General features: G+C 38.8%; 61 protein-coding genes, 2 pseudogenes and 1 other annotated feature (1 of these 64 running past the window's edge). Of the genes and pseudogenes, 31 read left to right on the plus strand and 32 right to left on the minus strand.

The window, feature by feature from the left end:
• Positions 1–193: 193 nt before the first annotated feature.
• Positions 194–406: an alpha/beta-type small acid-soluble spore protein gene (locus A3GQ_RS0116935; protein ID WP_028778080.1), complete on the minus strand. Its 213-nt coding sequence runs from the start codon at positions 404–406 to the stop codon at positions 194–196.
• Between the two features lie 150 nt (positions 407–556).
• Positions 557–721 carry a hypothetical protein gene (locus A3GQ_RS27255; RefSeq protein ID WP_156877781.1) on the minus strand — a complete coding sequence of 55 codons (165 nt, stop codon included), beginning with the start codon at positions 719–721 and terminating at the stop codon, positions 557–559.
• 177 nt (positions 722–898) lie between these two features.
• On the opposite strand from A3GQ_RS27255, the gene A3GQ_RS27260 reads away from it, so the two are divergent.
• Positions 899–1,051, plus strand: coding sequence for a hypothetical protein (locus A3GQ_RS27260; RefSeq protein ID WP_156877782.1), 153 nt, complete (start codon positions 899–901; stop codon positions 1,049–1,051).
• A gap of 7 nt (positions 1,052–1,058) precedes the next feature.
• On the opposite strand, the gene A3GQ_RS0116950 is transcribed toward A3GQ_RS27260, so the two are convergent.
• On the minus strand, positions 1,059–1,469 hold the full coding sequence (locus tag A3GQ_RS0116950; RefSeq protein WP_028778081.1) for a hypothetical protein: 411 nt from the start codon (positions 1,467–1,469) through the stop codon (positions 1,059–1,061).
• A gap of 219 nt (positions 1,470–1,688) precedes the next feature.
• Between A3GQ_RS0116950 and A3GQ_RS0116955 the strand changes: the two genes are divergently transcribed.
• On the plus strand, positions 1,689–2,471 hold the full coding sequence (locus tag A3GQ_RS0116955; RefSeq protein WP_028778082.1) for a hypothetical protein: 783 nt from the start codon (positions 1,689–1,691) through the stop codon (positions 2,469–2,471).
• A gap of 113 nt (positions 2,472–2,584) precedes the next feature.
• Here A3GQ_RS0116955 and A3GQ_RS0116960 read toward each other — a convergent pair whose 3' ends face one another.
• The 3 genes from A3GQ_RS0116960 to A3GQ_RS0116970 form a co-directional block, all read right to left on the minus strand.
• On the minus strand, positions 2,585–2,851 hold the full coding sequence (locus tag A3GQ_RS0116960; protein WP_028778083.1) for a hypothetical protein: 267 nt from the start codon (positions 2,849–2,851) through the stop codon (positions 2,585–2,587).
• 23 nt (positions 2,852–2,874) lie between these two features.
• Complete coding sequence (minD, locus tag A3GQ_RS0116965; RefSeq protein ID WP_037465335.1) at positions 2,875–3,675, minus strand: septum site-determining protein MinD; 801 nt, start codon at positions 3,673–3,675, stop codon at positions 2,875–2,877.
• A gap of 150 nt (positions 3,676–3,825) precedes the next feature.
• On the minus strand, positions 3,826–4,269 hold the full coding sequence (locus tag A3GQ_RS0116970; protein ID WP_028778085.1) for a hypothetical protein: 444 nt from the start codon (positions 4,267–4,269) through the stop codon (positions 3,826–3,828).
• Positions 4,270–4,322: 53 nt separating this feature from the next.
• Here A3GQ_RS0116970 and A3GQ_RS24710 point away from each other — a divergent pair, with 53 nt between their 5' ends.
• Positions 4,323–4,637 (plus strand): hypothetical protein, encoded by a 315-nt coding sequence (locus A3GQ_RS24710; protein ID WP_037465338.1) that lies wholly within the window; start codon positions 4,323–4,325, stop codon positions 4,635–4,637.
• A 3-nt stretch (positions 4,638–4,640) separates the two neighbouring features.
• Here A3GQ_RS24710 and A3GQ_RS0116980 read toward each other — a convergent pair whose 3' ends face one another.
• Complete coding sequence (locus A3GQ_RS0116980) at positions 4,641–5,033, minus strand: YlbF/YmcA family competence regulator (RefSeq protein WP_028778086.1); 393 nt, start codon at positions 5,031–5,033, stop codon at positions 4,641–4,643.
• A 382-nt stretch (positions 5,034–5,415) separates the two neighbouring features.
• On the opposite strand from A3GQ_RS0116980, the gene A3GQ_RS24715 reads away from it, so the two are divergent.
• Complete coding sequence (locus A3GQ_RS24715) at positions 5,416–6,783, plus strand: hemolysin family protein (protein WP_037465341.1); 1,368 nt, start codon at positions 5,416–5,418, stop codon at positions 6,781–6,783.
• Between the two features lie 249 nt (positions 6,784–7,032).
• On the opposite strand, the pseudogene A3GQ_RS24720 reads toward A3GQ_RS24715, so the two are convergent.
• Positions 7,033–8,147: pseudogene (locus A3GQ_RS24720) on the minus strand (RNA-guided endonuclease InsQ/TnpB family protein).
• A 257-nt stretch (positions 8,148–8,404) separates the two neighbouring features.
• Here A3GQ_RS24720 and A3GQ_RS24725 point away from each other — a divergent pair.
• Both A3GQ_RS24725 and A3GQ_RS27770 read left to right on the plus strand, forming a co-directional pair.
• Positions 8,405–8,698, plus strand: coding sequence for a hypothetical protein (locus tag A3GQ_RS24725; RefSeq protein WP_037465344.1), 294 nt, complete (start codon positions 8,405–8,407; stop codon positions 8,696–8,698).
• 309 nt (positions 8,699–9,007) lie between these two features.
• Positions 9,008–9,322 carry a ribosomal L7/L12 family protein gene (locus tag A3GQ_RS27770; RefSeq protein ID WP_037465347.1) on the plus strand — a complete coding sequence of 105 codons (315 nt, stop codon included), beginning with the start codon at positions 9,008–9,010 and terminating at the stop codon, positions 9,320–9,322.
• Between the two features lie 219 nt (positions 9,323–9,541).
• Here A3GQ_RS27770 and A3GQ_RS0117005 read toward each other — a convergent pair whose 3' ends face one another.
• Positions 9,542–9,886, minus strand: coding sequence for a hypothetical protein (locus A3GQ_RS0117005; RefSeq protein ID WP_245596808.1), 345 nt, complete (start codon positions 9,884–9,886; stop codon positions 9,542–9,544).
• 369 nt (positions 9,887–10,255) lie between these two features.
• Between A3GQ_RS0117005 and A3GQ_RS0117010 the strand changes: the two genes are divergently transcribed.
• On the plus strand, positions 10,256–11,107 hold the full coding sequence (locus A3GQ_RS0117010; RefSeq protein WP_037465350.1) for an isocitrate lyase/PEP mutase family protein: 852 nt from the start codon (positions 10,256–10,258) through the stop codon (positions 11,105–11,107).
• 206 nt (positions 11,108–11,313) lie between these two features.
• On the opposite strand, the gene A3GQ_RS0117015 is transcribed toward A3GQ_RS0117010, so the two are convergent.
• From A3GQ_RS0117015 to A3GQ_RS24730, 5 genes are all read right to left on the minus strand, one after another.
• Positions 11,314–11,616, minus strand: coding sequence for a hypothetical protein (locus tag A3GQ_RS0117015; protein WP_156877784.1), 303 nt, complete (start codon positions 11,614–11,616; stop codon positions 11,314–11,316).
• Positions 11,617–12,541: 925 nt separating this feature from the next.
• Positions 12,542–13,534, minus strand: coding sequence for a stage V sporulation protein AD (spoVAD, locus tag A3GQ_RS0117025; RefSeq protein ID WP_028778091.1), 993 nt, complete (start codon positions 13,532–13,534; stop codon positions 12,542–12,544).
• A 7-nt stretch (positions 13,535–13,541) separates the two neighbouring features.
• On the minus strand, positions 13,542–14,006 hold the full coding sequence (gene spoVAC, locus A3GQ_RS0117030) for a stage V sporulation protein AC (RefSeq protein ID WP_028778092.1): 465 nt from the start codon (positions 14,004–14,006) through the stop codon (positions 13,542–13,544).
• Positions 14,007–15,382: 1,376 nt separating this feature from the next.
• Positions 15,383–15,823: a CBS domain-containing protein gene (locus A3GQ_RS0117040; protein ID WP_028778094.1), complete on the minus strand. Its 441-nt coding sequence runs from the start codon at positions 15,821–15,823 to the stop codon at positions 15,383–15,385.
• Between the two features lie 61 nt (positions 15,824–15,884).
• Positions 15,885–17,093 (minus strand): M20 metallopeptidase family protein, encoded by a 1,209-nt coding sequence (locus tag A3GQ_RS24730; RefSeq protein ID WP_083964289.1) that lies wholly within the window; start codon positions 17,091–17,093, stop codon positions 15,885–15,887.
• A gap of 356 nt (positions 17,094–17,449) precedes the next feature.
• Between A3GQ_RS24730 and A3GQ_RS24735 the strand changes: the two genes are divergently transcribed.
• On the plus strand, positions 17,450–17,794 hold the full coding sequence (locus tag A3GQ_RS24735; protein ID WP_051271979.1) for a YugN family protein: 345 nt from the start codon (positions 17,450–17,452) through the stop codon (positions 17,792–17,794).
• A 114-nt stretch (positions 17,795–17,908) separates the two neighbouring features.
• On the opposite strand, the gene A3GQ_RS0117060 is transcribed toward A3GQ_RS24735, so the two are convergent.
• Positions 17,909–18,292, minus strand: a complete 384-nt coding sequence (locus A3GQ_RS0117060; protein ID WP_028778096.1) for an Asp23/Gls24 family envelope stress response protein — start codon at positions 18,290–18,292, stop codon at positions 17,909–17,911.
• Positions 18,293–18,438: 146 nt separating this feature from the next.
• Positions 18,439–19,254: an NYN domain-containing protein gene (locus tag A3GQ_RS25795; protein ID WP_051271981.1), complete on the minus strand. Its 816-nt coding sequence runs from the start codon at positions 19,252–19,254 to the stop codon at positions 18,439–18,441.
• A gap of 176 nt (positions 19,255–19,430) precedes the next feature.
• On the opposite strand from A3GQ_RS25795, the gene cax reads away from it, so the two are divergent.
• Positions 19,431–20,489 (plus strand): calcium/proton exchanger, encoded by a 1,059-nt coding sequence (gene cax, locus A3GQ_RS0117070; RefSeq protein WP_028778097.1) that lies wholly within the window; start codon positions 19,431–19,433, stop codon positions 20,487–20,489.
• An 85-nt stretch (positions 20,490–20,574) separates the two neighbouring features.
• Here the strand turns inward: cax and A3GQ_RS0117075 are convergent, their stop codons facing one another.
• Positions 20,575–21,285, minus strand: a complete 711-nt coding sequence (locus A3GQ_RS0117075; RefSeq protein WP_156877786.1) for a serine hydrolase domain-containing protein — start codon at positions 21,283–21,285, stop codon at positions 20,575–20,577.
• Between the two features lie 322 nt (positions 21,286–21,607).
• Between A3GQ_RS0117075 and A3GQ_RS0117085 the strand changes: the two genes are divergently transcribed.
• Complete coding sequence (locus A3GQ_RS0117085) at positions 21,608–21,889, plus strand: hypothetical protein (RefSeq protein WP_028778100.1); 282 nt, start codon at positions 21,608–21,610, stop codon at positions 21,887–21,889.
• Here the strand turns inward: A3GQ_RS0117085 and A3GQ_RS0117090 are convergent.
• Positions 21,878–22,159 (minus strand): Fpa/YlaN family protein, encoded by a 282-nt coding sequence (locus A3GQ_RS0117090; protein WP_028778101.1) that lies wholly within the window; start codon positions 22,157–22,159, stop codon positions 21,878–21,880. The two genes, A3GQ_RS0117085 and A3GQ_RS0117090, sit on opposite strands and share 12 nt — an antisense overlap.
• 149 nt (positions 22,160–22,308) lie before the next feature.
• Here A3GQ_RS0117090 and A3GQ_RS0117095 point away from each other — a divergent pair, with 149 nt between their 5' ends.
• From A3GQ_RS0117095 to A3GQ_RS0117110, 4 genes are all read left to right on the plus strand, one after another.
• On the plus strand, positions 22,309–22,674 hold the full coding sequence (locus tag A3GQ_RS0117095; protein ID WP_028778102.1) for a molybdopterin-binding protein: 366 nt from the start codon (positions 22,309–22,311) through the stop codon (positions 22,672–22,674).
• A 208-nt stretch (positions 22,675–22,882) separates the two neighbouring features.
• Positions 22,883–23,689 (plus strand): collagen-like domain-containing protein, encoded by an 807-nt coding sequence (locus A3GQ_RS28265; protein WP_028778103.1) that lies wholly within the window; start codon positions 22,883–22,885, stop codon positions 23,687–23,689.
• A gap of 348 nt (positions 23,690–24,037) precedes the next feature.
• Complete coding sequence (locus tag A3GQ_RS0117105; RefSeq protein WP_028778104.1) at positions 24,038–24,883, plus strand: hypothetical protein; 846 nt, start codon at positions 24,038–24,040, stop codon at positions 24,881–24,883.
• 11 nt (positions 24,884–24,894) lie between these two features.
• Positions 24,895–25,608, plus strand: coding sequence for a hypothetical protein (locus A3GQ_RS0117110; protein ID WP_028778105.1), 714 nt, complete (start codon positions 24,895–24,897; stop codon positions 25,606–25,608).
• Between the two features lie 120 nt (positions 25,609–25,728).
• Here the strand turns inward: A3GQ_RS0117110 and A3GQ_RS0117115 are convergent, their stop codons facing one another.
• Positions 25,729–27,069 (minus strand): tetratricopeptide repeat protein, encoded by a 1,341-nt coding sequence (locus tag A3GQ_RS0117115; RefSeq protein ID WP_028778106.1) that lies wholly within the window; start codon positions 27,067–27,069, stop codon positions 25,729–25,731.
• A 682-nt stretch (positions 27,070–27,751) separates the two neighbouring features.
• Between A3GQ_RS0117115 and A3GQ_RS0117125 the strand changes: the two genes are divergently transcribed.
• Both A3GQ_RS0117125 and A3GQ_RS26355 read left to right on the plus strand, forming a co-directional pair.
• Entirely contained in the window at positions 27,752–28,090 is a 339-nt protein-coding gene (locus A3GQ_RS0117125) for a hypothetical protein (protein ID WP_028778107.1), read from the plus strand.
• A gap of 219 nt (positions 28,091–28,309) precedes the next feature.
• Complete coding sequence (locus tag A3GQ_RS26355) at positions 28,310–29,410, plus strand: DUF475 domain-containing protein (protein WP_028778108.1); 1,101 nt, start codon at positions 28,310–28,312, stop codon at positions 29,408–29,410.
• A gap of 550 nt (positions 29,411–29,960) precedes the next feature.
• Here the strand turns inward: A3GQ_RS26355 and A3GQ_RS0117140 are convergent.
• Positions 29,961–30,491 (minus strand): DUF4309 domain-containing protein, encoded by a 531-nt coding sequence (locus A3GQ_RS0117140; RefSeq protein WP_028778109.1) that lies wholly within the window; start codon positions 30,489–30,491, stop codon positions 29,961–29,963.
• Between the two features lie 507 nt (positions 30,492–30,998).
• On the opposite strand from A3GQ_RS0117140, the gene A3GQ_RS0117145 reads away from it, so the two are divergent.
• Positions 30,999–31,532, plus strand: a complete 534-nt coding sequence (locus A3GQ_RS0117145) for a DUF4309 domain-containing protein (RefSeq protein ID WP_028778110.1) — start codon at positions 30,999–31,001, stop codon at positions 31,530–31,532.
• 202 nt (positions 31,533–31,734) lie between these two features.
• On the opposite strand, the gene A3GQ_RS0117150 is transcribed toward A3GQ_RS0117145, so the two are convergent.
• Positions 31,735–32,850: an aminopeptidase gene (locus A3GQ_RS0117150; protein WP_028778111.1), complete on the minus strand. Its 1,116-nt coding sequence runs from the start codon at positions 32,848–32,850 to the stop codon at positions 31,735–31,737.
• 126 nt (positions 32,851–32,976) lie between these two features.
• Between A3GQ_RS0117150 and A3GQ_RS0117155 the strand changes: the two genes are divergently transcribed.
• Together A3GQ_RS0117155 and A3GQ_RS0117160 are read left to right on the plus strand one after the other, a co-directional pair.
• Complete coding sequence (locus tag A3GQ_RS0117155; protein ID WP_028778112.1) at positions 32,977–33,474, plus strand: GAF domain-containing protein; 498 nt, start codon at positions 32,977–32,979, stop codon at positions 33,472–33,474.
• 44 nt (positions 33,475–33,518) lie between these two features.
• Positions 33,519–34,784 carry a cation:dicarboxylate symporter family transporter gene (locus A3GQ_RS0117160; RefSeq protein WP_028778113.1) on the plus strand — a complete coding sequence of 422 codons (1,266 nt, stop codon included), beginning with the start codon at positions 33,519–33,521 and terminating at the stop codon, positions 34,782–34,784.
• 365 nt (positions 34,785–35,149) lie between these two features.
• Here A3GQ_RS0117160 and A3GQ_RS0117165 read toward each other — a convergent pair whose 3' ends face one another.
• Positions 35,150–35,599 carry an NUDIX hydrolase gene (locus tag A3GQ_RS0117165; protein ID WP_028778114.1) on the minus strand — a complete coding sequence of 150 codons (450 nt, stop codon included), beginning with the start codon at positions 35,597–35,599 and terminating at the stop codon, positions 35,150–35,152.
• A gap of 13 nt (positions 35,600–35,612) precedes the next feature.
• Complete coding sequence (locus tag A3GQ_RS0117170; RefSeq protein ID WP_028778115.1) at positions 35,613–36,089, minus strand: PaaI family thioesterase; 477 nt, start codon at positions 36,087–36,089, stop codon at positions 35,613–35,615.
• A 130-nt stretch (positions 36,090–36,219) separates the two neighbouring features.
• Here A3GQ_RS0117170 and A3GQ_RS0117175 point away from each other — a divergent pair, with 130 nt between their 5' ends.
• From A3GQ_RS0117175 to A3GQ_RS0117210, 8 genes are all read left to right on the plus strand, one after another.
• On the plus strand, positions 36,220–36,504 hold the full coding sequence (locus A3GQ_RS0117175; protein ID WP_028778116.1) for a hypothetical protein: 285 nt from the start codon (positions 36,220–36,222) through the stop codon (positions 36,502–36,504).
• A gap of 269 nt (positions 36,505–36,773) precedes the next feature.
• Positions 36,774–37,046, plus strand: a complete 273-nt coding sequence (locus A3GQ_RS0117180; protein ID WP_028778117.1) for a hypothetical protein — start codon at positions 36,774–36,776, stop codon at positions 37,044–37,046.
• Positions 37,047–37,171: 125 nt separating this feature from the next.
• Positions 37,172–37,447: a hypothetical protein gene (locus A3GQ_RS27275; protein WP_156877788.1), complete on the plus strand. Its 276-nt coding sequence runs from the start codon at positions 37,172–37,174 to the stop codon at positions 37,445–37,447.
• A gap of 169 nt (positions 37,448–37,616) precedes the next feature.
• Positions 37,617–38,276, plus strand: coding sequence for a tRNA (guanosine(46)-N7)-methyltransferase TrmB (gene trmB, locus A3GQ_RS0117190; RefSeq protein ID WP_028778119.1), 660 nt, complete (start codon positions 37,617–37,619; stop codon positions 38,274–38,276).
• A 48-nt stretch (positions 38,277–38,324) separates the two neighbouring features.
• Complete coding sequence (locus A3GQ_RS0117195; protein ID WP_028778120.1) at positions 38,325–38,567, plus strand: hypothetical protein; 243 nt, start codon at positions 38,325–38,327, stop codon at positions 38,565–38,567.
• On the plus strand, positions 38,536–38,799 hold the full coding sequence (locus A3GQ_RS0117200) for a type II toxin-antitoxin system RelE family toxin (protein ID WP_028778121.1): 264 nt from the start codon (positions 38,536–38,538) through the stop codon (positions 38,797–38,799). The genes A3GQ_RS0117195 and A3GQ_RS0117200 overlap by 32 nt, the downstream gene beginning before the upstream one ends.
• Positions 38,800–39,049: 250 nt before the next feature.
• Positions 39,050–39,652: a 30S ribosomal protein S4 gene (rpsD, locus tag A3GQ_RS0117205; RefSeq protein ID WP_028778122.1), complete on the plus strand. Its 603-nt coding sequence runs from the start codon at positions 39,050–39,052 to the stop codon at positions 39,650–39,652.
• A 108-nt stretch (positions 39,653–39,760) separates the two neighbouring features.
• Positions 39,761–41,527, plus strand: coding sequence for an ABC transporter ATP-binding protein (locus tag A3GQ_RS0117210; RefSeq protein ID WP_037465369.1), 1,767 nt, complete (start codon positions 39,761–39,763; stop codon positions 41,525–41,527).
• 406 nt (positions 41,528–41,933) lie between these two features.
• On the opposite strand, the pseudogene A3GQ_RS26360 reads toward A3GQ_RS0117210, so the two are convergent.
• Positions 41,934–42,062: pseudogene (locus A3GQ_RS26360) on the minus strand (winged helix-turn-helix transcriptional regulator); the annotation flags it as partial.
• 167 nt (positions 42,063–42,229) lie between these two features.
• Between A3GQ_RS26360 and A3GQ_RS0117215 the strand changes: the two are divergent.
• Positions 42,230–42,643: a hypothetical protein gene (locus tag A3GQ_RS0117215; RefSeq protein ID WP_028778124.1), complete on the plus strand. Its 414-nt coding sequence runs from the start codon at positions 42,230–42,232 to the stop codon at positions 42,641–42,643.
• A gap of 114 nt (positions 42,644–42,757) precedes the next feature.
• Here A3GQ_RS0117215 and tyrS read toward each other — a convergent pair whose 3' ends face one another.
• Positions 42,758–44,020, minus strand: a complete 1,263-nt coding sequence (tyrS, locus tag A3GQ_RS0117220) for a tyrosine--tRNA ligase (RefSeq protein WP_028778125.1) — start codon at positions 44,018–44,020, stop codon at positions 42,758–42,760.
• A gap of 27 nt (positions 44,021–44,047) precedes the next feature.
• The gene (locus tag A3GQ_RS27280) at positions 44,048–44,197 is read right to left on the minus strand and encodes a hypothetical protein (RefSeq protein WP_156877789.1); all 150 of its coding nucleotides are present in this window, start codon (positions 44,195–44,197) and stop codon (positions 44,048–44,050) included.
• An 88-nt stretch (positions 44,198–44,285) separates the two neighbouring features.
• Positions 44,286–44,492, minus strand: a binding site (T-box leader).
• Between the two features lie 49 nt (positions 44,493–44,541).
• Between A3GQ_RS27280 and A3GQ_RS24755 the strand changes: the two genes are divergently transcribed.
• The 3 genes from A3GQ_RS24755 (at position 44,542) to A3GQ_RS27875 (ending at position 50,478) form a co-directional block, all read left to right on the plus strand.
• Positions 44,542–46,986, plus strand: coding sequence for a transglycosylase domain-containing protein (locus A3GQ_RS24755; RefSeq protein WP_051271987.1), 2,445 nt, complete (start codon positions 44,542–44,544; stop codon positions 46,984–46,986).
• 128 nt (positions 46,987–47,114) lie between these two features.
• Positions 47,115–49,424 (plus strand): transglycosylase domain-containing protein, encoded by a 2,310-nt coding sequence (locus A3GQ_RS24760; RefSeq protein WP_051271990.1) that lies wholly within the window; start codon positions 47,115–47,117, stop codon positions 49,422–49,424.
• Positions 49,425–49,581: 157 nt separating this feature from the next.
• Positions 49,582–50,478, plus strand: a complete 897-nt coding sequence (locus tag A3GQ_RS27875; protein WP_211227741.1) for a hypothetical protein — start codon at positions 49,582–49,584, stop codon at positions 50,476–50,478.
• A gap of 403 nt (positions 50,479–50,881) precedes the next feature.
• On the opposite strand, the gene acsA is transcribed toward A3GQ_RS27875, so the two are convergent.
• From acsA to A3GQ_RS0117275, 6 genes are all read right to left on the minus strand, one after another.
• Positions 50,882–52,600, minus strand: a complete 1,719-nt coding sequence (acsA, locus tag A3GQ_RS0117250) for an acetate--CoA ligase (RefSeq protein ID WP_028778126.1) — start codon at positions 52,598–52,600, stop codon at positions 50,882–50,884.
• Between the two features lie 167 nt (positions 52,601–52,767).
• Positions 52,768–52,929 carry a DUF1540 domain-containing protein gene (locus A3GQ_RS26365; protein ID WP_083964295.1) on the minus strand — a complete coding sequence of 54 codons (162 nt, stop codon included), beginning with the start codon at positions 52,927–52,929 and terminating at the stop codon, positions 52,768–52,770.
• An 85-nt stretch (positions 52,930–53,014) separates the two neighbouring features.
• Positions 53,015–53,731, minus strand: a complete 717-nt coding sequence (locus A3GQ_RS0117260; protein WP_037465375.1) for a 5'-methylthioadenosine/adenosylhomocysteine nucleosidase — start codon at positions 53,729–53,731, stop codon at positions 53,015–53,017.
• Entirely contained in the window at positions 53,728–54,765 is a 1,038-nt protein-coding gene (ccpA, locus tag A3GQ_RS0117265; RefSeq protein ID WP_028778128.1) for a catabolite control protein A, read from the minus strand. The genes A3GQ_RS0117260 and ccpA overlap by 4 nt, the downstream gene beginning before the upstream one ends.
• Before the next feature lie 144 nt (positions 54,766–54,909).
• Complete coding sequence (locus A3GQ_RS0117270; protein WP_028778129.1) at positions 54,910–56,970, minus strand: hypothetical protein; 2,061 nt, start codon at positions 56,968–56,970, stop codon at positions 54,910–54,912.
• Between the two features lie 275 nt (positions 56,971–57,245).
• On the minus strand, positions 57,246–57,332 hold the end of the coding sequence (locus tag A3GQ_RS0117275) for a hypothetical protein (protein ID WP_156877790.1). 207 nt of this gene lie beyond the right edge of the window; the window shows 87 of its 294 coding nt (coding positions 208–294); its start codon lies beyond the right edge, outside the window; it ends in the stop codon at positions 57,246–57,248.

Below are 57,332 nucleotides of genomic sequence, written 5' to 3' on the forward strand. Positions count from 1 at the left end.
CAAGTCTCGCTACGACGCTTTGCGCCTAGTCTCGCTTTGCACCTCAGATTAGGGCACAAGTCTCGCTACGACGCTTTGCGCCTAGTCTCGCTTTGTAGATAAGTTAGAATTTATACTTTCTTATCTACTAAAATGAGCAGTGACAAAAGTCACTGCTCATTATCACCAAATATTAACTTTTAAGTGAGAGAACTTAGTAAGTACCTCCACCAAGTTGTTGCTCAGCTAAAGATACAAGACGTTTGGTGATTTCTCCTCCTACAGAACCGTTAGCACGAGAAGTGGTATCAGGACCAAGTTGTACACCAAATTCTTGAGCGATTTCGTACTTCATTTGATCAAGAGCTTGTGCAGCACCTGCAACCAACAATTGATTAGAATTATTACCGCGATTTTGTTGTGCCATTTGTTTTCACCTCCTCTCCGTTGGGTGTACTGTTATATTGCTTCTTTTTGCATTTGTTCATGCGTGTGAAAAAATGGAATTTCAATGACATATGTTGGAAAATATTAAAAGCGTGCAATACCTCTCGGTATTACACGCTTTTTCGGCTAATTAACTTATTAAATTTTGACGTATTTCTTTATGTTGTTGTCGTAGTTTTTTCATCTCTTGGTGTAAATCATATTGTTCTAAAAACTCATGTCTTTCTTTTGCAAGTAAGTATTCTTCCATTAATAAATCTATCTGCGCTTCCAGTGCTTTAAGATCTTCCCTCATGTCTTACTCAGCACCTCTATTCATCTAGATATACAAAAAGAATTAACTTGTTACATGGGTATATACCCTTTCTCTAAACTAGATAAACATGAAGATTAATGCAGAAAAAAGTTTTTATTTAGTATGAATAAAAACTTTTTTTTGATAGAATAGTTACACGAAAAGGTGGGATCATCAATGTCTGCAAATACACCACATATACCATCATTTTTAAAGCAATTCAGATCGATGAAATTCGAAATCATGATTCAAGATTTACCTAAACTGAGCAGTGAACAATTGGAATTATTAAAAAAAGAAATCGAAAAAGTATTGGATCAAAAAAATTAACCAGCCCTCAAGATGAGGAGCTGGTTTTTTGCAGAGCTTGAAAAAGTTTTCGGGATAAAACAGACGAACGAAAAAACCGATACATACGCAATGCATGAACAGCAGAAAATAAGTGTGTCCCTGAACGAATTCGATTTTGATCATCTATGCGAATATAATCATGCTCCACTAATAATTCCAGTAATTCTTCTGTTGATTGGTCACACGAGTATGCATCAAATAGATCATGAAATCGGGATAGAGTAATATACTCCATGGCATTCCACTGTTTTTTTATATCCTTGTCCAATTGAGGGTAAATCAAAAGTCCCCAAAGGATAGCTATTGCTGCTTGTGTTTGTTCTGGCCATTGTTTATGTGGCGGATTTTCCAGTCGTGAAGGAAGAGTGGAGCGAATTTGATTTAACGAGAACAACATACTGCACTCCTTTACATTCTTATACCTCTATCATTTGTCCAATAATTTCCTTTTTATACTTCATTTCGCATATTTTATTTAATTTCTGTTGTTTTACGATTTCTTTTCGTAACCAACAGTTGCAAAAAAGTGATTTGCTATCTTAATAGTGGAAAAGTTTGTGTCTTTTCTGTTATATTGTTAAGTAATATAAATGTGAACATTGAAAGGAGTTTCTATATGTTGCTTGACCCAAAAAAAGGGAAATATTCGATAGAAGAAAATGAAAAAATAATAGAATTAGTAAATGAAGGAATGAAAAACGGAGAAAGAGAAAGAGATACGATCAAAGTAATCGCAAATACCTTGAACAGAGGTTATGCAGGTATTATGTCACATGTTAGAAAACTGAAAACAGAGCAGCCTGCACGGTTCGAAACAATAGACCAACTCTATAAAGATAATGCGGCACGATTAAATAGTTGGACGGAAACCGAAGAAGATGTTGTTATTGATACAGTGAATAAACATTTAGAAAACGGGAAATCACTTTCTACCGCAATTTCATCATTAGAAGAAAAATTATCGCGAACACAAGGCGCTATATATCAACGAATTTATACCCTCAGAAGAAAGCAGCCTGATCGGTTTGCCCATCTTCCTGCTGAAAGACCTAGAAAAAAAAGAAAGCTTCCCGAATGGCAAACCAATCGACCAATTATCCGCAATTTGGATCGAACGGAACCAAATCCGGAAACCTATCAACCAACAAACCTTTCACCCATTTGGAATACTCCAACAAATTTAGAATCTCCTTCACAAACAGAAGAAAGCATGATATATCAAGCTTTTGAATCTCGTTATGGCAAATTAACGTTAGAGTCAAAAGAAAAGCTCAATCAGTTGATGAGACAGTATGGTGGTACACGGGTCTCCATTTCTTTGCTCACCTTAAGCGAAGATAAAGCGTTTTCAAGTATTATTGCAGATTTTTTAGCTCAAAAAATGCAACGAGATACGTAATTTTGGATAGAACTTATTATACTTCATGCATGAAATAATAATCAAAATACTTACCATATAGAAAAGAGTCTATTATTAGATAGACTCTTCGTTCATCTGGGGAAAATTACCTGCTAATCTTTTGACATGCTTTTGGGGCGTACTGGAATGCTTGCATTGATAATGGTTGTTCTTTCCTTTGATTGCGGAACAATGGTAACTTGTCCAACCACATCATAACCAAAATCATCACATAACTCGATCAGCTTTGTTTGAAATAGTTTTAATTTCTTTTCATCAATATCTGATCGCTGGTAACTAAGGACAAGAGACAGACGATCATCAGCAGTCACCGCAGTTGGTTCTTCTCTCTCCTTATTAAACATATTAAATAAGGTCAACTCTGTTTCACCTCGATTTCTTTTCACGCGATGTGAAACAATCGTTTAATCCGTGAAATAAGCGTACCTTCTTCTAATTCGAGAAAAGGTACATCCTCGCCCGATAGCCTACGAGCAATATTGGAAAAAGCTTTACCAGCATAAGATTTCCCATCCAATATCACAGGTTCTCCTGTATTGGATGATCGAATAATTCTCCTATCCTCAGGTACAACACCTAATAAATTAATCGCAAGATGGTTTTTCACACGATCAACGCTCAACATATCCCCATCTTTGACCATATCAGGCTGAACACGATTCACTACTAGGTCGATTTGATCTAAATTTGCTGATTCTAAAAGACCAATCACTCGATCTGAATCCCTAACAGACGGAATTTCTGGATTTACCACCAGAATTGCTCTATCAGCTGCTGCTATGGCATTACGAAAACCACCTTCTATACCAGCCGGTGAATCAATAAGTATAAAGTCAAATTCTTTGCGAAGCTCATTTACTACTTGTTTGATTTGACTTGGAGAAACCTCTTCTTTATAGCGAGTTTGAGCTGCTGGGAGTAAGGCTAAATCAGGAAATTCTTTATGACGAACCAATGATTGTCTAAGCTTACTAACCCCTTCAATTACGTCCACAATGTCATATACGATACGGTTTTCTAATCCAAGCATAAGATCTAATTTGCGCAGACCAATATCTGTATCCACCAAACAAACACGATGCCCTAATTGGGCCAAACCTAAACCTACAGAGGCTACGGTAGTAGATTTACCTACTCCTCCTTTCCCACTTGTTATAGTGATTGCTACTGATCGTTGGCTCATTTCATACATACTCCTTTCTGGAGAAGTCAGTTTTATTTCCATTTTTAATTAAATTTGAGTTGAACCGACACAATATTCGCCAGAAGGTGTAATTTACATTTTTCCTAAATTCGACAAATATTGTTTATTTCCTTCAAATAAATGGTAAATTTAGTAATATCTTTTCTGGCAATTTCTACACTGTCTCTCATCTTCTCCTACTTGATGAGCACAATAAGGGCATAAATATATCAGTAAAGATGAAGGTTCGGTCGCGTGATACGAAGATGAATTTCCAGAACTATAACCATCTGAATAAATAAATTTGTCATTTTTCACATTTTCAATTTCTTCATCTATTTTCTTTATTTCATTTTGAACGTATTGCAAACGCTCCAATCCACTTTTTAAAGCATTTGTAATACTTATTTCTTTTTCTTTCTCCCATTGATTATAAGCAATATGTCCGATTTCTTCTGCGATTTGATCTGCTTCTCTTTTCTTTTCTTTTCGTTTATAGTTGAGTTTACTCATTTCAATCATTCGTTTTGACGCTTGACCAGTTTCTGCTACACTTTTACCAATTTTATTGCGCAAATCCTCAAATAAATTCACGACTACCGCACCCCCACTTTCCTATCTTTTATATAAAAGGTGGTTCTTTAAGAATGTCAAGTCTAATCACAGATTTCATTCAATTTCTCTTACAAGATCCTTACCTTCCAGCAAAAAGTCTACAACTCAGAACATTCGCTGGCAAAACATTCCTATATGCAAATCCAATCATTCCTGTTGATGTGATGTTGAATTATATTCAATCGAAAGGAAAACACTTCTTACGTGGAACGATATGGAGTCTTCAATGCCAATACACAAGAAAAGATGCAACCTCAACAGTCTATCAGATTGCATTTTTAGCACCTGAAGAAAAAAGTTTTTGCTGTGGAAATCAGTGCATAAACTGTAAATGGAGAAAAAGATAATCTTTATTTCCTTTTTTTTCCTGATATATCATTTGGTACTTTTATTTCCTTTGATACGGACCTTGCAATAATATGAGATACTTGAAATAACAATTGTTCGATCTGTTGTTCCATTTGAAGATATTTTCCAATCAAAGGATGATCATTTAACTTCTCTTGATAATACTCCATTTTTTCTTTCGCTTCATGATAATTTGGATGAAAAATACCAAATCTTTTGGTCTCCTCAAAATCTTCTTTGACCTTGTCGAATGATTTAATCAACATTTGTGCTTCTGCATCGGATTGCAGCTCTTTTTTGAGTTGTAAGTATTGAAGTACTTCTTCTGATTCATTTATCTGATTACCCAATTTTTGGGCAGCTTCCATTAACTCATTCAAATCCAACGTGCTCATAACTACTTCCCTCCATTTTTTCATTGTATCACAAAGTGCCCTCCTGTTTACGAAGACAGGAGGGCTATATGCAAGGAAGGGGGAAGCTGTAAAGAATGCTTCCCCTACTATTTATGTCACGAACCAAGAAAATATCCCAGCCATATTCATAGTAACTTGATTTTTTGTGTGCATAATAAGGGAAATACCGCTGATAGGTATTTTCAATTCTTTTGGATAATATTTCTTATTAATACATGTTAATGGAATCCAATACAAAAAAACGAAGAAAAATACGCACAAGAGTACAGAACAAGAAGAAAATTATTTATCCATCAAGAGAAATAGAGCTTGCATATGTTATAATGCTTCTTGATACTTACTTTTAGGAGGTTGTCCATCATTGGATAGTGACCATGACCTGGTTAGTCTCATTTTACAACTAGCACTCGTATTTTTCCTTGTATTATTAAACGGTTTTTTTGTAGCATCTGAATTTGCTTTGGTAAGAGTCCGCTCGACTCGAATCGCCCAACTAACCGATGAAGGAAATTTCCGTGCGAAGTTGGCACAAAGAGTGTTGCTCAATCTAGATGCCTATTTATCTGCTACACAATTGGGTATTACCTTGGCTTCATTAGGTCTCGGTTGGGTTGGTGAGAGCGTAATTTCTGAGCTTTTAAAACCAGTTCTAGATAATTTTCATCTTTCTGACAGCGTATTACATATCATCTCTAGTATTATCGCATTTAGCGTCATTACATTTCTACACATCGTATTAGGTGAAATGGCACCAAAATCACTTGCGATTCGGAAAGCCGAAAGTACTACTTTGCTCGTTGCTAGACCGATGCAAATATTCTTTGTTATCTTTAGGCCAGCAATATGGGTATTGAATCATTCCGCCAACCTAATCTTAAAAATGTTAGGCGTACCGCTCGAACGAGATTCTCAACAAGCCCATACGGAGGAAGAAATCCGGATGCTTGTTGAGCAAAGTCATAAAAGTGGAATGATTGATCAAACAGAGCTTTCCTTATTTGACAATATCTTTGAGTTTACAGACCGAGTCGGAAGAGAAGTGATGGTACCTCGAGTAAATATGGTCTGTATCTATGTGGAGGATGAATTAGCCTCTAATATTGAAATTATAAAAGAAAGTCAATTTACCCGCTTTCCATTATGCGGTAAAGATAAAGATGACATCATCGGGATCATCCACATTCGAGATGTATATGAACGAATCATCCAAGCTGAGGATTTCCAATTATCGCAAATGGTTCGACCAGCTATACTGGTACCCGAAACCATGGAAATCAAAGATATTCTACAAACCTTACAAAAAAATAAAACCGAGATGGCTATTGTAGTAGATGAATATGGTGGTACTTCTGGACTTGTTACTTTAGAGGATATCATCGAAGAAATCGTTGGCGAAATTCAAGATGAATTTGACGATGAACGCCCATTTTTCCAACAAAAAGGGGTCGAAACTTCTATTGATGCAAGGCTTTTGATCGAAGAAGTAAATGATTATTTCCACACGGATATTGAAGATGATGATAATGACACCATTGGTGGATGGGTCTTCTCTCGTCTCCAAGAAGTTCCTAAAGTAGGGAAAATCATTGAGTATGAAGGTTTGACCTTTACGGTTCAAGAGATGGACCATAATAGTGTCACTCGATTAGCAGTTGTAAGGAAAATCTCTCCAGAAGAAGATCCTCTATCGAATACCGATACCAATAAATTAGAAGTGAACCACCCATAGTAACCAAAGCCGTTTGAATTCATTCAGACGGCTTATTTTCATTAAAATAAAGAAAAATACATCAAGGAGGGAAATCTTGAAATCGGCAATTGTTATACTTCGTCAACAACTCACGACTAAAGTCGCGAGCTTGCCACCCACAAGGGCATTTAGGCTTGTAACCCTCCAGTAGTACGAATGTTCTTGCGAACTCCTACCTTAGCGTGAGGTTACATCATGGGACGGTTGACTTCGCCCCTACCACAAGAGCTATGCTCCTGTCGTAACTTCAACGATGTACTCTATTCCAAGACGTTGAAGATTCATAGCACCAATACGGTCGTCATTCGACCTGTAGTGACAATTCTTACAACAAAAGAAGTGCTTTTTCTTATCGCGATTGGATTTCTCTATATGCCCACAATTCGGGCACGTTTGGGAAGTGTATTTGGGATTAACCACCATTACTTTCTATCTATTCATTCGTGCTTTGTATTCTAGCATTCGTCGAAATTGGTAGAATGCCCAAGATACCGAAATATAACGATTGCAAACTTTCACTTTTTCCGTAGCATGACGAACTCCTTGCAAATCTTCTAAAACAAAGAGGGTATGGTCGCCATATTGATTCACGAGTGCCTTCGTAATGCAATGGTTGATATCCATCATCCAACGGTTTTCTCGTGAACCAATCGACTGGAGTCTACGACGAGCAGATGCCGTTTGTTTCTGTTGAAGCTGCTTGCGTAATGCTTTGTATTTCGCACGTTTATGTTTGATCGTTTTTCCGTTGTAAAACAACGTTTTTCCTTGGCTATCGTAGGTAGTAGCCAAGAAGTTCAATCCTAAATCAATACCTACCACCTGAGATACATCCCCATCCTGTAATTCCGAAAATGCTTTGGTCATTGGGATGTGCAAAAACCATTTTTTGTGTCGGAACACTACCTTTGCGGTTCCAAATTTCCAATTATCCACAAAAAAACGTTCCATTCCTTTTGTTTCATACGAACACTTGATACGACCATCTATTGTATTGACCGAAAAAGTGTCTTGAACGAGAGAGTAATCTCGGTCCACACGAGGTCGTATTCTGGATTTTGGAATCCAATGAGGGACCAATCGTGACCATTTGATTTGGCAGACTTATACCGAGCAATAACAGTTTTGATTACGGATTGTGCCATTTGGGATTTCAAACCAAACGTAGAACGTAACTCATGATAGTACAAGTCATGTATTGGTCTTTGTTTTAGCATTTTTGTTTCAAAAATTATTTGGGATACAAAGTTACATGCTTTCCGATAAGAGCGAGTGGTTACCAAGAAGCTTTCCACCTTCTCTTGTGGAACATAGATTTGTATTTTGGCAGTAATGGTAATTATAAGGTTCACCCCTTTAAACAAAAACAATATAACAGAATATTTGTTCGATAGCAATGTAAAGGAGTTGAAAAAGTGTAGAGAGTGTGTGTTTGCCAAAAGGCAAAAGCGTCTTTCCTCCCATGACTGAAGTCATGGGTCCCTATGCATCAAAACGATAAATCAAATTCTTTAAACCATTGATTTATAACTTCTTAATCAAGATAATCGCTATTTCCATGTTAAAATGAAAGAATCATCAAAAGAAATGGGGAATCAGAGTGGATTATTTGAATATCTTCATACTAATTGCTTTACTATTCGTTTTGATCTTCGTTATCTTTGCCTATACGAATTCAAATCGCAAGAACAATAAGACGATGACACGAATGGATATATCGATGCTAAATCAAGCAAATAATATATCCAACAATGATAAGCAAATATTGAAACTGGTTTTACAAGGAAAGAAGATTTTAGCTATTAAGCACACAAGAGAACTATATGGATATGGATTAAAACAGGCAAAAGATTATGTGGACGAACTCGAACGCCGATGGGAAAATTCTATTTAAAATAAAAGAAACCGCATTATTCAAAAGAATAGGCGGTTTTATTCATTCCTAGACATCAACAATATTCTTCTATACCAGCTTTTTGTTTCTAACCATCTGGTTCTGTTATTCCGAACACAAGCTTATTAATGGAAAGATTGATCATGAAGGCCTGTTTAGAGCAAGAATTGATTTTAATTTACCCAATTTCTTTTACTAACAGAGTAATTTACTATTCATTTATAAGATTTCACCTAGACATAAGCATCTATTTTATATAATCTTAGAATTAATTACAATATTTGATAAATATATGGAGGATATAGTGGAATGGATTTATGGAAGTTCCTAATACTGATTAGTTTGTTACTTATCTTATTTCTTGCATTCACTTATACAAGACATCGACAAACACAGCGGATAGAGCAAAGATTAGTAAGGATAGAGAGATTACTCTGTCTTTTGGGAAATCATTTAAAGATTGAAATAGAAAAAGTAACAGATAAAGATATGGAAATATTAAAACTGGCTTTGCAAGGTCGAAAAATATTAGCGATCAAACGAACAAGAGAAATGTATGGTTATGGATTAAAAGAAGCAAAAAACCATGTAGATGAATTAGAAAGAAAAGTAAATGCGTTATAAATAAAAACCGCTCTATTGAAGCGGTTTTCTAATCACAAATCCTAATAGGAAGAAGTTCTTCCTAGATTGGTAGGCCATTCTCCTGACATGTAAATGGCCTACGCATAAGAAGTATTTGGTTTGTAATCATAAACCATTGCACTATAACAGGTTGTTTGTTCTTTTTTCATTGTCTCATACTACCTTCAGAAACTAATGTATCTCGTCACTTTAATAAAGCTATACTAGTTCTTGGTAAACACTTAAATGGATTGGTTTCTTTTTCATTGGTTTTTTGAACTCTTCAAGATTTTCGATTTCAGTAAAAAAATCTTCTACATCACCTTCATAATCAAAATAAAATCGACTTGCTTTAAGTTTTTTTAATTCATCTATTGGATTAAATACAAATTCACAATGAAGTTGCTCCATACGAGAATAATCTTCACCTTCATAAATGGTAAATTGCCTAACAAAGTCGAAATAAAATAGTTCTTCACCAGTAAAGTCATATACTCCACATTGAAAGAGTAGCGCAATTGCATCTTCACCTTCTACTGGTTCCTTTCCAAAAGACTTAAACACTTCCCAAACTTTTGCTGTATCCCTAGAATCACCTATTTTATTCTTAAGGTAACTTTTTGCTTCTCCTACTGTAGTAAAGACATCAGTTCCTTTAATTTAAATTCCTTTAAAACTATTCTCTCCCTTTAGTCTTAGAAGGAATCAATCTTATACTCACTTAATTTAGCTATTTCCCATGCTATCGACCCAGTCCATAGTCTTGCTCCCTCTTTCGAGTTTATTAGAGAAAGTAGAACTTTAATAATGGAATCAGTAGCCCCACCATGTAAAAAGTTCGCTCGTGATGGATTTCATATTTCGATGATAGTAGAATCATTTATGATTTACAATAAGTAGTAATCTCGTTTGAAGCAAAGAAAGGGGTACTCTATGGATTCCAAAAACCAAATTTCGAAAATAATCGAATTTCGAGCGTTACATTCAAATTCCTTCGTTTTACCCAATGCATGGGATGCCATTAGTGCAAAAGTTTTTGAAGAATGCGGGTTCAAAGCTATCGGAACAACGAGTGCAGGCATCGCGGTTTCTCAAGGATACTCAGACAGAAACATGCCGTTTCAAACAGCGATTACCTCCATTGAACGAATTGTCCATTCCGTAAATATACCCGTAAGTGTGGATATTGAAGATGGTTATGGTCAAACCATTGAGGAAACAATAGAAACCGTAAGACAAGTTATTTCTACAGGTGCAGTAGGGATAAATATAGAAGATAGCACCATTGATCCAGAACAACCACTGTATGATATATCTGTTCAACAACAAAAAATCTCGGCAATAAAAAATCTTGCTGATACGCTTGGAATTCCTCTATTCATCAATGCCCGTACAGATGTATATTGGTCACAGATTGGTGAACCTTCCACACGAATGCAAGAAACAATCAAACGTGCACTTGCATACCAAGAAGCTGGTGCTGATTGTATTTTCGTCCCTGGTGTAACCGATAGAAAAATGATTCAAAATCTCAGAAAAGCCGTTTCTATTCCTATCAACCTATTAGCTGGACCAGATATGCCTTCCTTATCAGAACTCTCCGATATAGGGATTCAAAGAATTAGTTGTGGATCTGCGCCATTTCGAGCCACAACAACACTATTAAAAAACATTGGCGAAGAAATTATAAATCATGGGACTTTCCACCAGATGACATCCAATGTTCTGTCCTATCAAGAAGTTTCCAAATATACACCTCCAAAATTTAGTTTATGGGGAGAGTGATATAGTCTATATGTATATTAGATGGTATGGAGCCCATTAAGGAGGCTCCTTTTTCCATTTATCGTGATTAACATGAAACAACCCTTTTTGGTTTGTATATAATTACAAACTAAAGGAATTTTAATTTAAACTAATGGGCATATAAAAATTGAAATCTAATTAAATGTACACTTTGCTATACTTCTGTTTGGTTGCTGTCAGTTAGTCTATAAATCTATCCATCCAATTTTTTTCATGTTATGAATTATGTTTAGAAACTCTTGTGATGGATATGCTTGATTCTTGAGTTTTACAAAAAATTCATCATTATCCACCATGTACGTCACTCGTTCAACAGAAAAAAGGATATCGCCATTTTCAAAGTAGATATCTAAATCTGGTGTAGGAATAAAGTTGAAATCCATTTCATAACCCATTTCAATCGAGTCTATCATCGTCTCTCTGTCATCCAATTGCATAATCTCTATATTCATTATGCAATTGCACTTCTGTCCATATTTATTATTCATTGTTTAACCTTCATTTCTCTTTGATGTAATTCTGTTAAAGTAGTCATTGATCTCATCCGAATTCATTCATAATGAGCATTAAATCTAACCATGTTTTCCCCGTTAGCTGCTTATCGGAAAAACCAAGCCGCCTTGCCGTTTCCAGTACTCGTTCTTATGATCAATCTCAAGGTAAGGTGGAATCATCAGCCAGTGATCAATCTTTAAACGATTATCGTTTAATAGCAATCCCGAACGTTCATTCTGTTTATTATTGACTTACTTTTTAGAAAATAATACCCTTTGACCAACTGGATCAAAGGGTATTATTTTCACGAAGGGAAAGCCCTTGAAGAATGCTCCTGAACGCTCTTAGCTGAAGGGAATCCAACAAAATGTCAGTGCTGTCTTCATTCTGCTGTAGGAGTAGCATCTCGAGCTTCTCCTCATCATGCATTAAGAACAAATGCACTCCATCCCTTATTTCATACATGGAGCGGCGATTTCTCTATATCAACATACCGTGGCATGCACAGAGAAAAACCGCCAATGAACCCGTGAGATTTACTGAACTCCTTCACTTTCGGCCACATCTACATCAACTCTCATGATAGAATGCAGGCTGAGGTGATGAAGCCAAAACAGCAAACTTTACACCTTGGTGCCTAAATTACAACTCCAAGATGAATTCCGCAAGCAACTTCGCTGCGGCCTTGATCAGCACCAAACCACGAACAGAAGAAACCAATCGAAGGGTTTGAGTTAGTCCAAGTATTTGAGGAGATCATTCATAATGTGACTCCAGCGCTCGAAACCAGTAGAACTTCTATAATTATATTTCACTTCACTACTAAGGTCTACGTACTTTGTCCCCTGTAATCTCAAAAATGAAAGACTAATTATCAAAAACCTCCATCAAAAAAACCCAGTACAAAAATGTACTAGGCTAATCATTTTCAAATGCCACCGCATGAGCAACACAGGGAATATTTTCTCCTTGTTGATACGATACAGGGCTTAACAACGCCCCTGTGGCGATGACAAGTATTTTGTTCAGCTTCCCTTTTGCCATCTCTTGCATCAATTGCCCGTAGGTGACGATGGCACTACTTGCACAACCGCTACCACCTGCAAAAGTTTCTTGTTTGTCATTATATATCATCAATCCACAGTCCGAAAATTGAGGCCCCATATCGTATCCTGCTTTGGAGATCAACTCTCTTGCGATGGGATGTCCAACAGTAGCCAAGTCTCCTGTGACGATGAGATCATAGTCATCAGGTTTTCTCCCAGTATCTTGGAAATGTGCGATAATCGTATCTGCCGCTGCTGGCGCCATGGCTGAACCCATATCAAATGGATTTTTCACTCCACGTTCCATCACTTTCCCAATCGTAGCATAACGTACGCGCGGACCAGTATGACCTTTGGCAATAATTGCTGCTCCTGCTCCGGTTACTGTCCATTGAGCTGTATCTGGTTTTTGCCCTCCATACTCTGTCGGATACCGATACTGCTTTTCAGCTGTACAGTTGTGACTAGATACCCCCACGATAGCATTTCCTGCGAAACCTCCACTGACCAAAGATGCTCCAAGTGACATGGATAACATGGAACTAGAACAGGCACCATATACCCCTAAGAAAGGAGTACCTAGCTTTTGAGCAGAAAAAGATGCAGTGATATTTTGATTTAATAAATCGCCTGCTAAATAAACACATATATCCTGAGGTTGTTTACCTGATTTTTGAATAGCAGCATCTACAGCAGTAGAAAGTATTTTTCTTTCAGCCTTTTCCCATGTATCTTCTCCTGCATAAAGATCATCAAAAGAGTGATCTAAATATTTGCCGATCTTCCCTTTTGCTTCCATTGGACCTGCAACTGCCGCAGAAGCAAGCACTCTTGTCTCCGGGCTAAATTCCCATGTTTTCTTCATACATAACTCAGCTCCCTATCGCCATTAAAACTAGCGTTCGGATTAAACTAACAGCAAAAGCAGAAAAAACACCCCAAACGATGACTGCACCTGCCAGTTTAAACATATTGCCCCCAACGCCTAATACATAGCCTTCTGCTTTATGTTCAAGCGCAGCAGATGCGATCGAGTTAGCAAAACCAGTAACCGGAACAGCAATACCTGCGCCAGCCCACTGACCGATATTGTCGTATACACCAAATCCCGTTAATAAACAAGTAATGATAACCAATGTGGCTACAGTCATGCTACTAGCTATATCTTTGTTGTAACCAAATCCTTTGTACAGCATGTTTAACGCTTCCCCAATGATACAAATGAAACCACCAACGATAAATGCTTTAAAACAATTTCTAAAAATCTTAGGTTTTGGACGATGCTTCTGTGCCAATTGATCATATGCTTTTTCTTGTGCCGTTTGTTGATTAGCCATCTATTTACCTCCTAGCAACATAACAATGTTATTTTTTGCGATTGGAGGTTATTTATACAGCAAGAGTCAACAAAAATCATGGAAATACAAAAGTCATGCAAAGGAGCAATCTGCTCACCCTGCATGACTTATATCAAAAATATATTTTATATTGCCTCATGGGCATCAAGAATCTCAGCGGTTTATATACAAGCAACGAGTATAGTCTTGAAATTTATACCCCATAACAAAGTGGTTGCCCTCAACGTGTTGTCTGAGGGCGAGGTCGGTACCTACGTTCCAATGCCAAAAAACAGCAGAGGAACGTAGGAACCTATCGACAGCCGCGGGGATGGATACCCCGCGACCGCCGTGCTTGCTGGAATCCCGCCCTTATACCCGCCGTAGCGGGGTAAACCGGGGCCGTGGCCCCAGGCGGGAGTGTTGGGGCTCCCACCCCCTTTTCAGGGCTGCCCGCCCTGCAGGGGTGGCAAAGCCACCAACTTTTCAGGGTACCCCCCTGTGGGTGGTGGCAAAGCCACCAGCTTCAGGGCTACCCGCCCTGTGGGAGTGGCGAAACGCCACTAAATCTTTTTTGTTTTTCCAAGCCTACTACCGGTTCAGAGGGCCACGATGCATTCCTGCACCACACAAGTCTGACGTCTACTACGCAACATGGACGGTGGCATGTACCAGATCAAGCGCAAACTGTGGGCTTCCCTTCAGCGTGTTATCGCAGTAATATTAAGGACTAGGTCCTTAACAAAACAGCGGCAACATGCCTTTTATGAGAAGCAGAGGTATTCCTCCACAGATTACGCCATCACGGCACACACACACCCCACGAAGTCGCAGGAGACGCACAGAATTGTGCAGTTACAGAATATGCATCGCAGCCCCTTCACCCGGGTTCGACACCATTAGTATATCATGAATAGTATTGAAATGTATGCTGAAAATATAAATTTATTTGTAATTTATCACTATTACAAGAGTACAAGTTTCACTTTTGCAGACTTAGGAGGTATTAAACCTCGCAATTTTGGGATTTTTCCAAAAGATATCTTCACAAACACACATTCCATTATTAAGCTATCAGCAGTTGCTCTTGAAAAGTCGATAGGATATGAGGATCAGCAAATCAATCGTTTTGCACATAAAATGCTATACGTAATGAAAAATGGCTAGACTGCGAAAACCAAGCAGTAAGTCTATTCTAAACAAAAGCAACAAAAATTCTGTTCAACATCGGGACTCACGGAGCTAGTCTGGTAATGAAGTAATCAATCAGACTACCGTCCCAAAAATCACACGGCTGAAGCCGTGTGGAGTGTCCATTGTAATTTATTAAGATATAAAAAAACTACCAGCACAATATACTGGCAGCCTCATAAATTTTATAAATTGTTTGAAGTAAATTTACTGTGTGTTTCTGATATTTCGTTTAACGCTTCACTTGCTTCATTTTGATAAGGAGTGCGAACCGCCAAATCCCCTAAAGATACAACTCCAATCAATTGATCTTGATCTACAATTGGCAATCGACGAATCTGGGCTTCTGCCATTTTTTGTGCTGCCTCGTCTACTGACATATCTGGTGTGCCATAAACCAAATGATCAGACATAATATCGCTAATATGGGAAGAGTTTGGTTTTTTCTCTGCAATCGCACGTGTTACAATATCGCGATCGGTGATAATACCTTTTAATTGTCCGTTTTCACAGACCGGAATCATTCCTACATTTTCATTTCTCATGATACTAGCAGCTTCAAATACATTATCATCTGGCGACAAATGAGCAATGTCTGTCGACATGATATCTCTTACCTGATGCATCTGTATGCCTCCTTTTGCTTTATGTCACTAGGGTAACCGCAAAAGAAGAGGAGCATGCATTTTACATAAATGCAGTAAGTAAGGTTGGTTTGTTTTTTTCAAAAGAACCTTCATACAAGTACTGTATGGCACCTTTGACGAGTAGTTCCAATCCTACTTTCATCGCATCTTCATCTACATCAAAACGCGGATGGTGATGCGGGGCAGTAATACCTCGCATTTCATTACCAGCGCCAACAAAACAAAATGTTCCTGGGATTTCGTTCAAGTAATAGGCAAAATCTTCTCCACCCATCAATGGGTCCATTTCTTCCACTTTCTCGATCCCCACTATCCCCTCTCCCACTTTGCGCAACCGTGCAGTTTCCAAAGGGTTGGTAATTAATGGAGGATAACCCTTACGGATCTCTATTTCATAACTAGCACCGTACATGTGACAAGTATCATGTACCACTTCTTTGATTCTCCGAAGCAAAAATTCTCGAATATCTGGAGCAAATGCTCGCACTGTTCCTTTCCATTCGCATGAGTCGGAGATCACATTTGATGCTTCTCCACCATGAATACTACCAATGGAAATAACGGCTGAACGGACTGGGTCGATCTGACGACTGATGATGGATTGAATATTAACAATGGCATGTGACGCTACAGCAATCGCATCAGTAGTCATATGAGGAAGTCCTCCGTGCCCACCTTTCCCGATTATATTGACTCTGAATACATCACTTGAAGCGAGCATGGGACCAGCTCGAAAGCTGAGATAGCCAGTAGGTAGTGGTGACCAGAGATGAATGCCATAAATCGCATCCACACCTTCCAAAACCCCAGCTTCAATCATAGATTTCGCACCGCCGGGCAGCGTTTCTTCCGCATGTTGAAAAATAAATAAGATATTTCCGTATAATTGCGCTTTCATTGTCGTAAGAATAGATGCTGCACCCATTAACATAGCCATGTGACCATCGTGTCCACATGCATGCATAACCCCTGGAATACGGGAGCGATAGCTACAATTCTTTTCATCTTGAATGGGTAGGGCGTCCATATCTGCACGCAGTGCAATGGTTGGACCTTCATGATGTCCGCGCAGGAAACCTGTTACACCTCCTCCGCCAACTCCGGTCCGCACTTCCAACCCAAGGCTTTCCAAGTGTGCTGCAACACGCTTGGAAGTTTCTTTTTCATGAAATGAAACCTCTGGATATTGATGAAATGTTCTTCTCCATGCAACTACTTGTGGAAACAATTCCTCGATCCTCTGTTTCATAAATTTACTGCTACTTTTCACATAGACCTATGTCCATGTGAAAATGGTGCGATGCATCCTGCAAACTCGCCTGTAGAAAAAAAGGGGAAATAAGTTATAAATGTCCACTGACGAGCTTTTAGAGATCCCCTATCCATCGTACCGATTTTCAGCATCTCGATAGACATATATCTACTGGTAGCAGTGTACACCTCCGTTTCTTTGTATTTTTTTTCGATTCTTAGCACTTGTACATTCGGCTGTAATGGTATACACCTCCTTCCAATTTTCCTTGATTGTTACCTTGCTTTCTAATGGGGTAACATACTATCATGATTGAGTGGACACATTATACAATTTGAAGGGGGTCACCAACTGTGTTTTTTCCAGATGCAAAAACAAAAGGATTTAAAAAAGAATTTAAAGAGATTGAGCAGCTAATGAAAAAGCTCGGCTTCACTCGGTGGGCGTGGGATTACAAAAAAGTTACATATGATTACAAATATACTGCGGATGGTGTCGATTATTACCTAAGGCTCCCATGTCGCGTTATAAATGACAAGCAATTAGAGCATCCAAAAGCAATTGTAGAAACAGATATTCCTGTTTTTGCTCGCCATTTCTTCCCTCATGGATTAGATAATGATGTAATCGTACCAGAAAAACTCGACAAAGAAGTACACAAAAAAATTAATGAGTTAGAAAAAAATTTATCAGCATAAATGAAAAAGAGAAGAGGCAGAAGGGAAACCTTCACCTCTTTTTTAATTTATGTAGGAAAAGGGAAAAAAGAAAACTACCCAATCGGTAGCTTTCTTTCCAATTTTTGTACCTACCTAACCTATACCATTTTCTAGGCTTTCTTCGTCAAAATGGTTAGCTCTTTCTTTTATTTCAACGCCTTCAACTTTTACATTTACTTCGATCACTTGAAGCCCTGTCATGTTTTCAATAGCTTGTTTCACTTCTTTTTGTAATCGGCGGCACACATCATGGATAGGGACACCAAACTCCACGATGACACGAAGATGGATAGCTGTTTCCGATTCTCCTACTTCAACAGAAACACCTTTCCTCATATTTTTTCCGCCCACTCGCTTGGAGAAGCCTTCGGTAATACCTCCAGACATGCTAGAGATACCACTTGTATTACTTGCAGTTAAACCTGCAATAACGGCTACTACATCATTAGATATTTGAATCAAATTTTGTTCTGCCATATCGTTTTGCTGCCTGTCATACCAAAGCAGCAATGTGCTCCCCCTTCCTCTTGTTGAAATGATGAACGAGGAATTCTATGTCGGAAAATTCGAAAGGTAATGATACAATTCCATTCTATACGACTTAGTCTACTATTTCAAATTCATTAACTCACTTTGTATCCTGCGATTTTTACCATCATTTGCACTTGAGGATGGGTTAAATTAACTTTATAGCCATAAAATATTTTATCTTGTATCTCTATTTCGTAAGGAAGCAAGTACTTCCCTTTTACCAATCGATTAAATAGATGATTGGATTCTATTTCATCTAGATGAAACTTGCGAGATATATCGTTTTTAATCCATGTACTCCCATAACTTTTCCCTATGTTGTTCGGATCACGATACCATTCGTAAATTTGTACAACCGTATTGTGAATCAAACGATCGACTTGAGAGAGAGTACTTAATTTTTCGACATTAAGAAATTCAAGTAAATTATGAGCTTGATCGCAAAATTCATGGAGCTGTGATGATTTGGATAAACTTTCATCCCATAGACAAAAGAGTTCTACTCTTTTTCCTTTTGACCATAAACGATCCAACAGAGGAATCATATCTTGATCTGCGCTGACTACTACATACGTATGAATTTCAGGGATTTGATACAATACTTCCATTGTATCTAAACATAGTTGTATATCAGCAGCATTCTTACGATCTTTTCCTTCTCTCCCATTGCTGTATACTTGATTTACATGAACTCGTTTTTTTTGTAAACTCATCATGGACAAGTCAACTTGTTCAAAATCGGCATATGCTTCCATCATACGAATCGAATCTTTGCCATAGTACTCCGTAAGTCGTACAAACAAATTATGGGAGTCATCGGGATGGTCGGGGTCCATATGGTACTTTTTTAGCCCGTAATAAACATTTTCTAAATCGATGAAAATAGCTGTATCTTTCCGATAATCCACTTGTAGCCCCTCCTTCCATATTAACGCATGTTGGGAATATTCTCTGAATCTTATGGTTTTCCTGCTTTTTTCTAGTGAGAAACATTCGACTTTTAAAGGAAATATCTTGACAAGATTCGTGTTTTTTGTATGGGATTAATCGAAACGCAAATGCTAAAACAAAGGAGTTCATGCATATGAATCAAAAATGGTTTTATCCTTTCCTTATTCTTTCTACACTTGGTAGCGCAGCAGCGAAATTTCTAGGTGGTAACCAGTCTCTACAGTTTGCACTGGCTTGTTTATCCCTCTTATTTTGGGCTGGTTTACTAGGAAAAGCTACTGAAAATGTAGCACACTATGCAGGGGAACGTTTAGGCGGACTATTAAATGCAACCTTTGGTAATGCTGCTGAATTGATCATCGCCATCTTTCTTGTAAAAGAAGGATTATTCGACATGGTAAAAGCAAGTATTACAGGTTCCATCATCGGAAATTTATTATTGGTACTCGGATTAAGCCTGTTTGTCGGCGGCTTAAAATTTAAAATTCAAAACTTCAACCCCTTACTGGCGGGTCACAATTCTTCCTTGATGATGCTAGCTGTCATCGCACTTGTTGTCCCTGCTGTGTTTTTACGCGATGTCCCCGCTGTAAAAGTCAATGGAGTCAGTCTTATTATTGCTTCCGTTCTTATCCTTGGTTACTTTTTATGGCTTTATTTCTCTCTTATTACACATAAAAAAGAGCTTGGTGAACACATTGATGGCATGCCCAACCATGATCATGAAGAACCTGATTATTCAAAAGGAGTTTCTATTTTACTTCTAGTTGTATCCACTGTGTTTGTAGCCATCCAAAGTGAGTGGTTAGTACATACAGTAGAACATGTTGCAACTGCATTAGGCTGGTCTGAATTGTTTGTAGGTGCTTTCTTGATCGCCATCATCGGAAATGCAGCAGAACACAGTGCGGCTATCTTCTTGGCAATGAAAAATAAAATTGGTGCAGCCGTAGAAATCGCAATCGGCAGCAGCTTGCAAATCGCTCTATTTGTCGCTCCAGCTCTTGTATTTATCAGCCTCTTATTCAATAAACAAATGGATCTGATCTTTACTTCTTATGAACTTACGGCCATTGGTGTATCTGCTATTATCGCCTCTTCTATCTCACGTGATGGATCAACGAACTGGTATGAAGGTACCCTGCTGCTCATTGTCTATATCATCTTAGGTACGGTATTCTTTGTCGTTTAGCCACTTTTGATATAATAAAGCCCACGCTGTTAAGCGTGGGCTTTATTTATTGGGTTGATAGAGTATAGATTTCCAAAAATCATATCTAATTGCTTCCCGTTTTTCTGTTTTGCGAAAAGCACATAAACAAAAAAACCATAATAATAGAAAGTAACAACGCAATAGTTAATAGAGCGATAGCTATTATCGCTGTAATTGGAAGCCATTCATAGACATAGTCCCAAGTAGCAGCCGGGTTAATTAATTTAGGAATTTGAGTTGATCCGTACACCAATAAAAGAGCCAAAATGAATAAAACACCCGATGCAATTTTGGGGAAAATGGTTTGTTTGAATTGGTATTTTTCTTTTTTTATTTTATTTAATCGAATAATTATCACCATTAGCATTCCTGCTACCCATAATAGACCTACCAAAATAAGAATAGAACTAATGCGATCTGTCAGTCTGTTAATATCAGTCTCTGCAGGTTGAATGTTCTCCTTTTTTAATAGCGAAACGATCTCTTTTACAAGGGAGATGTTATTGCTCGTATTGCTATTTGCCAAAACAGAGACAGCTATTTTATTTTTTTGATCCATCCACGTATATCCAGAATAGGTGGGTAAATTACCTTCATGGTAGATAGATTTTATATCCTTTGAGAACATCCATCCGCCAAAATAATGGAATCGATTGTCTCCTATAGACGTTACAGGTTTTACTTTCAGTTGTGATGTGAGATTCAAGTGAAAAGACAACCATTTTGCCATATCTCCAATATTTGTAACAAGAAATCCAGAAGGTATTTGGCTCATACTTGGTTTCGTATTGAATAGTCTGGGAGCAAAAATGGATACGAAAAATCCCAAGCGAAAATATGCTTAACTGGAACGTCCTTTGGGTTCTTTACAACAGACGCGGAAGGCATGCATATCAAGCTGATTCGGAACAAAATGTTAGTGAATTTGCTCATCTGGAGTCATACATGATTCTCCTTGTTCAAAGAGTAGAAGTAACGTTATTTTACACGAATTATTTCCTGAATTTTTTTATTTCAGTGTCGCACTTCAAATTACGATCCGGCATAGGAAAACAACACTATGGAGAAGAAATAGAAGAAGATAGGAGGTTATCATAATGTCTATTTGGCGGTATGAACGAGAAGTAGAAAATATAAAAATCGAGATCGCACGTTTGGAAAAGAACATGAATGAAAAACAAGACGATTTCCAACTCGCGACAAGACGCGGGGATGAATCCAAAGCAAGGCAAGATCGACGAGAACAACTGCAAATAAGCAGTAAAATTCGACTGCTTACTCGTGAGCTGATTTTAGCGGAACGAAAGTTGGACAAAGAAACCAAACAAGCAGATACAAAAATATCCCCTACAAGTAGTGGGGATATGCTAACTTTCTAAAAGAATCGTATATAAATCTGCTAATTTTTGTTCTAGCTCATGTAAAATCTGTTGACCATCTTCCCGATAGATCAATCCGACACGGACCGCAAAATCGATTTCACGAGACAATCCGAACATTTGCGTGTCTAGTACCTCTTCATACAGAGGACATTTAGGTAGAGTCAAGTTGGCGAGTTGAACTCCGATCAACTGCTCTATCTTCTTCGCATCTTCTCTTAAAAGGAACAATGCTTTTTGGTGAATATCGGTCTCAATTGGAGCGGCCAAGAATGAAACCCCCTATCTACCGTAGGAACACGGTTCTTTCTTGAATTTATATGTTTAATTGTAATAGACCTTCTATACCTATGCTACAATTAGTTTATCATGAACAAGATTATTTTACAAAAGTCGATAGAGAAGAGGATATAGTTATCATGCATGACATCATTATGCTAACAGGAAAAGTAAACTTCACCATCACCTTAGATCCCACTATTTGGATTTTTGATGACAGACGTTTTGAACTTGCAGACCGAATCCCAGAGACAGAGGGATTAGCGATAGAAATAGAACCCTTTATCCACCATGCAGAACCGGATGTGAGCACCACTCACGCTATTTGCCATCTCCATGATGGGGAAAAAGTCAGTATTCCCATGGCTACATTAATGGCTAGTTATTTGTGTTTTGCCGTTGATGGGAAGCCGGTGAAAGACGGAGGCCCAGCTTTACTGTATTTTGCTGATGGGTCTAATAAAGGCAATCCTGTTGGTGGTATCAAAGAAATCGAATTTGTATAAAAGACTTTCATTCATCCCCTAATGATGACAGAGTGAAACTGTTTATCAGAGGGGATTTTTATTTTTTCCATGTCATGCAGATGAATTTAGGCCTCAGTCATAGGATGAAAAGCTAAAATAACAGCAATGTTGCGGCAATGTGTTATGAGTCCACTCTTCTTTTGCTTCATTCACATATATTGTTACAAAAAGTAAAAGAGGGATTCATTTGTCTGATGAATGTAAAAAATATAAGAAAAAGTATGAAAAGTATAAGAAAAAGTATGAAGAATGTAAAAAGTCGCTAGAAAAATGTAAAAAATCACATAGAGGAGCAACAGGGCCTCAAGGAATCCAAGGTGTTACGGGATCAACTGGATCTCAGGGGCCTCAAGGAATCCAAGGTGTTACAGGATCAACTGGATCTCAGGGGCCTCAAGGAATCCAAGGTGTTACAGGATCAACTGGATCTCAGGGGCCTCAAGGAATCCAAGGTGTTACAGGATCAACTGGATCTCAGGGGCCTCAAGGAATCCAAGGTGTTACGGGATCAACTGGTCCCAGAGGTCCAGGTAGATATTTTGGAGTGCAGAACAGTACAGCAACCGCAATTGCTGCTTGTCCCGTAACTCCCCCGTCACCTGCCCTCATTACTTTAAATGTTCCAGCAGCAACTGCGGGAACACAAATTAAGGTAGATTCGATGGCTAAGGTACAAATAACAGTATCTCAAGGATCGGGACCGAATAATGATTCATTCCAATACGTGATTCGATATGAACTAAGAAAAAATAATGCTTTATTACCTGCTCCAAATGAAACACAATTGCAATTGACTGAAAGAAAAGGTAGTGTGAGAAACGATCCTAATATTGAAACATTCGTTCCGAATTTAACTTTTACAGATACAGCAACAGGTTCTCCAATCACATACACGATACATGTGTGTGTTACTCCAGTTATAGGAACTGTAAATTTTAACGTTGCAGATACCAATGTTGGATATAGAGCAATAAATGCTATTGTGTTTGATTGATAAAAAGAAGATATATCTAGATAGGCCAGGATTTCCTCCATTGGAATAATCCCAAATACCATAATAAATGGACTGATTAGCAATATCACTTAAAAAAGTAAAGCTCATATCTGAGCTTTACTTTTTGTAATCGTGATGGTGCTGTTTTAAATACTTAGAGTTAATAGTGATGTTCAATACAATTTATTTTTTCAATCGAGAGTCTTTGAAAGTAAGAATGGATAACAAAAATACATGATTAGACTTTTCCATTTAAACTACCATATCAATATTTTGTTTTACTTTTCACAAACTTGTTTAAATTGTATAATTATTACTGAATGATAATACAAAGTTGGAGTAGATAATATGAATGCAGTTATATCAACCTTTACAAATAAAAACCCTGACAAACTGCATAACGAAGACTTAGTTGGTTCATATGATAATGTTTTTTGGCTACTTGATGGAGCATCCAATCCAAAAACAAGCGAATCTCTCTTATCTACACAACAATATGTTTATTACTTAAGTCAAAAGATTATAGAGACTCTGCAAACTTCTTCTACAAACGCCCCACTTCAACAAATAGTGGCTACTTCTATTAAAAAGATTGCTGAACTTATTAAAGATAAATATAAATCTGCATCTTTTTTTCCCAGCAGTACCATCGTTATGGTTCGAATAGCCGAAAACGAAATGGAATACTTTGTTCTAGGAGATAATTCGCTAGTATTAGAAATAGATTCAAGAGCGGAACAGATCAGCGATCAACGCTTGCAACAAATTGGTCCTGCTATAAGAAATAATATTGTTTCTTTATTGCAACAAGGACAGGGTTACTCTGCACCTGAGATAAAAAGATTAAAAAGTGAGTTGATTGAGTTAGAAGATACATATCGTAATCAAGACAATGGCTTCTATGTCGCATCGATTGATCCTATTATATGTAATCGTGCATTAACCGGAAAAAGAGTACTTAATCCTAGCCAGAATTGGAATATTGCTTTGATAAGTGATGGCTTAACACGATTAGTAGATACATTTAGGACAATTCCTTCTTGGGAGAAATTCATTAGCTATTTAGCAAAAACTCCTGCAATAGAAGTAATTAATCATATAAGATCTATTGAGCATTCAGATCCTAATGGACAAAAGTTTCCACGTTTTCGTAAACATGATGATATTTCCATGCTCATGATTCAAAATAAATAAAGGAGTTTTTTATGCCAATTATAGATAACATTGAATTAGTAATATCCTTAACGCTTAATATAGTTATCCTTGGAGGTATGTTGATTCGTATCTTTTCTAAAATGGGAAAAAAGAAAAGTGTTACAAAATTTTTTGGATCTCAAAAAGTAAATATTTTCTTCCCTTCACGTGATCTCGGTAGAGAACTACCCGTTATTGCCTCTGAAGATTTTTTAGCAGCGAATACATTAGCTGAGTTTGTTCGTGAACACGGGGCTACACCTAGCCTATCTTATCTACCTAATGATACTGATATGAATTTTACTACAGGAGATATTGTTATATGTGGACCAAAAACATCTCCAGCGATAAAAAAACTTCTTGAAATAGACCCCTATTATCAGTTTCGTGAAGATGAGAATGGTCAATGGAAATTTGTTGATCTATCAAGTCAAAATGAATTAATGTCTCCCATGGATAAAGAACAGTCCGAACAGAAAGATATTGCATATTTAGGTAGACTTCGCTTTCACCGAGAAAGAGAAGATACTTTTATTTTAATAGCTGGTATTCATGCAATAGGTAGTTACGGTACTGCTAATTATCTGAGTCAAATACAAAATATTCGACTTATTAACCGAGAAACAGATAACCGATGTTTTTCTACGATTATATTAACCCAGTATCAGACAAACCCATTGCAAATAGTTTCAAATCATATCTTTATGCCAGTAAAAAAACATTAAGGAACATCTCTAACGATTTCTTTGAATCAACAAAAACACCAGTCCTAGATAACTGGTGTTTGTTTATAATCTTACGATGTTACTGTCTCATCATCATCACCCATATAGTTAATGGTGATTTTAAAGTACTTCATAAAAATCCCCCTTCAATGTCTGACCCAGTTTTCTCTGAAGAAAATAAAACTCCTCCGCCCAGTGCGAAAATTCTTTTCTATTATTAATTTTATCAAAACACCCAGCCAATTCATACACAGCTATATACTTTAGTTCTGAGTAACCATGTTTATCACAAAGTATGACTGCTTCTTTAAAAAAAGGGATCGCCTTTTCATATTTTTCTTGCTTTTTCGTACTAATCCCAGATACGATCAAGATTTTTGATAATCGAACATCATCATTGATCTCCATACCTATGAGTAGAGCTTTTTCCATACATTCTTGAGCTTTTGACCATTCATGATAAATTGTATACAGATTAGTCAAATAAGTGTAAGCATCCACGTGTCTTCTGGGGGATTTCCGCTCTTCATCCATGTCTAAAACAAGATGAAAATATTCAAGAGCAAGTTTATATTTTCTCTGTTTTAGGTAGATACTACCTAAGATATTTAAAAAATCAAGCAGTAAACTTTTCGGTAATAGATTTCGTTGGGTAATCTCAATACTTTCCCTACAATATTGTTCTGCTTTTTCTAGTTCGTTATTTTTTATCAAAATAGAACAGTGAGATTTATATAGGTGTAATTTGACTTGCATTCTTTGAATCTGATGGATGGATGACCAAATTTGTTTGATGCACTCATATGCCTCTTGGATTTGTCCAGATTTGTTTAAGTAAAATATGTTGTTACAAATTAAGGCATATTTAATTTCATTGTGTTCTTCTATTTGAAATTGATCTATCCCTTTTTTTATATAGCGAATTGCACCTTGAATATCGTTTTGCCTATAAAAACATGTGCTTAACTCGTTATAACATTTTGAAAACAAATGTTGTTTCGATAAAAACACCTGTTTTTTACAAAGATCAAGTGTTTTTATCCAGATTTTTTGTGCTTTTTCTATGTTATTTTCAAAAAATACATGTAGTCCCTTCAAATAATTAGCATAAGGAAATAGAGCATTGTATTCTCTAGGTGTGTATCTACTAAGAAGTTCCTTGGCTTGTGTTAAATCCTCATCATTGATCATGTTCTCCACACATTCCAATTTCCTTCGTAATATCTCCAACTCCAATAATTCCCGCTGTTTTAACTCCTCCAATCCCTCTCGATCATATCCAAGTGTCTCAAACAAATAGTAGACCTTACTCTCCGAAGGATTCCCCTCCATATTTTCGATATTCGAAATCGTGCCAACGGAAATATTTTCGTCTTTTAAGTTCTCCAAAGTAAGACCTTGATCCAATCTGATCTTTCTAGCTATATACGCAAGAAGAGGTAAATCGTTTTGAAAGCTCATTGGTTTCCCTCTCTCTACCTGTACGTTGTAAATTTATCCAATATTATGGCGGATTCGTCAATTAATAGCAAATATTCATTTTTCATAGTAGATGATGAAAGACATTGAAAAGCATCTGCTATAAATAACTTTTTGTGTGATGTTGTGTCTTGAATCAACGAGAATATTCAATAGTTCTGGCAGGATGTATTGAAAAATTGGTTATTGATGGAAATTTATTCTTTTGGCTATAATTTAGACAGATAAATGATTGGATAGGAATCAAATGGAAAATAGTTAGCTTTTCTAACGTATAAGACAACTACAGGAGACTCACTTTACTGATTTATTTTTTGATTATTTAGATATTTATTAAATCAAACGGAGGTATCGCGATGAATGACCGATCTTTTCTTACAAACGGTTGACCTTAGACTGGATCATCGAAAACAAAACGATTCCACGTGAAGTAACTAATGCGCTACAAGAGATAGCCGATCAATACCAGTACTCCGCTGATCAAATGCATCTCCATAAGTTACAAGTCGTTGATGAACTACACTGTCAAATAAAAGGGTATATTGCATCGTTCTTGTTTCCCAATGGGCTTAATGACAATGAGCGATGGGTTCATGCACTTATACGCATGGAGATAAGGCGATTGCATCAAATTTGTACTTCTATAGAAAAAGGGTGAAGAAAAATGGCTTTACAATTACAAATCGAAGGTTGTCAGGAAAAAGTGAAAGCATTCGATGAGTCTTTAAGATCGATGCCTGAGTGGCGTTTTTATAATCGGTTTCTAACACCGATTGGAGCAAATGAGCTTCGGATGGATTATTTATTGGATGAAAAACCTTATGCGGTTCCCCCTCTCCCTACCAGAAAGGTAAGTAAGCTGTTTATCACAGGTGAAAACGGAGAGCAAATCGAAATCGTTTTACTGGATGCACAAGTAGTGGATATGGGGAACGCGACTTATGTGCACGGTAAGAGCTACGATATTTTTGCTGTGGGAGAGAAAAGGGTGAAGAATACATAACTTAAAAGCTGAAATCGATTTAGGTTTATCCGGCATCCGTATGTGAAGCGTAAGCTTGAATCAATTCGATGAAAGGAATGTTTCACAATGAGTAGAATGATTCTAACAAACCGAATTATTCTTTTTATTTGGAGATATAAATTCCTAAACAAACATAGTATAATCAGAATAAGTCCGTGAGGGGTTACCCTCATCGTCTCACAAGATGGGAACAAAAAAGTGGTACTGAAGGAATTCCGTTGGTCGTTTGCGGCCACCGTGCTCGGCCTGGCCGTTGCCGCCTTCGTCGGAGGCTGGACTGCTTTCACGATCGCGGGGATCCTCGTGATCCTCGAGATCTCGCTCTCCTTCGACAACGCGGTGGTCAACGCCGGTATTCTGAAGAAGATGTCTCCCTTCTGGCAGAAGATCTTCCTCAGCATCGGTATTCTGATCGCTGTGTTCGGCATGCGACTGGTATTCCCGGTCGCGATCGTTTCGCTCAGCGCCAAGCTCGGCCCGATCGAAGCGATCCAGCTGGCGCTGACCGACAAGGAGAGGTACGAACAGCTCGTCACGGATGCCCACCCGGGCATCGCCGCGTTCGGCGGGATGTTCCTGCTGATGATCTTCCTGGGCTTCATCTTCGAAGACCGGGACATCAAGTGGCTGGGCTGGCTGGAGCGCCCGCTTGCCAAGCTCGGCAAGCTCGACATGCTGTCGGCCTGCATCGCCCTGATCGTCCTGCTGGTCACCTCGATGACGTTCGCGACCCACGCGCGCCTGCACAGTGGGCACACGGACAAGTCGGGTACGGTCCTGATCGCCGGCATCGCCGGTCTGATCACCTACCTCGTGGTCAACGGTCTCTCCGGCTTCTTCGAGAACAAGCTCGAGGAAGAGGAGGAGCACGAGGAGGAGGAAGAGGCTGCCCGCACCGGCAAGCCGGTCCCCGTGATGCCGCTCGCGGGCAAGGCTGCGTTCTTTATGTTCCTCTACCTGGAGGTACTCGACGCATCCTTCTCCTTCGACGGCGTGATCGGGGCGTTCGCCATCACGAACGACATCGTTCTGATGGCACTCGGTCTCGGCATCGGCGCCATGTACGTGCGGTCGCTCACCGTGTATCTGGTTCGCCAGGGCACGCTCGACGAATACGTGTACCTGGAGCACGGCGCTCACTACGCGATCGGTGCGCTCGCTGGTCTCTTGCTGGTCACCATCCAGTACGAGATCCCTGAGGTCATCACCGGTTCCATCGGCGTCGCGCTGATCGCTGCGTCCTTCTGGTCGTCCGTGCGGCGCAACCGTGCACTGGAGGCGGCTGAGTCTGCGAAGTAAGTACAACAACTGAGTAATCCCATCTTGCCCCCCGCATTTCCAACCAGGTATGCGGGGGGCAACACTTTATCCATTTTTTAAATAACGACCAGCAATGAAACGACGAAGTACGGTCAAATAATGGAAAACGGAACCGACTCCCTGAGGAAGAATCGATTCCATTTATTGTGCTGAAATTGGAGTTACCTCGGATTCTCCTCCATTATCGTTTCTTACACTTTCTGCTGATCTGCTACATATGAACTCCTCCATTAGAAGTAATCCCCAAAAATAATACTTCATCAGCGAAAGTGATAGCGATCAATATTTTGATTATTCTTCTTTTTCGCTGTCCCATCGCCCGAAAACAAAAATACTTTTCATTATTGAGAACTCCGATATATCCCTTCTCATCGACTAAATAATTCCAGCTCAAAATATAAAAAATACCACTCATGTGAGTGGTTAAACATCATTTGCTGTCAATGGCAGTAAACTTGCATTTATTTTTTCAGTATGCCCCTTCAATATGAGAATCTACTTGACAGGGTACATTCATATGTTGGTTCTTTTATTTTACAAATAAGTATTTAATCGTACTTGGTGACTGGTCTTTACCGCTACGATTGAACGCGATTTTTAATGTATGTTTTTCAGCTTCGTAAGAGATGATGATATCTTTTCCATCTTCATATTCATATGGTAATCCCAATGTATCGACTACTTCCTGATAGGTTATTCCCTCATAGCGGTTGTCATTGGATACAACAGTGGTTACTTTTTTGGATCTTGCTAAAAATTCAATTTGACGCTTGGAGTATTTCAGGGAAATTTCCTCTTTTGGGTTGTCTGGTTGTCCCCATTTTTTGATGATATCTTTGGTAGAAGAACCAACTCCAAATTTTTCGCTGTTGATCGTTTTACCATCATCAGCCAAATTTTTCGTTTGTTTAAGGATTACTTGATGCTTAACATTCGTTGATTGAGCCGCTTGTTTCTGTGTGTTAGCAGATGCAGTGTTGATTGTTGATAGTGTAGCAGCAGAGAGAAGAAGGCCAGTAGCTAAAGTAAAAACAATTGCTTTCTTTTTCCAATTTCTCATTTTTTACCATCCTTTTCTTGGTACCATTGATAGGTTATGCAGTGATGACAATGGACTTATGTCTGAAATCCATTTTAGAACTTCTACTAATCTATGTCTGTTACATTTTTAGGCATGTGTATTTCATTCATATAAAATATGTATCTTTTTGTATATGAAATTCAATACTTGGAAATGTGGTTAAAAAAAGCAATAGTAGTCGAGCTGAAAATCCCCCGCTCTTATTCGACGTTTAAGCGTTGGGATGAGAGTTTAATATTTGTATTATTATGATAAATCTACGGTCTACTTCATGAGAAGATCACAAAGAAAGCCATAAGGAAATTGTAATCCCACATGAGCGAATAATCGATACTTTGAATTTTTCCAATTTTGAAACGGAAACGACCTTATCTATCCACTTCGTAAAAAAAGGGGAAATTTTCAAACCAGTCTTTACCCTTTTTCTATTTCTTTACATCTTTAAAATAAGAAGTATACCAAATATTCTTTCTGGAGGTAGGTTTAATGAACAAAACCATAAAAACGATTACTGTTACGACATTTACGCTTGGAACATTGCTAGCTGGTTTTTCTCAATTGAGTCAAGTTGATGCTTCTACGACTGTCCAAACGCAACAAGGGAGTACCCAACAGCAAAATCATCAAAAGTTGTTGAAACAAACCAAACAATTGGCAGCGGAAGGAAAGGTCATCAATAGTGAATCTTTTGGTTTGGGCTCTTCTCATGATGCAATTGTGAAAAAATGGGGTAAACCAGATGAGGGATCAGATAGAGATAACCTTTTTTACGACAAACGCCATATCAGTTTTTTTGGAGAAGCTGGCCATACAAAGGAAATCTATTCCAATGATTTAAGCTATGATGGGGTCACTTACAAAGAAGTGAAGAAAGAATTTGGGAAACCTGTCAAAGAAGTAGAAGGGGAAGACGGTATCTACCTCACCTATCCTGCTGGTAAGCATACTTTGGAAATTGCTTTCTATTACAATGATTTAGGATCTGCTGCTGATACGATTAAATCTGTAAGTGTTTATTAATAGAAAAAACCCTTAGTCTCAAGAATTATTTTAAGAAGACAACTATTTGTTCATCCTCTTCCATATCAACTGACTTTTTTGGGATCATAAGTGTAAAGACGTATCTTACTACCCTCGGATGATTTCTATACACATATGATTGCTAAAAAGTTGTTGATGATGTTCAAAACAAATCCCCTCCGTGTAAAGGAGGGGATTTGTTTTACTTTAAATTCTCTGGATTGAGTGCCTTCAAATCATCCACGACAAACAGTCCATCTTTGCGAATCAACTCTCCATCGAAATAAACCTCTCCACCGCCATATTCTTGGCGTTGAATACATACCAGATCCCAGTGAATAGCAGATCGGTTGGTATTATCTGCTTCTTCGTATGCTTGACCTGGTGTAAAGTGGAAACTACCATTGATCTTTTCATCGAATAAGATGTCACGCATTGGGTGGTTAATCTTTGGATTTACTCCAAGGCTAAACTCTCCAATGAATCTAGCACCTTCATCTGTATCAAAGATTTGGTTGATCTTCTCGGTATTGTTTGCTGTTGCATTGATGATTTTGCCATCTTTGAATTCAAGGCGAACGTTATCAAATAAGAAACCATTGTAGATAGTTGGTGCATTGTATTGTACGACACCATTAACGGAGTTTTTCACAGGGGCAGTAAAAACTTCACCATCTGGGATGTTATGTTCACCTGCACAACTGATCACAGGAATACCCTTGATAGAGAACTGTAAATCAGTACCAGATCCTTTGATATGTACATGATCCGCTTGTTCCATTCGTTTGACTAATGGACGCATGGCTTTTTCCATTTTGACGTAATCGACATTACAAACATCAAAGTAATACTTTGTAAATCCTTCTGTACTCATATTGGCAAGCTGAGCCATTGAAGCAGATGGATAACGAAGAACGACCCATTTCGTATTATTTACACGCTCTTCAGCATGAACGGCATGAGAATAGGTGCGGCTGTACAAGCTCATTTTTTCATCTGGAACATCACTGAATTCGCTGATGTTTTCGCTTCCACGAATCCCGATATAACAATCCATTTGTTTCATCTGTTCCAACCCAATTTGTGTCCATACATCTAGATGTGCACTATTCGTACCCATTAACATACTTCGATGTACAAGTTGATCTGTCAATTGTACAAAAGGAAAAGCATTCACTTTGTAAACTTCTTTGACGAGTGCAATCGCTAGTTCCTTATCCTCACCAAACATATCAATCATTACCTTTTCTCCGGGTTGTACTTTACAGGAATGATTGACCAGAATATGAGCTAAGGTAGAAATACGCTCATTTACCATAATTAAGAAACCTCTTTTCCAAATTATTTCTCGCAGGTAGAATAGATAAGGTGATACAATACATTTTCATTCTAACAGAAACCGTTTTGTGGAAAAAGGGAAATAAAAAATTAGGAGGTTTTTTAAATGTTTTACGTTCAACAACCGACAGGTACAAAAGAAGCACAATATACATCGATGAGTAAACAACTAAAGTCCCTATTGGAAGATGAGCGAGACTGGCTGGCCAATTTGTCTAACACAGCAAGCTTTTTGGCTCATATGCTACATGAAATAAATTGGGTTGGGTTTTACCTTATGAAACAAAACGAGTTGGTATTGGGTCCATTTATGGGAAAACCTGCATGTGTTCGTATTGCTGTAGGAAAAGGTGTATGTGGAACTGCTGTAGCAGAACAACGTACACAAGTAGTAGAAGATGTACACCAATTTCCAGGACACATCGCTTGTGATGCAGATTCCCGATCTGAAATCGTCATCCCCCTTATTGTAAATGACAAAGTCATAGGTGTATTGGACATTGACAGCCCTGTTTTACGACGCTTTGAAGCGTTAGACAAAGAATACCTCGAACAGCTCGCTGCCATTCTGATAGAGTCAACAGACTGGGAACCGATCCTTTAGTCATGCTTTATCCTGTTTGGCAGGCGTTTCGGGAAGGAGAAAGAATGAAAAAAATTAGCTTAGCTTATCAAATTTTAATTGGATTGGTGTTAGGGATTATTGTAGGTGCTGTTTTTTATGGCAATCCAAAAGTAGCTACATTCTTACAACCAATAGGTGATATTTTTCTTCATCTTATCAAAATGATTGTAATTCCAATTGTGGTTTCTACCTTAGTCGTAGGAGTCGCAGGTACAGGAAGCTTTAAAAAGCTCGGTGCTTTAGGTGGTAAAACGCTTCTTTATTTTGAAATTATTACAACCATAGCAATCTTGATCGGATTACTTATCGCAAATGTATTTCAACCTGGTCATGGAGTTGATATGCAAAATCTGCAAAAGAGTGATATTGGGTCCTATGTATCTACTGCTAAAACACAAGAGAGCCATAGTTTTGCGGATACGCTTGTCAACATTGTACCCACCAATATTATTGAATCGCTAGTAAAAGGCGATATGCTCGCTATTATTTTCTTTTCTATTATGCTTGGATTAGGAATTGCGGCGATTGGTGAAAAAGGGAAACCCGTTTTGCAGATTTTTCAAGGAATCTCGGAAGCGATGTTTTGGATTACCAATCAAGTCATGAAATTTGCGCCATTTGGTGTTTTCGCGCTTATTGGGGTCACCATTTCTAAGTTTGGACTCAACTCCCTCATTCCGCTTGGAAAATTAGCCATTTGTGTCTATGGAGCAATGATCTTCTTTATTGTTGTTATTTTAGGTTTAGTAGCAAAAATGGTTGGGGTTAATATCTTCCATATCATTCGTATATTGAAAGATGAATTGATTCTTGCTTACTCCACCTCCAGTTCGGAAACTGTATTACCTAAAATCATGGAGAAAATGGAGAAGTTCGGTTGTTCCAAAACAGTTACATCCTTTGTAGTTCCTACGGGTTACTCCTTTAATCTTGACGGTTCTACCTTATATCAAGCATTAGCTGCGCTTTTCATCGCACAGATGTATGGGATTGATATGCCAATCAGCAAACAGATCATGTTAGTTCTTGTCTTAATGCTGACTTCCAAAGGAATCGCTGGTGTACCAGGGGTATCTTTTGTCGTACTGCTGGCGACATTAGGATCTGTTGGAATCCCAATGGAGGGACTTGCCTTTATCGCTGGTATTGACCGAATTCTGGACATGGCACGTACCGTAGTAAATGTCGTTGGAAATTCACTCGCTACTGTTGTCATCTCCAAGTGGGAAAAACAGTATGATCCGGAAAAAGGAAAAAAATATCTACAATCGGTGCGAAATGCGGTGTAAGAAATTACAATTATTTTTTTTATCGACCATTCTCTATAATAGGAACCAAGTAATAGGCTCAACTAGGTAGGTCACGTGAGTAACCACGCTGAAAATGGGAGCCACACTCTTGTGAAGCCCAAGTGCGCTTGTCCCTGTGACTGCACAGTCTCCGTACTCCGCTCTGGCGAGCAGTGTTTGCTCTGCAACCCTTCTTGGGAGATGAGGCTGATGACAGGTCAAAAGCCGTACCATGTGAACTGGTCTAAGCGATACGACAGCTAGTCGGGACTAGGACTTGGGTGATCTGATCGGGAATGATTGGATCACCCACCTAAAATCAATAATCCCTTTAACTAAGAAAAGCATGGCAGATGCCATGCTTTTTATCTTTCAACCAAAATATTGGATTCTATTCCCCGAAACACTTGATACATCCGATAAGCTCTTCTCATTTCTTCTTTCATCCATTCTGGAAATGGCTCTTCTGCTAACTTTTTCATGTTTACCCACCGGTAGTCCTCGTGTTCAGAACTCAAGGAAATCTCACCGATTGGGTTGCAGCAAGCAAACTTCATAATGACCAAATGTTTTTCATCCATAAGCTCATCGTAAATATAAGCTGGAGAGATTACTTTAATCGTCAGTCCTGTCTCTTCCTTTACTTCTCGTATCAAAGCATCCATAATTTGTTCCCCAGACTCCAAACCGCCACCTGGAAAGTCCCAACCATGAGAATGTCGATCCTTTCTTTCTTTTTTGGAGCGTATTAATATTAGTACCTTATCTTGATCAAAAATAATCGCTTTGGGTGCTATTTTCACTGGTTTTTTCACGTTTTCACCACCCCTACTTCAGACGGAAGAAGGTGGAACTTGCAGTCGCAATTAATTTTCCCTGCTCATCTTTCACCTTACTCTCCATCGTAATAATGGTTTTCCCTTTCTTCACAAACTTGGTATAAGCGTATAGCCAACCTTCTTTTCCTGGCGAGAGAAAATGAACTTGTAAATCGATTGTCACAGCGCTCGTCTCTTCACCCAATGCTTGGATTGCTGTTGCTCCCATCGCTGTATCGATAAATGTCGCCGTAATCCCACCATGTAAAATCTTATATCGATTTTTCAATTCATCCGTTACACACATACGATGAATATAAGCTTCTTCCTCTTCATCATACCTCATAAATTGGAAATTCATCATCTCTTCAATATAAGCAAGGGGACTTACACGTGTGCGTTTGAGAGCTTGGACTAATTTGTGGATAGTATTAATTTCTACTTCTGATAGGTCTTGAATTTCGGATTGTAGTTTTTCGAGTGTCATATACATCGTCCTTCATCTTTGTCTCGTCTTTATTATAGTTTTTTTCCGCTCACTCTACACCCCACCTATAGCGAAGTTGTATGATTTTAAATATAATAAAAATGATTCATCGTCAATGTGAGGAGAGAAGATGGCGATCAGTCGCGATCAACTCGTACTTTTCCTTCAGCCTGAGCTCCGAGGAGCTCTTGTCGTGTTGAAGGAAGGAGAAGTGATTGTTTCCAGGAACGACAAGGAATACAACGCTTCTGCACTTACCGCACTCTGGGACGTAGAAACCAACGACGAGGCTTCACTCGAAGAAACCAACGACGAGGCTTCGCTCGAGGAAACCAACGAAAAGGTTTCACTCGAGGATTCTTTCAAGGCAGCGCTCCAGAAGATCCGAAAGGAAATGGGTATTCCTGAGAGCTAGAACCGGGAGGAACTCGAAATCCTTCCGTAATTCCGGGCATCTCACCGTTCCGCAGGTAGACCTAGGTCTACCTGCGGAACGATACAATTTTAAAAATAAAATGAATGTACATATATAATGCTTCAAAGTTATCATACAGCGAATCTAACATAGGGGAATTTTTTCCAAGGAGATGTGAGATCGTCAAAACCCTTATGTGTATGGAGTTGATGAGATCTGTTATAGTTACATTAAATCGCTGGTTCCGTCCATGAAAGAAAGGCAAAGTCATGATTGACATTATTGACAAGGCGGGAACTGCTGGAGCAATGCTGGGGATCGTCGCATCCCTCTACGGACTGTGGTCCTGGTGGTCCCTCGGAATTCTGAAAAGGGTTGTCCCTATCTCGGTTAAGGAAGCGTACCATCTCATCTACAAGAAGGAGAACCGCTATAAGAAACTTCGTATCAGTATTCCGGTAGCGTCATTTGGGACTGGTCTGTGGATCTTGAGCGAGATCCTCCACCCCATCGCGGAATTCGTCTCGCATTTCTTCCGGTGAGACGGGACTGGCAGTCGGTGGTGTTTTCTTCATATAGAGAACACCACCGATCTGCATTTATACTGATAAAATATGATATACTCTGAATAAATCGTCGGTTCCCTCTACAACATTAGGGTTAAGTCATGATCCTTGTTTTTGGCGTTCCTCTGGCTCTCGTCGGATTCGGCCTGATGATTCTCGCAGGCATCCTCCTCGGAATCTGCTGGAACCTGCACGAAAAAAACCTTATCCTGCGTGACCAAACTCGGCACAAGGGAATGACCAACGAAGAGCGGGATCTCTTTCGGAAGCGCAACCGCGCAACCGATGTCCTGATCCCCATCATGGTAGGTGGGTTGCTCGTTGGCATCATCCTGACTGCAAGGGGTCTGTGGGACATCGCTACTGCTCCCTACTAACACGATCTGACTTCGGAGCCGACTGCCAATGGTGTTCTGCAAATGAACACCACTGGCACTGCTTTTTTTATATTTTATTCCGTAAACCTAAGTTCCTCTTTTTCTTTCCTCTTCCATCCTTCCTTCTGCTATAATAGGGCTTATTTCATAAATGGAGCGAAGCACAAACATGCGTTTACGAAGAAACCCTCAGGCAATAGAACTATTGACTACTCACCCCCTCAGTGTTACCAACTATGAAGAACAAAAGGGAAGTTGGAAAAAATTATTTGATAATTCCCATCCCCTTTATGTAGAACTCGGCACAGGGAAAGGCCAATTTTTAGCGAAAGCATCTACAACTTATCCAAATATTAACTGGATCGGTGTAGAAAAAATACAAGAACCACTCCTTTTAGCTACTCGAAAAGGCGAAGAAACCGAGAATACCAATGTCCGATACTTATGGTTGGACATTGTAAAACTGCAAGAAGCATTTGCCCCTGGTGAAGTAGATCGTTTTTACCTTCATTTTAGTGATCCATGGCCAAAAGCAAGGCATTTCAAGCGAAGACTTACTTATCGTGGTTTTCTAAAAGCGTATGAAAATCTCCTTTCCCCTACTGGAGACCTCATTCTCAAAACCGACAGTGAAAGTTTATATCAATTTTCGGTAGAAGAAATTCAGGAATCGGGTTGGGAAATCATCGAACAAAGCAATGATTTACACCACAGCCAGTGGGCAGAAACCAATATTACAACAGAGTACGAAGAAAAATTTGCGGGGCTTGGGATGCCTATTTTTTACTTAAAGTCAGTACCAAAGCATATGGACTGCAAAAACAAATAAAATATGGTAAAATCAAGTAACCTAACTTTGATCAGGGGGATTTATTCAATGGGTATTCCTAAGGATAAATTAAATTATATGTTTCAGCAGTTACCTTCTAATTATCAAGATAATGTACTAGATTATATGGAGTTTCTTTTGGAAAAAGCTTCGAAAAATCATTGGGACAATATTCCAGAAATTGATGAACCACTAAATGATGAAGAAAAACAATTATTAAATGATGATAGCGGTTATGTGACTGGCAAGGAGGCAAAAAGTGAATTCCGTTTACAAGTTGATCTACCATAAAAAAGTACTAAAATTTATCGAAAAACAACCATTAGACATTCAATCTCGTATAGCTATTTCTTTAAAAGGTTTACTTTCTGTTCCTCCTGAAGGAGATATAAAAAAATTATTAGGAAGCCAAGGATTATACCGTTTACGAATCGGTACTTTCCGGGCTCTTTTTTCTATCAATCATAGAGAGAAGATTATCTATATTGAGATGATTGGCAATAGAGGGGACATCTACAGGTAAATGTTTCAATCCCTTGTATTTCATCCTTTGAGCATGTATAATACTTGTTTGTATGGCTCTAGAAATATCCCTCCTATGGGAATATGAGGATAGCACGCAAACGATAGGTGAAGGGATCACCCTCACTGGTTCGCCCTATATGTTTATAGGTACCTACTTTTACCGCCGCTATCCGGATAAGTAAGGTAAGCATCAGCGGATCAGCCCCTGTCATTTGTAGAAAAACGCAAATGAAAAGGAGTTTTACAATATGGCACGTTATACTGGCCCAACTTGGAAATTAAGTCGTCGTCTTGGCATTTCACTATCTGGAACGGGGAAAGAATTAGCTCGTCGTCCCTATGCACCAGGACAACACGGCCCAAACCAACGTAAAAAATTAAGTGAGTACGGCATTCAGCTTCAAGAGAAGCAAAAACTACGTTTGATGTACGGCATGAACGAAAAACAGTTCCGTAACTTATTCGTTCGCTCTGGTAAGATCAAAGGTATCCATGGGGAAAACTTCATGCAGTTGCTCGAATCTCGTTTGGACAACATCGTTTACCGTCTAGGTCTTGCTCGTACCCGTGCACAAGCACGTCAATTGGTTGTTCATGGTCACATTACCATCAATGGTAAAAAAGTAGACCGTCCAGCTTATCAAGTAGCACTCGGAGACGTTATCAGTCTACGTGAAAAAAGCCGCAACCTCACCATCGTAAAAGAAGCTCTGGAAGATCGTACTTTTACACCAGAATATGTTTCTTTTGATGCAAACAAATTAGAAGGTACTTTTAACCGTCTACCTGACCGTTCTGAGTTACCAGCTGAAATCAACGAAACCCTTATCGTAGAGTTCTACTCTCGTTAATCGTTTCTTGGCTAAACTCCTCTTGAAAGAGGAGTTTTTTTCTGTTCATTTTCCGTTCATAAAGAATCATTACAATAAGAACAAATAACATGCTTTGGAGGGAGAAGCTTGAAAAAGAAAAAAACAACACCTTCTTCAAAAATCCAGTGGAAGAAGTTTTTGGACTTGGTTCAATTAAATAAACTACCAAAATCGTTAATAGCCCTTGTTCTTGGTCTATCACTTATTTCCACGATTGCTGGACTCATTGTTCCTTGGTTTACAAAAGATGCTGTCAATGTAATGACTACAGGATCTTTGACGATGTCCACTATATTCCTTCTTGTGGGAGCTATACTCATACAGGCCATAATGTCCAGTTTTGCAACCTATAACTTGGCTTATCTCGGCGGCCTCGTTGTCGCGAATTTACGAAAAAGAATATGGGCCAAAACACTCATTCTTCCGATCCCGTATTTTGATACAAATCATTCTGGGGAAACAGTCAGCCGGATAAACAATGATACTTCTATTATTCGTGAATTGATTTCCAATCAGTTGGTATCGATGTTTACGGGTCTTGTTTCCCTTGTTGGTTCCCTTTGTATTTTGTTTTACTTGGATTGGTCCATGACGTTAGTCATGTTAATTGCTATTCCTATTATTGTCTTTGTCATGCGTCCGATCGGAATAAAAATGCGAGGAATCTCCAAGGGCATTCAGGAGAAAACCGCAGTCTTTTCTAGTTTACTTACTCAAGTGGTATCCGAAATACGTCTGGTAAAAGCTTATGCTGCTGAGCCAGTAGAACAAAAACAAGGAGAGAAAGAAATTGATTCTCTCTTCCATTATGGACTAAAAGAATCTCGAATCGTGGCTATCCTCCAACCACTCATGGGACTTATCATGATGTCCATGTTGGTGATGATCATTGGCTATGGGGGGATGCGAGTTGCATCAGGGGATTTAACAGCAGGGGACTTGGTCGCCTTTATCCTCTATCTGTTCCAAATTATCATTCCAGTTACAACTATGACACAGTTTTTTGTCGGCTTACAAAAAGCAATGGGTGCAACAGAACGTATTGCGGAAATTTTAGAGTATGAAACCGAAGAAGATGCAGAAGCCAATACTTCGGACACCGTAGATCCCAAATTACCAATTCATATTGAAAATGTTTCCTTTGCTTACGAGGGGAAAGAAACCATCCTTCATCATGTCAACTTTGAAATTGAACCTGGCAAAGTAACGGCACTTGTTGGACCTAGTGGAAGCGGAAAAACAACATTCTTCTCACTGATGGAGCGATTTTATATACCAACAAGCGGAGTCATTCGGTTAGGAGAAAAGTCAATCCATGAGTTTTCCCTTCGCGATTGGCGTAGTTGTATCAGCTATGTATCGCAAGAAAGCCCACTTCTGGCTGGTACCATTCGCGATAATATTTGTTATGCGATGACAAGAGAAGTTACAGAGGAAGAACTATTACGTGCAGCAAAATTGGCGTATGCAGATGAGTTTATATTAGACTTGCCAGACAGTTTTGAGACAGAGGTTGGAGAGAGAGGAATCAAACTATCTGGAGGACAACGTCAGCGAATTGCGATAGCCAGAGCAATCCTGCATGATCCCAAAATTTTAATGTTAGACGAAGCAACCTCCAATTTGGATTCTGCTTCTGAGCAAGTGGTCCAAGAAGCTCTGCAAAACCTAATGAAAGATCGTACAACGCTTGTTATTGCTCATCGACTATCTACTGTAGTAGATGCTGATCAAATTGTCGTTCTTGAAAAAGGAGTATTGACGGGGAAGGGTACACATGAAGAATTGCTGAAGACCAATGCACTTTATCAACAACTGGTTCAACAACAATTTAAAGTAGAACTAGCTGGGTAAGACTTATGTAATGAAAGATTGTGTTGATCAGGGTGGATAACGATCTGCACCTACAAATAAATTTCTCAACATTTTAAATTGGGATATGCAACAAAAAACTAGATTGAATCGTTGGGTACCTCTAAATTTATTCTATTATGATCAAAAACGATCATAATAGAATATAAAATAAACAACCGACTGCCTGTACTGCTAAGGAGTCGGTTGTTTTCCGTCAAAACTATTTTGTTCCAAAATCTCATCTGTATTTTAAGCGTAATTAGGAAATATTCTTCAGTATGTCCTATTTCTTAATAAACTTTTTCAAAAGGTAAAATAGCCTATTTTAACTCTTATGTTCCTCTGTATAACATTCAAGTACTAATGACTTATCTCCATAATTTTTTTCTACGTGATTTTCACCCTATGAACAAAAGTGATCCAATATACTTTTTAGACTCCAGCCATATTCACTCAATTCATACTCTACTTTTCGTGGAATCTGATGATAAATAATTCGGTTAATGATCCCATCACCTTCAAGTTCACGTAATTTACTTATATAGCTCTCGCCAATATGATGTCGACTGCTGTTTTCACACTCGCAAGACTATAAGAAAGACACTTATTTAAATAAGTGTCTTTTCTTTTATCCCTATAGATTAGACAAAAAACTATCAGTATAATAAATGTAGTCACTGTCTTTTTTCTGGAAGGAATACCATGAAGGTAAAGGTTGCTGGATACACGATCACCAATGTTGCAAGGACGGAGAAGGATGAGGCAGGGATCAAGTACTATGCCCCCGAAAACCGCTATCTTCTCATTCGTGGTCGCGGAATCGTCGGCACTGCTTCGAGTGTTCGTATCTACAATGAATCGGAAGGCATGGTTCACTCTTATGAATGGAGGATGCTGCGGCATAAGGCTTCAGGCTTCGCCCTTCGTTCTCCGGGAACGAAGATGACTTGGCATCCTTCATCCGAAAAGATCATCATGTACCTCGGGAAGGTTCCTAAGTTCAAGATCAATGGTGTATTCGCTGATATCGGCAACATTAAGAACTGGGTCGTTCTGAAGAAGAACGGTTCATGGAGCTACAAGCAAAACCGTTGCAGCTGTCACATGGCATCGTGATCTAACTCCCCCTGTGTTATGGAACAGAGGTAACACAGGGGGAGCACGAATTCATCCATTTCCCATAGATTAAAAAGAGATCCCCCTTCTATAGGCGATCTCTTTTGGTTTGTTTTATGATAATGCTGCTAAAAAGTACTTCTTCTTCCCGCGGCGAATAACAAGAAATTTATCATCAATTGCTTTTAGGGTATTTACTAAGATGCTTGTGTCTGTTACTCTTTCATCGTTGACTGTTACTGCACCATTTTGCATGAACTCCCGTGCTTCACGTTTTGATTTTGCTGCTCCTACTTGAATCAAAACATCAACTAAAGGAAGTTCGATCCCCTCGATCGTAGACGAAGGAACATCTTGGAAACCTTCCGATATCTCCGAAGCAGTGAGAGAACTCACTTTTCCTTGAAATAGGGCAGCAGTAATATTTTGTGCACGTGATAGTGCTGCTTCTCCATGTACCAATCTTGTCATTTCTTCTGCAAGGGTGCGCTGCGCCTTACGTTCTTCTGGTGCAGTTTCGAGCGTTTGTGCGAGATCTTCGATTTGATCTTTGGATAAAAAGGTAAAATATTTGAGGTATTTGATAACATCTGCGTCATCGGTATTTAACCAGAACTGATAGAATACATATGGAGATGTCTTATCTGCATCTAACCATACTGCTCCACCTTCGGTCTTACCAAACTTTGTTCCATCACTCTTTGTAACAAGCGGGATAGTAAGACCGAATAGATCGTCTGATTTATTATCCGACTTACGGATTAACTCTGTACCTGCAGTTATATTACCCCACTGATCGCTGCCACCAACTTGTAATTCACACCCATAGCGACGGTGTAATTCCAAGTAATCGTAGGATTGAAGAATCATGTAACTAAACTCTGTAAAAGAAATTCCTTTTTCAAGACGTGAATTAACGGATTCTTTTGCTAACATGTAATTAAGGGAGAAATGCTTTCCTACATCTCGTAAGAATGAGATGAGGTCTAACTCACCTAACCAATCATGGTTATTAGCTAATAACGCAGGGTTTTCTGCCTTTTCAAAGTCAAGAAAACGAGATAATTGAGTTCGGATTTTATTGGAGAATCCTTCTACCACTTCCTTGGTGTTCAACGTTCTCTCTGTAGCTTTACCACTTGGATCACCAATGAGCCCTGTTCCTCCACCAACTAATGCAATAGGCTGATGTCCATATTGCTGAAAACGACGAAGCATGAGAATAGGAAGAAGATGTCCAATATGCAAACTATCTGCTGTTGGATCAAATCCACAGTATAGAACAATAGGTTCTCGCTCCAAACGTTCATCTAATTTTTCTTGATCTGTACTCTGGTAGATCAGCCCTCGGTATGCTAAATCTTCTAGTAATCGCATTACTGCATTCACTCCTTGTGAATATAATTATTTCCTAATGTTTACAGATGGATTTTGCTTCTCTTCTTGATTAGCAAATAGTTCTGTGACGGGAATAGCCTCACCACGTTTATATTTTTTGGTGAGCAGTAGTTTGGATAATGCTTCTGCAAGTGTTACTTTCTTTTCTTGCGTCATTGTGTTTGCTCCTTTTTGAGGAGACCTTCTTTTGTTGTCAAAAAACGAATCGTGCAATAGGTGGAGATGATAAAAACTCCGTCCCTAAAAAAGGGACGGAGCTATGCCCGCGGTACCACCCTTGTTGAAAACAAAAAAGTTCTCCACTCGAATAAGATATAACGGGTCTCCCGTGCGTAAAACGCAAAAGCTTCCTAAGTGTAATTTCATCCTGTGTGTTCGACTGGTTCACACCTACCACCAGCTCTCTTAACGATGCAAACATAGGATTACTCGCTTAGTTCAACGCTTTTTGTTTATCAAATTATGTTATAATATTACCTTATCGCCAAGGGGGTATCAAGGTGAATCTACAAAAATGGATAAAAAAACCCCATGTAGACACCAGTCGTTTGATACGATGGAGTATCAGAACGCTAATCGTTATCGTATTAACTGTGCTAACAATATCCGTTATTGTTTTAGGTGCAGGTGCGGGGATCGTCTCCGCTATCGTCAAAGATGAGAAAGTTCGCACCAAACAAGATTTTGACACTGAACTAAACAATTTATTTCAAACCAGCTATGCTTACTTTCAAAACAAAGATAAAAATGATAAGCCCGTGCAAATTGGCGCACTTCGCTTCGATAATGATCGAGGAATGATTAAAAAAGTTACGGATGTTAGCCCTTTTCTAGTTAACGCCTTTATCTCTGTAGAAGATCGAGATTTTTATACCCATAAAGGTATTGTCCCTCGCTCCATTGCTCGAGCAGCATTCCAACAAGCAGTTGGTAGTGAAGTGACGACTGGTGGTAGTACGCTTACCCAACAATTGGTCAAAAATATTGTACTCAAAAATCGTAAAAAAGATTTAGAACGTAAAGCAAACGAAATACTTTTGGCCTTACGTATGGAACAGATGTATTCCAAAGATGAGATCTTCGTCTACTATATGAATAGCGTATTCTTTGGAAAAGGTGCAAATGGCCGTAAAATGTATGGAGTCCAAGCTGCTGCAAAGGGGTTATTTAATAAAACCCCCAAAGATCTCAATCTTGCTCAAGCAGCATACATCGCAGGAATGGTCCAGCGTCCAAATGCATTGAATCCCCTTGATGAGGACCCAAAAAACTACAAACGCGGTATGAAACGATTGAAGTTAGTATTAACCGAAATGCTTCAAAATAAAAAAATCACCCAAAAAGAATACAAAGAAGCTCTCCGCTTTGATATCAAAAAATCACTTGCAAAACCATCCGATTTTGATAATGGCTATGAAAAATATCCTTTTATCATGTTTGCGATGGAAGATGAAGCAGCAGAAACATTAATGGAGATGGAAAATCTCAATACAGAACAACTGAGTAAAGAGGGCAAATATCGTTCTACACTGGAAGAATACAAGAAAAAAGCAGTTACAGGTGGATATCGTTTTTACACCACCGTTGATGAAGGACTTTATAATTCGATCAATGAAGCTGCGACAAAAGGGCTGGAATACACTAATCGCACCTACAATGGAAAAACATCACATGAACAACTAGGTGCTACGATTATTAATAACAAAACAGGCGCAGTACTTGCATTTGTATCGGGTACGGAATCATTTGATGATAATCAAAAGGATCACGCTTTGCAGGTTCCTAGACAGCCTGGTTCTTCCATTAAACCACTGCTTGTATATGCACCAGCTATGGAAGAAGGGCTTATCTCTCCCTATTCACAAATTTTAGACGAACCAATTATGAAAAGTGACGGTTCTGGTTATTACAAAAATGCAAATGGAAATTACAAAGGATTTGTAACCGTTCAAGATGCACTAAAATGGTCCTACAATATTCCAGCTATTAAAACATTTAATGCGCTTGGTCATCAAAAAGGATTTAACTATTTACGAGAGCTAAATCTGCCACCATCTCCTAAAGATGGAGAAGCAGCAGCTATTGGTGGTGCTACAAATGGTTATACTGTTGAAAAAATGACTGCCGCATTTTCTACTTTGGCAAACCAAGGATTGTACAACAAACCTTATATGATTTACAAAGTGACGGACGCGGATGGAAAAGTATTGTTTGAAAGAAAACAAAATTCAAAACGTGTCTTCTCCCCACAGACGGCATATCAAACAACAAAGATCTTAAAAACTGTATTAAATGGAACTGCTTCCTATATTGGAGGGAAAATTCCTTCGGGATATGAAGTAGCAGGAAAAACAGGAACCACTTCGGATGAAAAAGACTTATGGTTTGTAGGATATACCCCAGAAGTAACCATTGGTGTATGGAGCGGATATGATTATAATTTCCCAATGTATGCTGATGATAAATTTACGAAAAAAGCATGGGCTAATATCTTTAATGCAGCAATAGAACAAAGCCCAGATCTCATACCAAAAGGAACAGATTTTGAAAATCCAGGAAGTCTTGGTCCTGAAAAATGTGGATTTGAATGTGGCAAAAAGAAAAGCTATGAAGACTCCCAAAAATCGAAAAGTAACTCTGGTAAAAAGAAAAAAAATAAAAAACCTTCCAAACAAAACAAACCTCCTACCCAACCATCTACCCCACCACCAAATAAAGATGGAGATGACGGGGATAAACCACCTACCAGTAATGGCGGAGATAGCAATGGTGGCGATGGCGGCAATAACGGTTCTAACGGCGGCAACAACAATGGATCTGATGGTGGTGGGTCCAATGATGGAGGAACTACTAGCAATGGTGGCAGTACGTCTGATGGTGGCGGAAATAACAATGGAGCTCCTACAGATGGAGGAAATACCAATTCCCCCGTACTCAATCCATAAAGCCCTTCGGGGCTTTTTTTATTGGATAAATTTCCCTTCAAGAAGACTACATTGTCACAAGAAATCTATAAGCTTATTAGATAGGACCTGTGTTATAATTCGTACATATGAGGAGGGAAATCGGAGAAATGCAAGAGCAAAATTATATACCGGTGAACACCAAGAAGAAGCGTAGTAAAAAGAAGGTAATCTTGGTCACACTTTATGTCATATTAACCCTCATCTTAGTTGCAGCGATTGCGGTATTTGGTGTTGGGTCTGGAATTGTGTCGGCCTATACGAAAGAAGAAAAAATACGTACCAAAAAAGATTATGATGAATTACTAAACGGTTGGTCGGAAACAAGTTATGCTTATTTCCGAGATGCAAGTACAGGGCAACCCAAATTAATAGGTGCCATGCACAACGAAAAAGACCGTGTACTCGTTCATAAGTTATCTGACGTAAATGAAAATTTACTAAATGCACTGCTGTCTACAGAGGATAGGGATTTTTATAATCACAATGGTATTGTTCCTACCTCGATCCTTCGTGCAGCAATCCAACAAGTCATTGGTGCTGAAGTAACTACAGGTGGTAGCACGTTAACACAACAATTAGTGAAAAATGAAGTTTTAGGAAACCGCGAGCAAACACTTGATCGAAAAGCCAATGAAATCATCAATTCCATGCGATTGGAAAAATACTATTCCAAAGAGGAAATCTTTATCAGTTACCTCAACAGTGTATATTTTTTCAAAGGTGCAAATGGCAAGCATATGTATGGCGTCATGGCCGCAGCCCGTGGACTTTTTAACAAAGATGCAAAAGACTTAACCTTACCTGAAGCAGCTTATATCGCTGGTATGGTTCAACGTCCAGTAGAGCTAAATCCTCTTTCTACCAATAAAAAGAACCTCAAACGCGGAAAAAAACGGATGCAACTTGTCCTTAACAGCATGGTGATAAATGGAAAAATCACGGCTAAAGAAAGAGATGAAGCAGCCAAGTACGATATCACCAAATCTCTTGCCAAACCTGGCGATTTTAAAAATGCTTATGCGACCTATCCATTTGTCATCTCTGCTATCGAGAGTGAAGCAATCAAAACATTGCAAGAAATGGATAAAAAATATCATCCTAATGAAGCAAAAGAAAGATCTTATAAATACTACAGTGATAAAGTTCGTGTTGGTGGATTGAAAATATATTCCACCGTTGACCAAGCACTCTATGACAACATGAATAAATCTATTAAAGGTAACGATTTTCCACGCAAAAAAATCAATGGTAAATTGGTACGTGAGCAAATTGGTGCGGTAATGGTAGAAAATAAATCAGGTTCTGTTCTGTCTTTCTTTGCAGGAACTGATTTTGATGAAAACCAAAAAGATCATGCGTTTGATGCGAAAAACCAACCGGGATCTTCGATGAAACCACTCCTTGCTTATGGGCCAGGGATAAATGAGGGTGTCATCTCACCAAACTCGATTATTGTAGATGAACCGATCAACAAAGAATTCAGCTCCAAAGTATATGTAAATTCAAACAGAAAATACAGCGGGCCTGTAACTGCTACCAGAGCATTGCAGTATTCTTACAATATCCCAGCAATTAAAGTATTCCGTGCAACCGAAGATAAACTTGGAAGCAGAGAAAAAGTATTTGACTATATCCGTGCGATGGGTATGCCACCCCATGAAAAAGATGGCGAAGCTCTTGTACTTGGTGGAGCAACTTATGGATATACCGTAGAGCAAATGACAGGTGCTTATTCCATGATTGCCAACGGCGGTAAATTTATTAAACCACACCTGATTTCCAAAATTACCGATTCACAAGGCAACGTTATTTTTGATTACGCAAAAGAACATGCACCAAAGGAAATATTCTCTCCTCAAACCGCCTATCAGTTGACAGGTATGTTGAAGAAAGTAGTCCAAGGCGGAACAGCAGAAGGCTTTATTGGACAAATCAGCGGTTACAATATCGCTGGTAAAACAGGAACAACTTCACAAGAGTTCGATTTATGGTTTGTTGGATATACCCCAGAAGTTTCATTGGGAGTATGGTCAGGTTATGATTACAACAAAAAAGGGGATCACGATCTAGCGAAGACAGCTTGGGTGAAATTATTTAAAGCTGCGGCAGCAACAAACCCAAATCTCATCCCCCAAGGTACCAATTTCCAAAATCCTGGTGGATCTGAGGAAAACAAATGCTTTGAATGTAATCGTAAAGCTCCCGAACCAAAAGAAGATAAACAAGAACAACAACCTGTGCAACAACAAACTCAACCAAACAACACAGGCATCGTACCACCATCCAATCAGCAAAATACACAAGATGAAAAGCCAGCCACGAATGAACAAGAACAGACAGAGCAAAAACCAAAAGAAGGACAAATCTTTGGCGGCGGTGCAATGGAGAAGCGAAAACCAGAAGAACAGGCTTCCTAATATTAAAACTCCTTTCTACTAAGTAGAAGGGAGTTTTTTTATATTCAATATCGAAAAATAGGTAGTACAACCAGATCATATAACCAATCCAAAAACCTTTTTCTTCCATAGGATAATATCACAAAGCGATATTTTCTAGAAGGATGGTGTAATTGGAATGAATTGGAGAAGAAAATACCCTAAAAAGAAAAACGCATGCTCCAGAAAACCCATTAGAGAAATAAAAAAAGAAGAGGAAAGAATAGAAGAAAGATACCTGGAGAACAAAGCCAAGAGCGAAAATAAAATAGAAATCCACATTAATTTAGCTGGATTAGGTGGTGGACTCACTGCTGGTCAACGACCTCTATCCATTCGTTATAAAGATGATGACAATGAAAAAGAAGTTAGTTTAACTGTTTTGGATGATGAGGAGAAGCGAATAACTATTATTAACGAAGACGATGATGATGATGACGACGATGACGACGACGATGTAGATACAACTTCGGATGACGACGATGATGATGACGATGACGATGACGACAATGATGACGACGATGATGACGACGATGATAACGACGATGACGACGATGATAACGACGATGACGACAATGACGACGACGATGACGACGATGATGATAACGACGATGATGACGATAACGACGATGATGACGATGATGACGATAACAACGATGATGACGATAACAACGATGATGACGACGACGATGACGACGACGATGACGACGATGATGATGCCGACGATGATGACGACGATGACAACGATGATGATAACGACGATGATGATGATGACGACGATGATGACGACGATGACAACGATGATGATAACGACGATGATGATGACGACGATGATGATGACGACGATGATGATGACGACGATGACGACGATGACGACGATGACGACGATGTAGATACAACCTCGGATGATGATGATGATGACGATGACGATGATGACTACAAACCTAAAAATAAGAAGAAAAAAAGAAGAAAAAAACATAAGAAAGGAAAAGAACATAAAAAAAAGGAATGCAATGAAGAGCATCATGAAGAATAAAAATAAATACCTCTTACAATATTTTCTCGTCAAAAAGCCACTCAAAAATTGAATGGCTTTTCTTGTATTTCTATTATCAATCAGTAAACACACAACTGTATTGACGAATAGATAGGTTTAGGGGAATGGCCTTTGCCATTGCTTCATTTCAATCATTTAGATGAAGCAGATGATCTTCTCCACTAAAAATGAAGCTGTTCAGGTTGTTTTGGATCCGCTAAGACTTTATCAAAATCGATGATCCCATCAAATCCTTTATTTGTACGAAGCACTGATTAACCATTTGGCGTATACACCCTGATTCAAACGAACTTTCATTGAATACGAAATATCCCGTTATTCCCCTATTTATCGTTTCGTACCGAACAAAAGCCATTCATATAAAATGAATGGCTTCTAAATCTTAATCTTCGAGCGTAGATAAATCTCCAGTTGGTAATCCTAATTCCCATGCTTTTAATACTCGACGCATAATCTTCCCACTGCGGGTTTTTGGTAATTTATCTTTAAATTCGATTTCACGTGGGGCGGCATGAGCAGCTAAACCACTTTTAACAAATGCTGCGATTTCTTGTTTTAATTCTTCAGATGGCACATGACCATCACGCAAAGCAATAAATGCTTTAATAATTTGACCCCGTAGTTCATCAGGTTTTCCAATCACCCCAGCTTCTGCAACTGCCGGGTGCTCCACTAGTTTACTTTCGACTTCAAATGGCCCTACCCGTTCACCGGAAGTATTAATAACATCGTCTTCTCGTCCTTGGAACCAGAAGTAGCCATCTTCATCCTGATAGGCAGTATCTCCTGATATATACCATCCAGGTATACGGAAATACTCTTTATACTTTTCTGGATTGTTCCAGATGGACCGCATCATGGATGGCCAAGGCGTTTTGACTGCAAGATGCCCCATCGTATTTGGTGGCAATTCCACACCATTATCGTCAATAATTGCTGCGTGAACACCTGGTATCGGACGTCCCATTGAACCTGGGCGAATTTCCATTTGCGGATAATTCGCGATGACAATTCCACCTGTCTCTGTCATCCACCATGTATCATGAATACGTCTCTGATACACTTGCATACCCCAGCGAATAACTTCGGGATTTAATGGTTCTCCTACACTCATCACATGACGAACTTTACGAAGATCGTATTTCTCTACAACTTCATCACCAGCTCCCATCAACATGCGAAAAGCAGTTGGTGCACTGTACCAAACTGTCACCTCATTGGTTTCCAACGTTTGATACCAATCATCTGGACTAAAACGTCCACCGCGAATTACATTGGTGACACCATGCAACCACGGTGTAAAAATTCCATAAGAAGTACCTGTCACCCATCCGGGGTCAGCAGTACACCAATAAATATCATCAGGCTGTAGGTCCAAAACCCATTTTCCTGTCTGATAATGCTGTATCATAGCTTGGTGAACATGAAGTACACCTTTTGGTTTGCCTGTTGAACCAGAAGTATAATGAATAATCATTGGATGTTCTAAATCTACCCATTCCAGTGAAAAATCAGAAGACTCAGTAGCTACTCCTTTTTCAAAAGAATAGTGTCCCGCTGATTCGTTATCCGATCCACCTACCAAAATAACCTTCTTCAGATGCGGAAGCTCTTCTACTGGGACTCGTTTTAGTAATTCAGGTGTAGTTACAAGCGCAACAGCCTCACTATTTTCCAATCTGTCTTTTACAGCTGCTGTCATAAATGCCTCAAATAAAGGTCCTACAACAGCACCAATTTTTAAGATCCCAAAAAAACTAGTGTAAAATTCTGGTGTACGTGGTAAGAAAATAAAGACGCGATCACCTTGCTCGATATGTAAGCGCTTTAAAAAATTAGCAAATCGATTTGAATTTTGCTGTAATGCTTCATACGTAATATTTTCAGAACGCACAGGATCACTATAAGAAAGAGCGATTTTAGCTCCTCTTCCTTCATCGACATGCCGATCCACACACTCGTAGGCGACATTTACCTTCCCTGTCTGATGCCAGCTAAATACCTTTTCTACGTCTGACCATTGAAAAGTATCTCTACTTTTTTCATAGTCGAGCAAATTATTTCCTGTAGTTATTGGTTTTAAAGATGCAAGATGTTCCATAAAAACCGCCCCCTTACATCTTATGATAAAGGAAAAACCAGCTTCTATCTAGATGTAAGAATTAGAAGCTGGTTTTTTCTTTTTTGTAGGCAAGAAAAAAATTCATCCCATTTACTTACCTATAACCTGCTCAGACTCTCGTTTAGGAGAATCGGGCCTAGCTACATTTAGTGAAGTTTGGGTTTAAAAGTATGACAATCAGTCTCTTCCGTGGTACGAGCCTTTTCTTCTTCCACATGAGTCACCACATAGATTTGATCTGCTTGACATAGATTTCCATTACCCCAATAGTTACAACTACTCACTTCACACATCACATCTTTTGGCATCAACAAACACCTCCTCATCACAGATTGAGTGATATCGAAAAACTGTTGATGCATGTCTATAGAAAACGAGCACTGCTCGTAATCGTTAAACTACCCTATCTTTGTGCATTTGATGTAGCATAGATGTTACCAATTCACATGAACGAATAGCAGCTAATTCCGTAAATTTCACAAAATCCACAGGTGCTTCCTGATCAGCCCGATCCGACATGGAACGAATCACCACATAGGGAATATTTGTAAAATAACACACATGAGCTACAGCTGCACCTTCCATTTCTACACAATCTCCAGCTAACTCTTGGTGTAAAAATTCTACTAAGGAAGCATCAGAAATAAATTGATCTCCTGAAAGCACTTTCCCAGTCCGAATGGTCACAGATTCAGTCCATTTTAATTCCGATGCTGATTTTAAAGCAATTTGAACAAGTTTGGAGTCTGCTGGATATTCAGATATTTGCTGGAAGGGCACTGTTCCTCGTGGAAATCCAAGAGTACTAGCATCAATATCATGTTCTTGGCAGACTGTAGATACGATCATGTCTCCAATGTTTAACTCTGGATGAAGCGCTCCTGCAACACCAATAAATATAATAGATGTCACGTTGTACTCTTTAATCATCGTATGCGCAGAAAGAGCAGCATTCACTTTCCCTACTCCTGATTTTGTTACTGCTACTGTCATATTTGCCAGTATCCCAGTTATAAACTGATTTCCATAAATATTTTTTGATTTTGTATCTTCCATGTTACGCAATAACTGTTCAATCTCAACATCCATTGCTCCAATTATTCCAATCATGATGACGCTTCCTCCAAAGGTATACGAGTAGAGTTACGCAATTTGATGGAATGAGGTAGATTTACTTGTCCAGTTTGTACTTCTTCTCCATGCATATATTTGGTAAGTAGTCGCATTGCTACAGCTCCCAAATCATACATAGGTACATCAATTGTGCTCAAAAGTGGACGCACTTGAGAAGCAATCGGAATATTGTTATATCCCATCACTTCAATATCCTCAGGAACTTTCTTATCCTTATCTAATACTGCATGTATTGCACCCACAGCCATTTCATCACTTAAAACAACTACCGATTGAGGGAGTTCAGTTAATCCTAGAAGCGTTCTCATAGCTTGATACCCAGAATCATAACGATAATCTCCAATCCGAATCAAACGCTCATCGAATTCGATCTTATTCTCTTCTAACGCTTGTCGATAACCTAAATAACGAGGATAACCTTTCACCAAATCGGTAAGTGGCCCACCAATCAACGCAATTCTTTTATGCCCTTTTTCAATAAAATGAGTAGTAGCATCATAGGCAGCCTTTTGTTGATCAATACCTACAGCAGGTAATGAATTGTCTTCTACTTTTGTCGCAACCAAAACGACTGGTACATTGGTATGATCATAAATGCGGCGATGTTCTTCTCTTACATTCCCACCTAAAAAGAGTAAACCATCTACCTGTTTTTCTAATAACGTTTCGATAAGTTGTGTTTCTCTTTCTTGCTGTAGATCAGAATTACACAAAATAATATTATAACGATACATTGTGGCAATATCTTCAATTCCACGAGTTACCTCGGAGTAAAATGCATTTGAAATATCCGGAATTACTACACCTACTGTTTTCGTTTTTTTGCTTGCTAGACCTCGAGCTACTGCATTAGGACGATATCCCAATTGCTCGATCACACTGAGAACTTTTTTACGCGTGGCTGGTTTTACATTGGAATTCCCGTTTACAACTCGAGAAACGGTGGCCATGGAAACCCCAGCAACTCGGGCTACATCGTAAATTGTAATTGTTTCTTTCTTTTTATCCATTTGGCTAACCTCTTTACTGTAGAAGTATCATTTGTAGTATAACAAATTAGGAAAAAAAAAGACCTGACACTCTGATATTTAAGAAGATATTCGCAAAGGAAAAAATCTCCAATATCTTAAAACCAGCTTGTCGGTCTTTTCTCTTTATTTTTGAGCCATTAATTGCAAGACGTATGGTAAGGTGTCTCCCATGATACTAGTCCAAGCATTCGGAGAACCTCGATTGATCCAGATTAAGCATTGGGTAGGCGCCAATGCACGGAATAATTTTTTAGTAGATATCAATCTAGGTACCATTTGAGGCAAGCTTTTATTCCGATTGTGAGCTTCGTCAATCAATCTTTGTGCGTATTCTTCAGAGGTAAAGAAATCTGCGATTTGATTTTCATCTTGACTAGCTAATATCACCATTTTCCCTTCTATATCGACAATAACCCAAATTCTTCGCAAATCTGCGAGGGCTCGGCATACTTCCCAACCATTGGCCATACCTTGCCCTTCGTTTGTTGCAGCCTCTAGTACACGCAGACCATATGCTACATCTTCTGGAACATTGGATGGTAAAGACGTCTTTTGAGGAGAATGTAATGGTTCTTGTTCCGTTTGTTTCTCCACTTTTGGTTGGTGATTTTGATTTTGCACATGGTTTGAATCTGGTTCTAATGATGAGATTGGTTTTTCAATTGGTCTTTCAATCGGTTTTTCAATCGGTTTTTCTACTGTTTTCTCTGGTATTGGGTTTGTTTTATGCTCTACAACGGCTTCGGATGAATGATGCTCTTCTCGTTCCTTCGTCTCATTTGATTGAAAAAAGAGACTGGTATGCGGAACTGGCTCAGAAAATCCATCATCATCGTCATCCCAAGGATTATCAAATGCTGAATAAGTTGTTTGCGGCACAGATGATTCTTTTTTCAGCGTAGGTACTTTTTGTTCTACATTTTCCTGTTGTACAGGGTTACTCTCTTGAATAACAGAAGGAGGGATTTGATCCTCTTGCACAGGAGGGATGATTTCCTCTTCTTCTTGTTGTTTGGGCTCGATGATCTCTTGCTGAGTCTCTTTTTTCTCTGGAATGATTATATCTGCTTCTATTTTTGTTTCTATTTGCTCTGAAGGAGCGATTATTTCCTCTTTTTCTTGTATTGGTTCGATGATCTCTTGTTGATGCTCTTCTTTTTCTGGAATTGTTATATTTTCTTCCACTTTTGTTTCTATTTGCTCTGCTGGTAAAGTAGTGGCAGAAATGGTTTCCTTATGATTTACTTGTTCTTCTTTCATCACAGAAGAAACAGGTGTATATGTATCAGAAATTTTCCTATCATTACCCAATGTCAGCGGTTCTTGCTCCCCAAAAGCAGACTCCCAATCTCCGATTTCCTCGGTTGACTGATCTTCTTTTTGTTCCTCTTCTACTGGTATCTCCAATGGAATCGTAACCGCTTTTTCTTGAACCATATCAGAAGAAGCAGAAGTCGAAAGATCAACATCGGATACTTCTGGAATAAACGAAAAAGAATTTGTGGTTTGTTCCACATATCCTGTCTGGGCACCATTTCGAATTTGATCTACTTGGGTAGGATTGAGTAGAAATGCTTCTGGCAAGCCATAATTGACATACAATGTTTTCGAACTTAGTTTCTCTAAATAACGGAAAATATCGCTCCAACTTACTGGTGTAGCTTCTCCTCCGCTTTTTTCTGCGCTTTTACTTGCTTCTTCTTTACCAGTATAAATGACAATCGTTGAAAAACCAGGTTGATAGGACCCTTTTAGTACGGAAGATCCGTTTCGAATAACCCAGACAGTAGATTGCTTAGAAAACATCTGGATACAATAATATCGAATCCATTCCAAAAGCTGATGTCTTACAACAAAGAAACGAGAATCAAGTCCTGGGTTAAACATCAATCCTTCCGCATTGGAACGATAAGCTTTCAACAAAAAAGGCAAAGTAGGTTCATCTGTCATCTCTAAAAACTCAGGTTGTCTGACATGAACCATTTTTGCTGCACCTTCATCTGTAAAAGCAACTACGTATTTTGACCCAGGTCGGTTACTTCTCGCTAATAATGGCTTTTTTCCCATCGATGACTTTTGATACAAAACCGTTATTTTCATCACGTCTTGAGCAAAATATTGAAATAACTCCTCCGGTTTTACCTGATAGCGATTCGCCTTTTCCAGGTATTCTCTCGCACTCACGAACAATCTTCTCCCATCTATCTTTCCTGTAGTAGTAGGTTTATCATACCAAAAGGTTGCTAGAAAGCGAACCAAAGAATGCAAACAAAACTTCGCAAATAACATGCGAAGTTTGATAGGAACTGTTTTTTACCTGTTTCCACTCATTTTTAGTATAAATATTCAAATATAACGATATATAAAATCACTTTTATTTCCTTTAGGAAATAAAAACTCCATATGCAGGTGGGACGCGCTCGTGGTGCATGAGCTCGTCCCGCTGACAGCATAAGCTGTCAGTTGGTGTAGAAGCCATCCTCGAAGGTGACAGGTCCGTTGTGTACGGTTACCTTCTCGATCACGATGGCGCTGATACCAGGTAC

Source organism: Shimazuella kribbensis DSM 45090 (genome assembly GCF_000428065.1).
GTDB lineage: Bacteria > Bacillota > Bacilli > Thermoactinomycetales > Thermoactinomycetaceae > Shimazuella > Shimazuella kribbensis.

Excerpts from the sequence above, each read along its gene's own strand:
- A3GQ_RS0116935 (WP_028778080.1), bottom strand. The coding sequence starts at position 406 with ATGGCACAACAAAATCGCGGTAATAATTCTAATCAATTGTTGGTTGCA.
- A3GQ_RS27255 (WP_156877781.1), bottom strand. The coding sequence starts at position 721 with ATGAGGGAAGATCTTAAAGCACTGGAAGCGCAGATAGATTTATTAATG.
- A3GQ_RS27260 (WP_156877782.1), top strand. The coding sequence starts at position 899 with ATGTCTGCAAATACACCACATATACCATCATTTTTAAAGCAATTCAGA.
- A3GQ_RS0116950 (WP_028778081.1), bottom strand. The coding sequence starts at position 1,469 with ATGTTGTTCTCGTTAAATCAAATTCGCTCCACTCTTCCTTCACGACTG.
- A3GQ_RS0116955 (WP_028778082.1), top strand. The coding sequence starts at position 1,689 with ATGTTGCTTGACCCAAAAAAAGGGAAATATTCGATAGAAGAAAATGAA.
- minD (WP_037465335.1), bottom strand. The coding sequence starts at position 3,675 with ATGAGCCAACGATCAGTAGCAATCACTATAACAAGTGGGAAAGGAGGA.
- A3GQ_RS24710 (WP_037465338.1), top strand. The coding sequence starts at position 4,323 with ATGTCAAGTCTAATCACAGATTTCATTCAATTTCTCTTACAAGATCCT.
- A3GQ_RS0116980 (WP_028778086.1), bottom strand. The coding sequence starts at position 5,033 with ATGAGCACGTTGGATTTGAATGAGTTAATGGAAGCTGCCCAAAAATTG.
- A3GQ_RS27770 (WP_037465347.1), top strand. The coding sequence starts at position 9,008 with ATGGATTTATGGAAGTTCCTAATACTGATTAGTTTGTTACTTATCTTA.
- A3GQ_RS0117010 (WP_037465350.1), top strand. The coding sequence starts at position 10,256 with ATGGATTCCAAAAACCAAATTTCGAAAATAATCGAATTTCGAGCGTTA.
- A3GQ_RS0117015 (WP_156877784.1), bottom strand. The coding sequence starts at position 11,616 with ATGAATAATAAATATGGACAGAAGTGCAATTGCATAATGAATATAGAG.
- spoVAD (WP_028778091.1), bottom strand. The coding sequence starts at position 13,534 with ATGAAGAAAACATGGGAATTTAGCCCGGAGACAAGAGTGCTTGCTTCT.
- spoVAC (WP_028778092.1), bottom strand. The coding sequence starts at position 14,006 with ATGGCTAATCAACAAACGGCACAAGAAAAAGCATATGATCAATTGGCA.
- A3GQ_RS0117040 (WP_028778094.1), bottom strand. The coding sequence starts at position 15,823 with ATGCATCAGGTAAGAGATATCATGTCGACAGACATTGCTCATTTGTCG.
- A3GQ_RS24730 (WP_083964289.1), bottom strand. The coding sequence starts at position 17,093 with ATGAAACAGAGGATCGAGGAATTGTTTCCACAAGTAGTTGCATGGAGA.
- A3GQ_RS0117060 (WP_028778096.1), bottom strand. The coding sequence starts at position 18,292 with ATGGCAGAACAAAATTTGATTCAAATATCTAATGATGTAGTAGCCGTT.
- cax (WP_028778097.1), top strand. The coding sequence starts at position 19,431 with ATGAATCAAAAATGGTTTTATCCTTTCCTTATTCTTTCTACACTTGGT.
- A3GQ_RS0117075 (WP_156877786.1), bottom strand. The coding sequence starts at position 21,285 with ATGAGCCAAATACCTTCTGGATTTCTTGTTACAAATATTGGAGATATG.
- A3GQ_RS0117085 (WP_028778100.1), top strand. The coding sequence starts at position 21,608 with ATGTCTATTTGGCGGTATGAACGAGAAGTAGAAAATATAAAAATCGAG.
- A3GQ_RS0117095 (WP_028778102.1), top strand. The coding sequence starts at position 22,309 with ATGCATGACATCATTATGCTAACAGGAAAAGTAAACTTCACCATCACC.
- A3GQ_RS0117105 (WP_028778104.1), top strand. The coding sequence starts at position 24,038 with ATGAATGCAGTTATATCAACCTTTACAAATAAAAACCCTGACAAACTG.
- A3GQ_RS0117110 (WP_028778105.1), top strand. The coding sequence starts at position 24,895 with ATGCCAATTATAGATAACATTGAATTAGTAATATCCTTAACGCTTAAT.
- A3GQ_RS0117115 (WP_028778106.1), bottom strand. The coding sequence starts at position 27,069 with ATGAGCTTTCAAAACGATTTACCTCTTCTTGCGTATATAGCTAGAAAG.
- A3GQ_RS0117125 (WP_028778107.1), top strand. The coding sequence starts at position 27,752 with ATGGCTTTACAATTACAAATCGAAGGTTGTCAGGAAAAAGTGAAAGCA.
- A3GQ_RS0117140 (WP_028778109.1), bottom strand. The coding sequence starts at position 30,491 with ATGAGAAATTGGAAAAAGAAAGCAATTGTTTTTACTTTAGCTACTGGC.
- A3GQ_RS0117145 (WP_028778110.1), top strand. The coding sequence starts at position 30,999 with ATGAACAAAACCATAAAAACGATTACTGTTACGACATTTACGCTTGGA.
- A3GQ_RS0117150 (WP_028778111.1), bottom strand. The coding sequence starts at position 32,850 with ATGGTAAATGAGCGTATTTCTACCTTAGCTCATATTCTGGTCAATCAT.
- A3GQ_RS0117155 (WP_028778112.1), top strand. The coding sequence starts at position 32,977 with ATGTTTTACGTTCAACAACCGACAGGTACAAAAGAAGCACAATATACA.
- A3GQ_RS0117160 (WP_028778113.1), top strand. The coding sequence starts at position 33,519 with ATGAAAAAAATTAGCTTAGCTTATCAAATTTTAATTGGATTGGTGTTA.
- A3GQ_RS0117170 (WP_028778115.1), bottom strand. The coding sequence starts at position 36,089 with ATGACACTCGAAAAACTACAATCCGAAATTCAAGACCTATCAGAAGTA.
- A3GQ_RS0117175 (WP_028778116.1), top strand. The coding sequence starts at position 36,220 with ATGGCGATCAGTCGCGATCAACTCGTACTTTTCCTTCAGCCTGAGCTC.
- A3GQ_RS0117180 (WP_028778117.1), top strand. The coding sequence starts at position 36,774 with ATGATTGACATTATTGACAAGGCGGGAACTGCTGGAGCAATGCTGGGG.
- A3GQ_RS27275 (WP_156877788.1), top strand. The coding sequence starts at position 37,172 with ATGATCCTTGTTTTTGGCGTTCCTCTGGCTCTCGTCGGATTCGGCCTG.
- trmB (WP_028778119.1), top strand. The coding sequence starts at position 37,617 with ATGCGTTTACGAAGAAACCCTCAGGCAATAGAACTATTGACTACTCAC.
- A3GQ_RS0117195 (WP_028778120.1), top strand. The coding sequence starts at position 38,325 with ATGGGTATTCCTAAGGATAAATTAAATTATATGTTTCAGCAGTTACCT.
- rpsD (WP_028778122.1), top strand. The coding sequence starts at position 39,050 with ATGGCACGTTATACTGGCCCAACTTGGAAATTAAGTCGTCGTCTTGGC.
- A3GQ_RS0117215 (WP_028778124.1), top strand. The coding sequence starts at position 42,230 with ATGAAGGTAAAGGTTGCTGGATACACGATCACCAATGTTGCAAGGACG.
- tyrS (WP_028778125.1), bottom strand. The coding sequence starts at position 44,020 with ATGCGATTACTAGAAGATTTAGCATACCGAGGGCTGATCTACCAGAGT.
- A3GQ_RS27280 (WP_156877789.1), bottom strand. The coding sequence starts at position 44,197 with ATGACGCAAGAAAAGAAAGTAACACTTGCAGAAGCATTATCCAAACTA.
- A3GQ_RS24760 (WP_051271990.1), top strand. The coding sequence starts at position 47,115 with ATGCAAGAGCAAAATTATATACCGGTGAACACCAAGAAGAAGCGTAGT.
- A3GQ_RS27875 (WP_211227741.1), top strand. The coding sequence starts at position 49,582 with ATGAATTGGAGAAGAAAATACCCTAAAAAGAAAAACGCATGCTCCAGA.
- acsA (WP_028778126.1), bottom strand. The coding sequence starts at position 52,600 with ATGGAACATCTTGCATCTTTAAAACCAATAACTACAGGAAATAATTTG.
- A3GQ_RS26365 (WP_083964295.1), bottom strand. The coding sequence starts at position 52,929 with ATGCCAAAAGATGTGATGTGTGAAGTGAGTAGTTGTAACTATTGGGGT.
- A3GQ_RS0117260 (WP_037465375.1), bottom strand. The coding sequence starts at position 53,731 with ATGATTGGAATAATTGGAGCAATGGATGTTGAGATTGAACAGTTATTG.
- ccpA (WP_028778128.1), bottom strand. The coding sequence starts at position 54,765 with ATGGATAAAAAGAAAGAAACAATTACAATTTACGATGTAGCCCGAGTT.